This is a genomic window from Ruegeria sp. CF3 (assembly GCF_056537365.1).
Genome location: NZ_JBQFRK010000001.1, coordinates 846,870 through 900,769, shown reverse-complemented (window position 1 = coordinate 900,769; position 53,900 = coordinate 846,870). Strand labels below are relative to the sequence as shown.

At 58.3% G+C, this 53,900-nt stretch carries 61 protein-coding genes (2 of these 61 cut by a window edge); 38 read left to right on the top strand and 23 right to left on the bottom strand.

Annotated features, from left to right (window positions below; genetic code table 11):
- A protein-coding gene (purB, locus tag ACR0KC_RS04570; RefSeq protein WP_170396410.1) for an adenylosuccinate lyase crosses the window boundary here: on the bottom strand, positions 1 to 1,215 show its 5' portion. Its footprint begins 90 nt before the window's first position; only the first 1,215 of its 1,305 coding nucleotides appear in the window; its start codon is at positions 1,213 to 1,215; its stop codon lies beyond the left edge, outside the window.
- A gap of 88 nt (positions 1,216 to 1,303) precedes the next feature.
- Here purB and ACR0KC_RS04565 point away from each other — a divergent pair, with 88 nt between their 5' ends.
- The 5 genes from ACR0KC_RS04565 (at position 1,304) to ACR0KC_RS04545 (ending at position 3,776) form a co-directional block, all read left to right on the top strand.
- The gene (locus ACR0KC_RS04565; protein ID WP_170396412.1) at positions 1,304 to 1,636 is read left to right on the top strand and encodes a hypothetical protein; all 333 of its coding nucleotides are present in this window, start codon (positions 1,304 to 1,306) and stop codon (positions 1,634 to 1,636) included.
- Positions 1,633 to 2,055 (top strand): DUF6314 family protein, encoded by a 423-nt coding sequence (locus ACR0KC_RS04560; RefSeq protein WP_480771538.1) that lies wholly within the window; start codon positions 1,633 to 1,635, stop codon positions 2,053 to 2,055. Before ACR0KC_RS04565 ends, ACR0KC_RS04560 begins: the two co-directional genes overlap by 4 nt.
- 75 nt (positions 2,056 to 2,130) lie before the next feature.
- A complete protein-coding gene (locus ACR0KC_RS04555; protein WP_010442062.1) occupies positions 2,131 to 2,718 on the top strand; it encodes a biotin transporter BioY in 588 nt (195 codons plus the stop codon).
- A 139-nt stretch (positions 2,719 to 2,857) separates the two neighbouring features.
- Complete coding sequence (locus ACR0KC_RS04550) at positions 2,858 to 3,415, top strand: hypothetical protein (RefSeq protein WP_170512898.1); 558 nt, start codon at positions 2,858 to 2,860, stop codon at positions 3,413 to 3,415.
- 10 nt (positions 3,416 to 3,425) lie between these two features.
- Complete coding sequence (locus tag ACR0KC_RS04545; RefSeq protein WP_170403183.1) at positions 3,426 to 3,776, top strand: hypothetical protein; 351 nt, start codon at positions 3,426 to 3,428, stop codon at positions 3,774 to 3,776.
- A gap of 55 nt (positions 3,777 to 3,831) precedes the next feature.
- On the opposite strand, the gene ACR0KC_RS04540 is transcribed toward ACR0KC_RS04545, so the two are convergent.
- Positions 3,832 to 5,046 (bottom strand): bifunctional alpha/beta hydrolase/OsmC family protein, encoded by a 1,215-nt coding sequence (locus ACR0KC_RS04540; RefSeq protein ID WP_480771537.1) that lies wholly within the window; start codon positions 5,044 to 5,046, stop codon positions 3,832 to 3,834.
- Positions 5,047 to 5,301: 255 nt separating this feature from the next.
- Here ACR0KC_RS04540 and ACR0KC_RS04535 point away from each other — a divergent pair, with 255 nt between their 5' ends.
- A complete protein-coding gene (locus tag ACR0KC_RS04535; protein WP_480771536.1) occupies positions 5,302 to 5,496 on the top strand; it encodes a hypothetical protein in 195 nt (64 codons plus the stop codon).
- A gap of 10 nt (positions 5,497 to 5,506) precedes the next feature.
- Here ACR0KC_RS04535 and dddP read toward each other — a convergent pair whose 3' ends face one another.
- Positions 5,507 to 6,850: a dimethylsulfonioproprionate lyase DddP gene (dddP, locus tag ACR0KC_RS04530; RefSeq protein WP_170817930.1), complete on the bottom strand. Its 1,344-nt coding sequence runs from the start codon at positions 6,848 to 6,850 to the stop codon at positions 5,507 to 5,509.
- Positions 6,851 to 6,974: 124 nt separating this feature from the next.
- Between dddP and ACR0KC_RS04525 the strand changes: the two genes are divergently transcribed.
- Positions 6,975 to 7,718 (top strand): heme-dependent oxidative N-demethylase family protein, encoded by a 744-nt coding sequence (locus ACR0KC_RS04525; protein WP_480705165.1) that lies wholly within the window; start codon positions 6,975 to 6,977, stop codon positions 7,716 to 7,718.
- A 36-nt stretch (positions 7,719 to 7,754) separates the two neighbouring features.
- On the opposite strand, the gene ACR0KC_RS04520 is transcribed toward ACR0KC_RS04525, so the two are convergent.
- The 5 genes from ACR0KC_RS04520 to ACR0KC_RS04500 form a co-directional block, all read right to left on the bottom strand.
- Entirely contained in the window at positions 7,755 to 8,663 is a 909-nt protein-coding gene (locus ACR0KC_RS04520; protein WP_480771535.1) for a hypothetical protein, read from the bottom strand.
- Between the two features lie 197 nt (positions 8,664 to 8,860).
- A complete protein-coding gene (locus tag ACR0KC_RS04515) occupies positions 8,861 to 9,655 on the bottom strand; it encodes a lytic murein transglycosylase (RefSeq protein WP_170396432.1) in 795 nt (264 codons plus the stop codon).
- A gap of 65 nt (positions 9,656 to 9,720) precedes the next feature.
- A complete protein-coding gene (locus tag ACR0KC_RS04510) occupies positions 9,721 to 10,368 on the bottom strand; it encodes an MSMEG_1061 family FMN-dependent PPOX-type flavoprotein (RefSeq protein ID WP_170422250.1) in 648 nt (215 codons plus the stop codon).
- A 128-nt stretch (positions 10,369 to 10,496) separates the two neighbouring features.
- Positions 10,497 to 11,903: a type I glutamate--ammonia ligase gene (gene glnA, locus ACR0KC_RS04505; protein ID WP_170396436.1), complete on the bottom strand. Its 1,407-nt coding sequence runs from the start codon at positions 11,901 to 11,903 to the stop codon at positions 10,497 to 10,499.
- A gap of 33 nt (positions 11,904 to 11,936) precedes the next feature.
- On the bottom strand, positions 11,937 to 12,275 hold the full coding sequence (locus ACR0KC_RS04500) for a P-II family nitrogen regulator (protein WP_170396438.1): 339 nt from the start codon (positions 12,273 to 12,275) through the stop codon (positions 11,937 to 11,939).
- Between the two features lie 169 nt (positions 12,276 to 12,444).
- Here ACR0KC_RS04500 and ACR0KC_RS04495 point away from each other — a divergent pair, with 169 nt between their 5' ends.
- The 3 genes from ACR0KC_RS04495 to tig all read left to right on the top strand — a co-directional run bounded on the left by ACR0KC_RS04495 (position 12,445) and on the right by tig (position 16,969).
- Positions 12,445 to 14,028 (top strand): NAD(P)H-hydrate dehydratase, encoded by a 1,584-nt coding sequence (locus ACR0KC_RS04495; protein WP_480771534.1) that lies wholly within the window; start codon positions 12,445 to 12,447, stop codon positions 14,026 to 14,028.
- Positions 14,029 to 14,328: 300 nt separating this feature from the next.
- Positions 14,329 to 15,453, top strand: a complete 1,125-nt coding sequence (locus ACR0KC_RS04490) for a porin (RefSeq protein ID WP_480705159.1) — start codon at positions 14,329 to 14,331, stop codon at positions 15,451 to 15,453.
- A 184-nt stretch (positions 15,454 to 15,637) separates the two neighbouring features.
- Positions 15,638 to 16,969, top strand: coding sequence for a trigger factor (tig, locus tag ACR0KC_RS04485; RefSeq protein WP_170396960.1), 1,332 nt, complete (start codon positions 15,638 to 15,640; stop codon positions 16,967 to 16,969).
- A gap of 95 nt (positions 16,970 to 17,064) precedes the next feature.
- Here the strand turns inward: tig and ACR0KC_RS04480 are convergent, their stop codons facing one another.
- From ACR0KC_RS04480 to rpsF, 6 genes are all read right to left on the bottom strand, one after another.
- Positions 17,065 to 17,919 carry an acyl-homoserine-lactone synthase gene (locus tag ACR0KC_RS04480; protein ID WP_170396444.1) on the bottom strand — a complete coding sequence of 285 codons (855 nt, stop codon included), beginning with the start codon at positions 17,917 to 17,919 and terminating at the stop codon, positions 17,065 to 17,067.
- Between the two features lie 119 nt (positions 17,920 to 18,038).
- Entirely contained in the window at positions 18,039 to 18,740 is a 702-nt protein-coding gene (locus ACR0KC_RS04475) for an autoinducer binding domain-containing protein (protein WP_170396446.1), read from the bottom strand.
- 278 nt (positions 18,741 to 19,018) lie between these two features.
- Positions 19,019 to 19,504 carry a lytic transglycosylase domain-containing protein gene (locus ACR0KC_RS04470; RefSeq protein WP_170396448.1) on the bottom strand — a complete coding sequence of 162 codons (486 nt, stop codon included), beginning with the start codon at positions 19,502 to 19,504 and terminating at the stop codon, positions 19,019 to 19,021.
- A 153-nt stretch (positions 19,505 to 19,657) separates the two neighbouring features.
- Positions 19,658 to 20,278, bottom strand: coding sequence for a 50S ribosomal protein L9 (gene rplI / locus ACR0KC_RS04465; protein ID WP_170396450.1), 621 nt, complete (start codon positions 20,276 to 20,278; stop codon positions 19,658 to 19,660).
- 12 nt (positions 20,279 to 20,290) lie between these two features.
- Positions 20,291 to 20,518 carry a 30S ribosomal protein S18 gene (gene rpsR / locus ACR0KC_RS04460; protein ID WP_005608650.1) on the bottom strand — a complete coding sequence of 76 codons (228 nt, stop codon included), beginning with the start codon at positions 20,516 to 20,518 and terminating at the stop codon, positions 20,291 to 20,293.
- 27 nt (positions 20,519 to 20,545) lie between these two features.
- The gene (gene rpsF / locus ACR0KC_RS04455) at positions 20,546 to 20,899 is read right to left on the bottom strand and encodes a 30S ribosomal protein S6 (protein ID WP_068332653.1); all 354 of its coding nucleotides are present in this window, start codon (positions 20,897 to 20,899) and stop codon (positions 20,546 to 20,548) included.
- Positions 20,900 to 21,177: 278 nt separating this feature from the next.
- On the opposite strand from rpsF, the gene ACR0KC_RS04450 reads away from it, so the two are divergent.
- Positions 21,178 to 21,687: a hypothetical protein gene (locus ACR0KC_RS04450; RefSeq protein WP_255612061.1), complete on the top strand. Its 510-nt coding sequence runs from the start codon at positions 21,178 to 21,180 to the stop codon at positions 21,685 to 21,687.
- 126 nt (positions 21,688 to 21,813) lie between these two features.
- Positions 21,814 to 22,386, top strand: a complete 573-nt coding sequence (locus ACR0KC_RS04445) for a YceI family protein (RefSeq protein WP_170646377.1) — start codon at positions 21,814 to 21,816, stop codon at positions 22,384 to 22,386.
- A 55-nt stretch (positions 22,387 to 22,441) separates the two neighbouring features.
- Here ACR0KC_RS04445 and ACR0KC_RS04440 read toward each other — a convergent pair whose 3' ends face one another.
- Positions 22,442 to 23,671, bottom strand: coding sequence for a cytochrome b/b6 domain-containing protein (locus ACR0KC_RS04440; RefSeq protein ID WP_480705155.1), 1,230 nt, complete (start codon positions 23,669 to 23,671; stop codon positions 22,442 to 22,444).
- 172 nt (positions 23,672 to 23,843) lie between these two features.
- On the opposite strand from ACR0KC_RS04440, the gene fabD reads away from it, so the two are divergent.
- The 7 genes from fabD to mltG all read left to right on the top strand — a co-directional run bounded on the left by fabD (position 23,844) and on the right by mltG (position 30,183).
- A complete protein-coding gene (fabD, locus tag ACR0KC_RS04435) occupies positions 23,844 to 24,782 on the top strand; it encodes an ACP S-malonyltransferase (protein ID WP_480791088.1) in 939 nt (312 codons plus the stop codon).
- A 44-nt stretch (positions 24,783 to 24,826) separates the two neighbouring features.
- Entirely contained in the window at positions 24,827 to 25,564 is a 738-nt protein-coding gene (fabG, locus tag ACR0KC_RS04430; RefSeq protein ID WP_170396459.1) for a 3-oxoacyl-[acyl-carrier-protein] reductase, read from the top strand.
- A 210-nt stretch (positions 25,565 to 25,774) separates the two neighbouring features.
- The gene (locus ACR0KC_RS04425) at positions 25,775 to 26,008 is read left to right on the top strand and encodes an acyl carrier protein (RefSeq protein ID WP_008756330.1); all 234 of its coding nucleotides are present in this window, start codon (positions 25,775 to 25,777) and stop codon (positions 26,006 to 26,008) included.
- A gap of 141 nt (positions 26,009 to 26,149) precedes the next feature.
- Entirely contained in the window at positions 26,150 to 26,689 is a 540-nt protein-coding gene (locus tag ACR0KC_RS04420; protein ID WP_170403143.1) for a GNAT family N-acetyltransferase, read from the top strand.
- A gap of 123 nt (positions 26,690 to 26,812) precedes the next feature.
- Positions 26,813 to 27,556 carry a 1-(5-phosphoribosyl)-5-[(5-phosphoribosylamino)methylideneamino]imidazole-4-carboxamide isomerase gene (locus ACR0KC_RS04415; RefSeq protein ID WP_480791087.1) on the top strand — a complete coding sequence of 248 codons (744 nt, stop codon included), beginning with the start codon at positions 26,813 to 26,815 and terminating at the stop codon, positions 27,554 to 27,556.
- A gap of 203 nt (positions 27,557 to 27,759) precedes the next feature.
- A complete protein-coding gene (gene fabF, locus ACR0KC_RS04410; protein ID WP_170396465.1) occupies positions 27,760 to 29,025 on the top strand; it encodes a beta-ketoacyl-ACP synthase II in 1,266 nt (421 codons plus the stop codon).
- Complete coding sequence (mltG, locus tag ACR0KC_RS04405) at positions 29,026 to 30,183, top strand: endolytic transglycosylase MltG (RefSeq protein WP_170512919.1); 1,158 nt, start codon at positions 29,026 to 29,028, stop codon at positions 30,181 to 30,183.
- A gap of 113 nt (positions 30,184 to 30,296) precedes the next feature.
- Here the strand turns inward: mltG and ACR0KC_RS04400 are convergent, their stop codons facing one another.
- Complete coding sequence (locus tag ACR0KC_RS04400) at positions 30,297 to 31,556, bottom strand: DEAD/DEAH box helicase (protein ID WP_480771533.1); 1,260 nt, start codon at positions 31,554 to 31,556, stop codon at positions 30,297 to 30,299.
- Positions 31,557 to 31,881: 325 nt separating this feature from the next.
- Here ACR0KC_RS04400 and ACR0KC_RS04395 point away from each other — a divergent pair, with 325 nt between their 5' ends.
- Together ACR0KC_RS04395 and ACR0KC_RS04390 are read left to right on the top strand one after the other, a co-directional pair.
- Positions 31,882 to 32,769 carry a DMT family transporter gene (locus ACR0KC_RS04395; protein WP_170565911.1) on the top strand — a complete coding sequence of 296 codons (888 nt, stop codon included), beginning with the start codon at positions 31,882 to 31,884 and terminating at the stop codon, positions 32,767 to 32,769.
- A gap of 433 nt (positions 32,770 to 33,202) precedes the next feature.
- Positions 33,203 to 34,573 carry a DNA-packaging protein gene (locus ACR0KC_RS04390; RefSeq protein WP_480771685.1) on the top strand — a complete coding sequence of 457 codons (1,371 nt, stop codon included), beginning with the start codon at positions 33,203 to 33,205 and terminating at the stop codon, positions 34,571 to 34,573.
- 73 nt (positions 34,574 to 34,646) lie between these two features.
- On the opposite strand, the gene ACR0KC_RS04385 is transcribed toward ACR0KC_RS04390, so the two are convergent.
- Positions 34,647 to 34,901 carry a hypothetical protein gene (locus ACR0KC_RS04385; protein ID WP_480705141.1) on the bottom strand — a complete coding sequence of 85 codons (255 nt, stop codon included), beginning with the start codon at positions 34,899 to 34,901 and terminating at the stop codon, positions 34,647 to 34,649.
- 888 nt (positions 34,902 to 35,789) lie between these two features.
- On the opposite strand from ACR0KC_RS04385, the gene ACR0KC_RS04380 reads away from it, so the two are divergent.
- From ACR0KC_RS04380 to ACR0KC_RS04305, 16 genes are all read left to right on the top strand, one after another.
- Positions 35,790 to 36,950: a phage portal protein gene (locus ACR0KC_RS04380; protein ID WP_480771532.1), complete on the top strand. Its 1,161-nt coding sequence runs from the start codon at positions 35,790 to 35,792 to the stop codon at positions 36,948 to 36,950.
- The gene (locus ACR0KC_RS04375) at positions 36,943 to 37,161 is read left to right on the top strand and encodes a GTA head formation protein, RCAP_rcc01685 family (protein WP_170635229.1); all 219 of its coding nucleotides are present in this window, start codon (positions 36,943 to 36,945) and stop codon (positions 37,159 to 37,161) included. Before ACR0KC_RS04380 ends, ACR0KC_RS04375 begins: the two co-directional genes overlap by 8 nt.
- Before the next feature lie 26 nt (positions 37,162 to 37,187).
- On the top strand, positions 37,188 to 37,733 hold the full coding sequence (locus ACR0KC_RS04370; protein ID WP_480771531.1) for an HK97 family phage prohead protease: 546 nt from the start codon (positions 37,188 to 37,190) through the stop codon (positions 37,731 to 37,733).
- Positions 37,734 to 37,763: 30 nt separating this feature from the next.
- Positions 37,764 to 38,942, top strand: a complete 1,179-nt coding sequence (locus ACR0KC_RS04365; RefSeq protein ID WP_480771530.1) for a phage major capsid protein — start codon at positions 37,764 to 37,766, stop codon at positions 38,940 to 38,942.
- Between the two features lie 172 nt (positions 38,943 to 39,114).
- Positions 39,115 to 39,714 (top strand): head-tail connector protein, encoded by a 600-nt coding sequence (locus ACR0KC_RS04360; RefSeq protein WP_480771529.1) that lies wholly within the window; start codon positions 39,115 to 39,117, stop codon positions 39,712 to 39,714.
- Complete coding sequence (locus tag ACR0KC_RS04355) at positions 39,711 to 40,049, top strand: phage head closure protein (RefSeq protein WP_480771528.1); 339 nt, start codon at positions 39,711 to 39,713, stop codon at positions 40,047 to 40,049. The genes ACR0KC_RS04360 and ACR0KC_RS04355 overlap by 4 nt, the downstream gene beginning before the upstream one ends.
- Positions 40,046 to 40,459 carry a DUF3168 domain-containing protein gene (locus ACR0KC_RS04350; RefSeq protein ID WP_170422219.1) on the top strand — a complete coding sequence of 138 codons (414 nt, stop codon included), beginning with the start codon at positions 40,046 to 40,048 and terminating at the stop codon, positions 40,457 to 40,459. Before ACR0KC_RS04355 ends, ACR0KC_RS04350 begins: the two co-directional genes overlap by 4 nt.
- Before the next feature lie 20 nt (positions 40,460 to 40,479).
- On the top strand, positions 40,480 to 40,893 hold the full coding sequence (locus tag ACR0KC_RS04345) for a phage major tail protein, TP901-1 family (RefSeq protein ID WP_170396490.1): 414 nt from the start codon (positions 40,480 to 40,482) through the stop codon (positions 40,891 to 40,893).
- Positions 40,893 to 41,207, top strand: a complete 315-nt coding sequence (locus ACR0KC_RS04340) for a gene transfer agent family protein (RefSeq protein ID WP_480762597.1) — start codon at positions 40,893 to 40,895, stop codon at positions 41,205 to 41,207. Before ACR0KC_RS04345 ends, ACR0KC_RS04340 begins: the two co-directional genes overlap by 1 nt.
- The gene (locus ACR0KC_RS04335; RefSeq protein ID WP_480771527.1) at positions 41,204 to 41,413 is read left to right on the top strand and encodes a rcc01693 family protein; all 210 of its coding nucleotides are present in this window, start codon (positions 41,204 to 41,206) and stop codon (positions 41,411 to 41,413) included. Before ACR0KC_RS04340 ends, ACR0KC_RS04335 begins: the two co-directional genes overlap by 4 nt.
- Positions 41,400 to 42,062 carry a phage tail tape measure protein gene (locus ACR0KC_RS04330; RefSeq protein ID WP_480762595.1) on the top strand — a complete coding sequence of 221 codons (663 nt, stop codon included), beginning with the start codon at positions 41,400 to 41,402 and terminating at the stop codon, positions 42,060 to 42,062. Before ACR0KC_RS04335 ends, ACR0KC_RS04330 begins: the two co-directional genes overlap by 14 nt.
- Positions 42,063 to 42,074: 12 nt before the next feature.
- The gene (locus ACR0KC_RS04325; RefSeq protein WP_480759195.1) at positions 42,075 to 42,707 is read left to right on the top strand and encodes a phage distal tail protein, Rcc01695 family; all 633 of its coding nucleotides are present in this window, start codon (positions 42,075 to 42,077) and stop codon (positions 42,705 to 42,707) included.
- Positions 42,707 to 43,591, top strand: a complete 885-nt coding sequence (locus ACR0KC_RS04320) for a DUF2163 domain-containing protein (protein WP_480771526.1) — start codon at positions 42,707 to 42,709, stop codon at positions 43,589 to 43,591. Before ACR0KC_RS04325 ends, ACR0KC_RS04320 begins: the two co-directional genes overlap by 1 nt.
- Positions 43,591 to 44,031: an NlpC/P60 family protein gene (locus ACR0KC_RS04315; RefSeq protein WP_170396502.1), complete on the top strand. Its 441-nt coding sequence runs from the start codon at positions 43,591 to 43,593 to the stop codon at positions 44,029 to 44,031. The genes ACR0KC_RS04320 and ACR0KC_RS04315 overlap by 1 nt, the downstream gene beginning before the upstream one ends.
- Positions 44,031 to 48,011 carry a baseplate multidomain protein megatron gene (locus tag ACR0KC_RS04310; RefSeq protein WP_480771525.1) on the top strand — a complete coding sequence of 1,327 codons (3,981 nt, stop codon included), beginning with the start codon at positions 44,031 to 44,033 and terminating at the stop codon, positions 48,009 to 48,011. Before ACR0KC_RS04315 ends, ACR0KC_RS04310 begins: the two co-directional genes overlap by 1 nt.
- Positions 48,012 to 48,013: 2 nt before the next feature.
- A complete protein-coding gene (locus tag ACR0KC_RS04305) occupies positions 48,014 to 48,310 on the top strand; it encodes a DUF7742 family protein (RefSeq protein WP_170403088.1) in 297 nt (98 codons plus the stop codon).
- Here the strand turns inward: ACR0KC_RS04305 and ACR0KC_RS04300 are convergent.
- Positions 48,291 to 48,629, bottom strand: coding sequence for a TraR/DksA C4-type zinc finger protein (locus ACR0KC_RS04300; RefSeq protein ID WP_170396506.1), 339 nt, complete (start codon positions 48,627 to 48,629; stop codon positions 48,291 to 48,293). The genes ACR0KC_RS04305 and ACR0KC_RS04300 overlap by 20 nt on opposite strands.
- Before the next feature lie 86 nt (positions 48,630 to 48,715).
- Between ACR0KC_RS04300 and cysE the strand changes: the two genes are divergently transcribed.
- Complete coding sequence (gene cysE / locus ACR0KC_RS04295; RefSeq protein WP_170396508.1) at positions 48,716 to 49,525, top strand: serine O-acetyltransferase; 810 nt, start codon at positions 48,716 to 48,718, stop codon at positions 49,523 to 49,525.
- Positions 49,526 to 49,596: 71 nt separating this feature from the next.
- On the opposite strand, the gene ACR0KC_RS04290 is transcribed toward cysE, so the two are convergent.
- The 5 genes from ACR0KC_RS04290 to ACR0KC_RS04270 all read right to left on the bottom strand — a co-directional run.
- The gene (locus ACR0KC_RS04290; protein WP_480705121.1) at positions 49,597 to 50,898 is read right to left on the bottom strand and encodes a pyruvate dehydrogenase complex dihydrolipoamide acetyltransferase; all 1,302 of its coding nucleotides are present in this window, start codon (positions 50,896 to 50,898) and stop codon (positions 49,597 to 49,599) included.
- Position 50,899: 1 nt separating this feature from the next.
- On the bottom strand, positions 50,900 to 51,160 hold the full coding sequence (locus tag ACR0KC_RS04285; protein WP_480705119.1) for a hypothetical protein: 261 nt from the start codon (positions 51,158 to 51,160) through the stop codon (positions 50,900 to 50,902).
- Complete coding sequence (locus ACR0KC_RS04280) at positions 51,160 to 52,533, bottom strand: pyruvate dehydrogenase complex E1 component subunit beta (protein WP_480705117.1); 1,374 nt, start codon at positions 52,531 to 52,533, stop codon at positions 51,160 to 51,162. The genes ACR0KC_RS04285 and ACR0KC_RS04280 overlap by 1 nt, the downstream gene beginning before the upstream one ends.
- A 15-nt stretch (positions 52,534 to 52,548) precedes the next feature.
- Entirely contained in the window at positions 52,549 to 53,538 is a 990-nt protein-coding gene (gene pdhA / locus ACR0KC_RS04275; protein ID WP_170396516.1) for a pyruvate dehydrogenase (acetyl-transferring) E1 component subunit alpha, read from the bottom strand.
- Between the two features lie 172 nt (positions 53,539 to 53,710).
- A protein-coding gene (locus ACR0KC_RS04270) for an FtsB family cell division protein (RefSeq protein ID WP_170626672.1) crosses the window boundary here: on the bottom strand, positions 53,711 to 53,900 show its 3' portion. It continues 110 nt past the right edge of the window; the window shows 190 of its 300 coding nt (coding positions 111-300); the start codon falls outside the window, past its right edge; the stop codon is at positions 53,711 to 53,713.

Sequence of the window (53,900 nt, the reverse complement as noted above, 5' to 3'; positions counted from 1 at the left end):
CGCGGCGGTGACATCGGCGTCGGCCAACAGTTCCTCTTTGAAGTCGGTGCGATGCTCCCAGACTTTCAGCGCGTTGCGCTGAACCATGGCATAGGCATCCTCGCGGCTTACACCGGCTTGGGTCAACGCCAACAGCACTCGTTGGCTCATGACAAGACCAGGGAACTTGTTCATGTTCTCGATCATGTTCTCGGGGAAGATCAGCATCTTGTCGATTACACCGGTCAATCGCGCGAGTGCAAAGTCCAGCGTGATAGTGGCATCCGGCCCGATCATGCGTTCGACCGAGGAATGCGAGATATCGCGCTCGTGCCACAGCGCCACGTTCTCCATCGCCGGGATCACGGCAGCACGCACCATGCGCGCAAGACCGGTCAGGTTCTCGGTCAGCACCGGGTTCTTCTTGTGCGGCATCGCGGATGAGCCTTTCTGCCCCATCGAGAAGAACTCGGCCCCCTCCAGCACTTCGGTACGCTGCATGTGGCGGATTTCGATAGCGATGTTTTCGATGCTGCTGGCGATAACACCCAGTGTGGCGAAGAATGCTGCGTGACGGTCGCGGGGAATGACCTGTGTGCTGATCGGTTCAGGCACCAGACCCAGCTTGTCGCAGACATGCTCTTCAACCTGCGGGTCGATATTCGCAAACGTCCCGACCGCGCCGCTGATCGCTCCGGTGGCGATTTCCGCGCGGGCATCGCGCATCCGGGACAAGTTGCGGTCCATCTCGGCATAGAAGCGGGCAAAGGTCAGGCCCATCGTGGTGGGTTCGGCATGGATACCGTGGCTGCGACCGATGCGAACGGTGTCTTTGTGCTCGATCGCGCGGCGTTTCAGGGCAGCCAACAGACCTTCGAGGTCTGCAATCAGCAGGTCGGCGGCGCGGGTCAGTTGCACATTGAAGCAAGTGTCCAGCACGTCCGAGGAGGTCATGCCCTGATGCACGAAGCGGGCTTCCTCGCTACCCACATGTTCGGCCAGATGGGTCAGGAAGGCGATGACGTCGTGTTTGGTGACGGCTTCGATCTCGTCGATACGGGCGACATCAAACTCCACATCCTTGGCTTTCCACACGGCCTCGGCGTTTTCACGCGGGATCACGCCTAGATCGGCCATGGCGTCGCAGGCGTGCGCCTCGATCTCGTACCAAATGCGGAACTTGCTCTCGGGTGACCAGATGGCGACCATGTCGGGGCGTGAATAGCGGGGAATCATTGGCGGCAGCACCTTTTTATGATTGGGATGAGGCGTTGGCGCGGGGTTTAGCCGCGCATTGACCAAGGAACAAGGCGCGAGTGCTGGGATGAGACGGTTTGCCCTGATTTTATTGCTTTGGCCCGGATTTGTGGCCGCCGACGAGTTTCAGCAACTGACGGGTGATGAGATTCTGATGGCGCTTGCTGGCAAGAAGCTCGACTATGGCGAGGGGATCACCCAGACCTTCGATAGCAATATGCAAACGCAGTACTTTTCAGGCCGCCCAAGTTCGGGACGATGGGCCGTTCGTGATGATCGCTATTGCTCGGTCTGGCCGCCTTCGGATTTCTGGGCTTGTTATGATGTTGAGCAAAGCGGTGAAACCATCCGGTTTGTGGATGATTCAGGTAATACAACTGACGGAATCTATTTGAAGTGAGCCTGCCCAGAAATATTTATGATTTCCAGGGGGTTTGGGACCTGAGCCGCCTCATCCGGGACGAGCGTGCAGGCCAGATCATTCAGGCCGAGGGTAAGGCAGAGCTACGGCAAGATACCCAAGGGTTGGTCTATGATGAGACGGTCACGCTGCGTGTTCCGGGGCAGCCTGCAATGACGGGAACGCGTCGATACCTTTGGCGCGACGCCGGTGATCGGATCGCCATTCACTTTGATGATGATCGGTTTTTTCACGCACTTAAACTTGGCCAAACCCGCGTCAAGGATCATCACGATTGCCCGCCGGACAGCTATGATGCAGACTATGATTTCTCGGGATGGCCGCGCTGGACAGTCCGCTGGACTGTATCAGGACCGCGAAAATCCTATGAAATGGAGACCAAATACACGCTGCGATAGCGTAATCATCTTGCAGCAACGGCCCGGAACGGGCATTGCTGCATGTGCAAATAAGTCCGAATGTGGAGAAATGAGATGAACGCAAACGTACTGGCCAATGCTTTTGGCCCGCGTGAGGGGACGGCGCTGCGCGTCAAGCAGGTGGCTCTGGTTGCCCTGGGTATCGTTGCTCTGGCTGTTGCAGCCAAAATCAAAGTGCCGATGTGGCCGGTTCCGATCACCATGGGCACATTCGCCGTTCTGACCATCGGCACCGCCTATGGCGCGCGCCTTGGCCTGATCACGATGCTGGGTTACCTGCTGGTTGGTGCTCTGGGCTTTGACGTGTTTGCGGGTTCCTCGGCCGAAAAATTCGGCCTGACCTACATGATGGGTGGCACCGGTGGCTATCTGGTCGGTTACCTGATGGCGACCATTCTGCTGGGCGCACTAGCCGCGCGCGGCTGGGATCGTTCGGTCGGCAAGCTGGCGCTGGCGCTGGTGCTGGCCAATGTCCTGATCTATGTGCCGGGCCTGCTGTGGCTGGGTCAGCTGTATGGCTGGGACAAGCCGATCCTGGAATGGGGTCTGACACCGTTCCTGCTGGGTGACGCAATCAAGCTGGCGCTGGCCGCTCTGCTGATCCCTGGCCTGTGGAAGCTGCTGGGCGACGCACGCACCTGATAGCGCGCTCTTGCGCAAGACACACCCGCGTTCGGAGCTTTCCGGACGCGGGTTTTTTATTGTCTGCAGAACAGGATACTGGACAAAGTCAAACTGCATGGGCAACCTGACATCAGAAAACTGATCAGGTTATTGAGATATGCGTATTTTGTTAAGCTTGGCGCTTGCTGCAAGTGCCGTGACTTGGTTGGCTGTAACGCCTGTGCAAGCTGACACACCGGTGACCTACACCGATGAAGGGCGCGCCCTGTTCCGCTTTGAGGTTCCCGACTTTTGGGCATTGCGTACCGGTGGCCCGCGTGAAATCGAGGATACCAATCTGGGCGATGCCCGTGCGGTTTCGCGCGTCATGGGGATCAGACCGGTGACCGACGATAATGTCTGGATGGGCTTCGTCTCACCATCACGGGTTTCCAGCATTCAGGGCGGGCTGAGCTATCTTGAGGATATCGACAAATTCCTCGTCAAAGACCCGACCGTGACCAGCACCAGCAATACAAGGATTGGTGGGCGGCCAGCCCACGTTATTCGAGGCACCGGCAATCGGGATGGGCGAGGCGTAAACTTTACCGCCACCGTGATTGACCTGCCGCGTGACCGTGTTGCGATAGGGGTTGCGATCCTGCGTGACGGGGCCGACCCGTCTTATGTTGATGCCTTGAACGCCGTTTTCGCGTCGTTCCGGTCTTTGCAGTAAGGAGGCTCGGATGACTCGCAAACTGTTAAAACGGTCTGTTCTGGCGCTGGGGTTGGGTACTGCAACGTTTACACTGTCCGCCTGCGATGGCGTGTCCGTCGGGGTAGGGTATGGCGTTGGGTATGACCCGTTCTACGACTCGATGCTGTGGAATGATTACTACCACGACCGTAACGTGAATGTAGATGTTGACATAAACCGCCCAGACCGGCCCGACCGCCCCGATCGACCGGTTCGTCCGAACCCTCCACCGCGGCCAAAGCCACCGATCGCCAAACCGCCGTCGCGCCCGCATCCCCCGGTGGCGCGTCCTCCGACGGCACGGCCACCAATTCACCGACCCTCACCGAGGCGCCGTTAGAAAAAGGGGGCAAAAGCCCCCTTCAATCATTATCATAAGCTGACAAAGGTGGTTTTCAGTCCAGCAGCTCAGTCGTGATATGGGCCGAGCCTTCAAGGGTTCGGTGCACGGGACATTTATCTGCGATCTCCAATAGCTTAGCACGTTGCGCGGCATCCAGCGGCCCTTGTAGCCGTATCTTGCGGCGGAACTGATCGACCTTGCCATCGCTGGCCAGTCCGGCGTCCTGCGCGTGTACCTTGTCGTGGCAGACATCGACGGTGATACCTGTCAGCGGCCATTTCTTGCGCCGCGCATACATGCGAATGGTCATCGAGGTACAGGCGCCCAATCCCGAGGACACAAATCCATAAGGGGACATGCCTCGGTCCGTTCCTCCGTACGAAGCGGGCTCGTCAGCGACCGCATGGTGGCGCGGGCCGGACTGGATGTCTTGCAGGAACCCTGCCGGGTCTGCCTCGGTCACGCGAACAACACCTTCCGGGGCGCCGGGTGGTGGGGCGGGCGGGCACAGTTTGACGTATCGCGACACCCAAGCCGCAATGACATCCGCCGCGTAATCCGCATCAGCGGCGCGTGTGATCAGATGGTCGGCATCGTCCAGCGTGACAAAACTTTTTGGATGCTTCGCAGCCAGAAAGATGGTGCTGGCGTTGTCAATGCTGACCGTGTCATCGCGCGGTGCGTGCAGGATCAGAAGCGCTGCTTTCAAATCTGAAACGGCAGGGCTAAGCGCGGCCTCTGAAATGTCATCGACAAAAGCTCTGCCAATGCGAAACGGGCGACCGCCAAGCGAAACCTCTGCGCTGCCTTGCGCCTGAATCTCGGGCAGGGCGGCCTCGAAATGGTGTGATACGTGGCCCGGGTCAGCAGGCGCACCCAATGTGACGACCGCCTTAACCGACGGTATGCCAGCGCGTGCGCGCAGTACCGCAGCGCCGCCAAGTGAATGGCCAATCAGCAGGGCGGGGGCCATGTTGCGGCCGGACAGGTAGTGCGCTGCAGCGATCAGATCTTCGACATTTGAGGTGAATGTCGTATTCGCAAACTCTCCATCCGAGTGGCCAAGGCCTGTAAAATCAAACCTGAGCACGGCGATGCCCATCGCCGCCAAACGCGCCGAAATGCGCCGTGCGGCAGGTATGTCCTTAGAGCAGGTAAAGCAATGCGCAAACAAAGCCGTTGCCAGTACCGGCCCGTCCGGCAGATCAAGGCGCGCGGCCAATTGGCTGCCGTCGTGACCGGCGAAAGTAATGCGTTCGGTGGGCATGATGAATCCTTGGTGGTCCAGGTTTCGACAATACTGTGTGCTGTGTGCGGTTCTCTCAACCCCTGTGTCAGTGGCGTAACAGGAAGGTGAGGGGGTGGGACCACGTAGCCCTTGGCGCGTCGCATCAATGCATTGTTGGGGTTGGTATTTGAACAATCAAAAAATGTGATGATAATTCGGATAAACATTCATTTTACTTATTTATACTTGGACCCCAACTTGCAATCATCCTTCTTATCCAAAGCAGAGGTCAAAATGGCACATACAGCATCTGCACCGCTAAGCCCGACACTCCACGCCGGAGTTCTGTTGGCAATTCTCGTGACTGGCGCAATTGGTTTTGCACTGGGACAAAGCTGGCCGCTGACCAATACGTCTGAGGACACGCCAACTCTCACCGCGCCTGAAGATTGGCACGGTAATGTCAGACGGTCCCACTGGTCGAACTAGGCCATAGCGCTTAGCCAGACCCCATCAACTGTGCGTCGAACGGATATTTCGTGAGGTTTTCATAGCCGTCTTCGGTGATCAGTACCTGATCTTCCAGCTTGATCGAGAAATCGCCGCCAACCTCGCCAACTGCCGCTTCGACGCACAACACCATTCCGGGTTCAAGTGGATAATCATAGGATCCCTCGACCGCCTTGTCGGGATAGGCCACCAAGGGCCATTCATCGCACAATCCAACTCCATGCATCAGGCAGCCGTATTTCTGTGCCTGAAACTTGTCATCCAGCCGATGGGCATTCGCGGTTAGTTCCGGGATCATGACGCCTGGTTTCAGCATTTCCATGTTGGTCATGATGTGCTCATGCGCGTGCTGCATGGCATAAATCATATCCGCACGTGGCTTTTGATCGCCGATCCACCAGGTTCGTGAGATGTCGACGCAAATGCCGTAAGACCCGATCAGGTCGGTATCGAACGCGATGATTTCATTTTGCCGCGTGATGCGCGGGCCGCATTCCTGAAACCAGGGATTGGTGCGCTGGCCCGAGGCAAGCAAGCGGGTCTCGATCCATTCACCACCGCGCCGGATGTTTTCAGCATGTAGCACTGCCCAAATGTCATCCTCGGATGTCTTCCCGTCTCCGACATTGACACGTGCGAAGCGCTCCATTTCGGCCACAGCGGTCTCGCAGGCGTGGCTGGCGCAGCGCATGGCGAGGATTTCGTCTGGGCCTTTGATAGCACGGGTTTTCTCGGTAAGCTCTTCGCCCTCCATCACCTCGAACCCCTGAGCCTCAAGCGCGCGCAGGCCGTGCAGCATGATCTTGTCGACACCCAGCCGCATGTTGCCGCCGCCGTGTTCTTCGATCAGGGCGCGCACCTCGTTTGAAAACACATCTGCGGCAACGTCAATCTTGTCGCCCCGGTCGAAATAGAACAGATCGGCGCCCGAGCGCTGCTCGCGCACCAGCGGGTTGAATTTCGACAAGAACGGAGAGTTCTTGTAGTCCCAGATCACCATATATCCGTCAGCGCAAACTAGAACGGCCCGGAACGGGTTATGGGTATTCCAGAGCTGCATGTTGGTGCTGTCAGTCGCATAGCGGATATTCAGGGGGTCAAACAGCAGGATCCCGCCCCAATCGCGCTGCACGATGGCCTGAGTGAGGCGTTTCCAGCGGTATTTACGCATCTGTTCTAGATTGGGCAGGCTAAGCCCGGCAGCGGCCCATTCGTCGAAGGCAAGCTGTGTCGGTCCGATCTCGATCCTGTCATTGTCGTTCGGTGTCCCGTCCCCGAGGGTGGCGCCCCGGGTCGGGTCAATCTTACGGGTGTCACGATATGGTGTGTTCACGGTTGGACCTTTCTGCTTGCCTGCCCAACCTGCAAATCCAGATGCGCTGCGTCTTCTAGGTTTGCGACCGTCTTCTGGTCGCTTTTTGACCGACAGCACCAGAGCAGGGTGCTATGCCTCGACTATGACCGTGATATTACAGCAAGCCATTCCCTATGATCCACTCGCCCAAAACCCGCTGCCTGGCATTAAGCCTGCGGACCCCAGGGCCTGGTTGCATCGCGACGATGCGTTTTCTGCCCAGATGCAACGACGCGCCGCGCTGTTGGCGCAGCAAAAACCGGACGTCTTGGCGCAAAGCCCCGAGGCGTTGGCACCTGCGCAGGAGTTGCTGGAACTGGTCATTCAGCAAGTTTATCCGAATGTCTCCGATAACGTTGTGCGGCCCGACGGTGTACGGGTTGAGGTTGACCGGGAACGCCCGTTGGAAACGCTATGCCATTTGGTGCAAGAGGATTTCTGCATTCTGCAGAAACACGATGACGAGCATGTTTTGACTGGCGCGATCCTGTGCTTTCCCGCAAGCTGGATGCTGTCAGAAAAGTTCATGCGCCCTTTGATTGGGATCCATGAACCGGTTGATGCCTACGACGCCAATATTGCCCGCAGAGTTCAACGTTTGTTTGACGGCATTCAGCCCAACCGGCCACTTTGGCGGTTCAATGCGCTTTGGTACAATGATGCCGAATTGTTCCAACCGCGTAGTCTCATGCAGCGACGCACGCCGCAGGACGAAAATTCGGCCCGATATCTGCGTAGTGAACGTCAGACTCTCTTGCGTTTACCTGAGACAAACGCAGTGGTGTTCGCGATCCACACTTATGTAATGGCCGCTGATCAGGTCCTTAAAATGGAAAACCCCGCCTGACGGCGGGGCCTCCAAGGAGGGTCTTGGGTAATTTGATTACATGCCAATCGCGCTGGCGACCTCGGCAAAAGCATTCGTAGCGTTCAGGCCAAAAATCGCTGTGGTAAAAGCCAGAACCTGAGTGTTGAGGCGGAAATCCTCACCCCGGATCAGATTGACTGCTGCCAGGGATATGGCAATCGGTGTCGATATGCTTGCCACAGCACCAGTCATGCCCCAGCTGGTCAGTCGCAGAATATCGCTTGGGCGTTCCGTTTCGTCCTCGGACTGGTGAATGTTGCCGGCGGGCAGGGGAGCATCAGCCTCGGTCCGGAAGGCGATACTGAGCAGTTGGTCGTCACTTAGCTTGATCGGACGCGGCTTGGCGTGTTTGGTCTGTGCATCTTCCGCATCAGGATCAGGCAGATCGAGCCCCGCAAATGGGCCGCTGACTGCTTCGAATATCTGCTTTCGGTTCCGGGCGTTGCGCGGCGCAATTGAATCAAAGGCACTCATGAATTGTTCGATGGTCAGAACGGTTTTGGGCGACAACCATTCGACACGACGGGTCGTGCAGATGTCGACCATTCGGTACAGGATCACCACAAGCATCAACTCGGATATTTCACTGTCATCGAGCAGTTTTGACACCGGACAAATCGAGATCGTCAGCCGGTTTCCCGGCAGGGTTACCGCAGCACGCGGCATAGTTTTGAGACCAGCGGTTCGATCCATCCGCTCATGGTGGTTGTGATCTACTTGGGTTGGTTCCGAGTCCAATGTCAGACGCACGAGATATTGGCTGCTGACGATACTGGCCTCTGATGCGCTAAGAAGCGTCTTGCGCTCGACCAGATGGCCATAGTCACCCAGCGTCGTCGAGACGACCTCGCACAGACGCTCAAGCGCGCCATCTGCCGACCCGTCAAACTGGAGGCCACCGTGGTAACTATGCTTTGCAGTCACAGCATGTTCCTTTGCTGTCATAATCTTCACAACAAATTAACAGGCGAAATGGCGCAAATTTTGACCAAAATGGAAAAAAGTCGAAATATTCCAAGATTGATTACGCTTTGGAAACCAAGAAAATCGGGGTTTCCTTAAATCTATGTGGCAACAATGTGGCCGAATTCAGGTGCTCTGACGTCAAGCCTATGACCGCCCTAGTTGTCGATTCGCGCCGCCATGATTGCAATGGATTGCTGGTAGACCGAGGCCGCATTCCATTGCTGTATGACCGCAAAATTCGGCTCTCCGGGTTGATAGCCGCGACCGGGCTTCCACCCTTTCTTACGTAGAAAATTCGCGGTCGAGGCGAGCGCGTCGGTCATGTTATAAAAATCGACCCGACCGTCACCGGTGGCGTCCACACCATAGGTCAGGGCGTTGCCGGGCAGGAACTGTGTATGCCCCAGCTCGCCATGTTTTGCCCCTTTTGTCGCCATCGTAAGGGTACCTTGGTCAACCAGTTTTAAGGCGCCGATAGCGTGCGGGATGAAGAATTCGGATCGGCGACAATCATAGGCTAATGTCGTGATTGCGGAAACAACCTGACTATCTCCCATGAAACCTCCAAAGCCGGTTTCCATGCCGTGAATGGCAATTAGCACACCCGCCGGTACGCCATATTGACGCTCGAGCGCGGCGTAAAACTGCGGATTGCGAGCTTTGCGCTTGCGCCCTTGCGCAACGATGGTGTTTGCCCCGCGCACCTGCATGAATTTGTCCAATGAGTATTTAAAGCTCTTCTGATTGCGATCCGCGGCAATCGTACGTGTTGCATATTGCGTTTGTGCGAGCGCCTGCAGACCCTTCTTTTTCACACCCGCTCGTTTGGCGGTTTTGGCAAAATCGGCTTTCCAGGCCTCAAACCCGCTGCTGGTATTCCCACAAGGGGCGGACAGTGCCACCGAGGGCAGAAGGAACGCGAGTGCAGCGTAAAGGCGAAGACGAGGCATAGAGGAAATCCGAGTGCAAAAAACTACGCTCAGCCTAAGCCGAGTTCGACCTACCGCAAAGTGGTTTAATAGAGATCAAGCTCGTCTGTGCCTTTCAGAGATTCGAACCATTCATCCGGGGTTTTGTCGATCTTGGCATGTTTGACCATCATCGCGTTCATATTTGGCAGACTGGATGAGTCCGGCCATTCATCGGGTTGCCACAGGTTTGATCGAATGATGCATTTGGGACAGTGCGCAAAGACGGTTTCGACATGGATCAACAGGGCCAGCTTGGGCACGCGTCCGCCAACGGCCATGTTTGAAAGAAGTTCGGGATCTGCGCTAATTCTCGCGGATCCCCGCAGGCGCAGAGTTTCCAATTTTCCGGGGACAAAGAATATCACGCTGACGCGCTGATCTTTCAGCAAATTATGAAACGTATCCACGCGCTTGTTCCCGGGCCGGTCCGGGATCGCAATCATCGAGTTCGAGAGCACCTGCACAAACCCCGCAGGATCGCCACGAGGCGAAATATCGAGATGCCCATCGGGATTGGCCGAAGCGATCAGGCAGAACGAGGACATGCCGATGAAGTCTCGACACATCTCATCAAGTGCAGGCAATTCCTTTGCAATGATCTGCGGCAAGGGTTGCCCGCAAATGCGTTCCAGATCTTTCTCCGAGGTTACAAGTCCTGAATACTCAGAAAAGGGTTTGTCGCTTGCGGGCATGTGCTCTCTCCGCCTGATGTTGAGCTCAAATCTTGAAAGATCATCATCGATCCGTCAAATCTCGCGGAGATACAGAAAAAGGGGCGCCCGATGGGCGCCCCCTGAGAATTTTCGTCGAAAATTCTTAATCAGCAGCTGTAGTACATGCCGTACTCAACCGGGTGAGGTGTGTGCTCGTAGGTTTCTACCTCTTCCATCTTCAGCGCGATGTAGCCGTCGATCTGGTCTTTGGTGAACACGTCGCCTTGCAGCAGGAAGTCGTGATCAGATGCCAGCGCTTCCAGAGCTTCGCGCAGCGAGCCGCAGACGGTCGGGATGTCGGCCAGTTCTTCGGCAGGAAGATCGTACAGGTTCTTGTCCATGGCTTCGCCCGGATCGATTTTGTTCTTGATGCCGTCCAGACCGGCCATCAGCAGCGCGGCGAACGCCAGATAGGGGTTTGCGGCCGGATCGGGGAAGCGGGCCTCGACGCGCTTGGCTTTCGGGCTTTCGGTCCACGGAATACGCACGCAGCCTGAACGGTTGCGGGCCGAATAGGCGCGCAAGACGGGGGCTTCGAAACCTGGGATCAGACGCTTGTAGCTGTTGGTCGCCGGGTTGGTGAAGGCGTTCAGCGTTTTGGCGTGTTTCAGGATGCCGCCGATGAAGTACAGCGCCTCATCAGACAGGTCGGCATATTTGTCGCCAGCGAACAGCGGCTTGCCGTCTTTCCAGATCGACATGTTCACGTGCATGCCGGTGCCGTTGTCACCTGCGATTGGCTTCGGCATAAAGGTCGCCGATTTGCCATAGGCATGTGCAACGTTGTGGATCACGTACTTGTATTTCTGAAGCTCGTCGGCCTGCTTGGTCAGGCTGTCGAAGATCAGGCCGAGTTCGTGCTGACACGATGCAACCTCATGGTGGTGCTTGTCGACCTTCATGCCCAGACGCTTCATGGTCGACAGCATTTCCGATCGCAGGTCCTGCGCTTCGTCAACGGGGTTTACGGGGAAGTAACCACCTTTAACGCCCGGACGATGGCCCATGTTGCCCATCTCGTATTCGGTGTCGGTGTTCCACGATGCATCAGTCGCATCAACTTCGTAGGATACCTTGTTGATACTGTTCGAAAAACGAACGTCATCAAAGAGGAAAAATTCGGCCTCAGGACCCATATAGGCCACATCACCAATACCGGAAGCCTTCAGGTACGCTTCGGCTTTCTGAGCGGTGCCTCGCGGGTCACGCTCATAGGCTTCACCAGTGTCAGGCTCCACAACCGAGCAGTGCAGGCAGATGGTCTTTTCCGCATAGAACGGATCGACATAGGCGCTGTCGGTGTCGGGCATCAGTTTCATGTCGGAAGCTTCAATCGACTTCCAGCCCGCGATGGACGAACCGTCGAACATAAAGCCCTCTTCCAGGAAGTCCTCATCGACCTGATCGGACATGATGGTGACGTGCTGAAGTTTGCCGCGCGGGTCGGTAAAGCGGATGTCGACGTATTCGGCGTCTTCATCACGGATCAGCTGAAGAACTGCGTCCTTGCTCATACTATTTGTTCCTCTGATTTGAAGATTGCTGTGTTACAGGGCTTCCGAACCGGTTTCGCCGGTGCGGATACGAATGGCTTGTTCGATAGGTGAGACAAAGATTTTTCCGTCCCCGATCTTGTCGGTCTTTGCAGCGCTAACGATGGCTTCGATCGCTGCGTCAACCTGATCATCATCCAGGACGACCTCGACCTTTACCTTGGGTAGAAAGTCGACAACATATTCTGCGCCGCGATAAAGTTCGGTGTGACCTTTCTGGCGACCAAAGCCTTTCACCTCGACCACGCTGAGGCCCTGGACTCCCACGTCCTGCAGCGCCTCTTTCACTTCGTCCAGTTTGAACGGCTTGATGATCGCTTCGATCTTTTTCATTCCGGTTCACCTTGTATGGTTGTCTTGATGGCAATGATCACGTCTAAGATCGGGCGGCAATGGAACCGCGAATTTGGTCGCCTTGTGGTGCTGCGAAATCGTGCAACGGGTTAAATTTTGATCGATATGCACAAAATGTAATCGGAATTGAATCGCGTGAGGGCGCAATATGGCAGAGTTGCTGACAGCGGCACAGATGCGGACGATTGAAAAGTCCGCGATTGAGTCTGATGACGTGAGCGGGCTGGAGCTGATGGAGCGGGCGGGGCGCGGTGTTCTTCAAGCCGTATTCGAAGAATGGCCAGAGCTGCAGCGGGGGCCAACCCCCGCACCCCCGAGGTATTTGGGGCCAGGTGAAAAGGATCCGCTGCGTGCGGTAATTCTTTGCGGGCCAGGAAATAACGGGGGGGATGGATTTGTTGTTGCACGCTTGCTGCGGGAGCGCGGCTGGGAGGTGGCGGCATTTCTTCTTGGTGATCCGGCGAAGCTGCCACCAGATGCGCGTGTGAATCATGACAGGTGGGGCGAATTGGGGGAGGTTCACCCATTTTCCGAAGTGTTTGCCGCGCATCAAGGGGCTGACCTTTATGTCGATGCGTTATTCGGGACGGGCTTACAGCGACCGCTTGAGGGTGATGTTCTAAAATGGGCAGAAATGACTGCCTCGGATCCAGCCATCGCCGAAAAGACAGTATCCGTTGATATGCCGTCTGGCCTGTGTTCCGATAGTGGGCGTGAGCTGGCCCCGGGGACCGCGACGGTTCAGGCCAGGCTCACGGTATCGTTTCATACTGCAAAGCTGGGGCATTATCTGGGGCTGGGGCCGGTCAGAAGTGGCCGATTGGTCGTCAAGGACATTGGTTTGGAGGAGGGAGTTCAGGGTACGGTCAAACTGGTGACCGCCCCGGATGCTGATTTTTCGAAGGCAACTGCCTTACACAAATATGTGTATGGGCATGCCTTGATTATTAGCGGAGGCGCGGGGGCAACCGGCGCAGCAAGGCTGGCGGCACGTGGTGCATTACGCATCGGGGCCGGATTGGTGACGCTGGGTGTTCCACCCTCGGCTCAGATGGAGGTTGCCAGTCACATCACTGCGCTGATGCTGCAGCGGGTCCAGAGCGGCGATGATCTATTGGAAGTCCTGATGGATGCGCGGTTGAATGCACTATGCCTCGGTCCTGGTTTGGGGCTGGCGCGTGCGCAGGAGCTGGTTCCTGTGGCGCTGGCCTCGGGGCGTCCCGCGTTGCTGGACGCGGATGCTTTGACGGCTTTTGCTGATGCGCCAGAGGTGCTGTTGGACATGCTCCATGACAGATGTGTTCTGACACCGCACGGGGGCGAGTTTGCGCGATTGTTCCCGGAGATCTCCGAAAAGCTCTCGATCAAGCCGGGCAGAGGGCCGGCTTATTCCAAAGTGGATGCCGTGCGTGAGGCGGCCAAGCAGGCTGGCTGTGTGGTACTATACAAGGGCCCTGACACGGTGATTGCTGCACCGGATGGGCAATGTGCGATCAATGCGGCGCTGTTTGACCGGGCGGCGCCTTGGCTGGCGACAGCAGGGTCGGGCGATGTACTTGCCGGGTTCATAACGGGACTACTGGCGCGGAGCTTCAACCCGATGGCTGCAGCCAAGACCGCAGCTTGGTTACATGTGGAATGCGCCAGGCAATTTGGGCCGGGGTTGATTGCTGAAGATCTGCCGGAACAAGTGCCAGCGGTATTCGCGCGGCTCGAAATCAATGGGTCATAGGCAAATATTGGCCGATCGCGGGTCAAAGCGGCAATGTTTCGCCTTATGATTTACCTGTGCGCATAACGGGTGTTTGCAAGCTGCAACACGCAGCGCAAGAATTGTCTTGCAGGTTAGCTGGGTGCTGCTTTCGAACTAGGTCAAAATATTGATTATAAAACGCTTTCCCTGAAGTTCCCCGCCTCCGCCTGTGGCAGAAATACAATGCCGGGCTAATAAGCTTTAGCAATCATTGGAACCGTTAATCCAGGTGCGCATATCGGCAATATCAAAAAAACTGACCCATCTATGGTGAATGACATGACAGTGAATTTTAAGCTGACTTCGATAGCAGCGGCGCTTGTCGCAACAACGGCAATCCCCGCCGCCGCCGAACTGAAATACGAAAACAACACGGGCGGTTATGTCCTGCTTTATGGTCAGTTGCACCCGGCCTTAATCTCGGTTGACGACGGTGAAGAGACCGAAACGCGCGTTCTGGACAATGACCTGTCAAACAGCCGCGTCGGTTTGGAACTGTTGCAGCCCTTCGGCAACAACGATTTCACCTTCCGTTTTGAAACCGGGCTTGGTCTGCCGAGCTCGAGCGAGTGGAACCAGCTGGGCACAGATTTCAGCGGCTGGACGCGTGAAGATATCCGTCACGTGGATTTCGCACTTGCCGGTGACTGGGGTAAATTCTCGGCCGGTCAGGGCAGCATGGTGGCCGATGGCGCTGCCGAAGTGGATCTGTCTTACGTCGGAACCGCGCTGTATTCCTTTACCAACGATGAAAATGGCGGGTTCTTCTATCGCGGTACTGACGGTTTTCTGAGCGACATCACCGTTGGCGATTCCAGCAGCAACTTTGACGGTGCGCGCCGTGGCCGCGTTCGGTATGACACGCCGGAGTTCAGCGGTTTTAAGGCCGGCATCGCCTATGGTCAGAACATTCTGTCCAGCAGCGATGACGATGACTATTACGATATCGGCCTTCGCTATAACAACACCTTCGGCGGCGGGGTTGAATTTGCAGCGGCGGTTGCATACTCGGTGCGTTCGGCTGACGATGGATCGGGGGACCGCAAGGATACGATCGGGTCGGCCTCGGTTATGCTGCAAAACGGCCTGAGTTTCACCGTAGCCGCCGGTACGCGGGACAATGACGCGGATGGTGCGTCTGACCCGAACTACTTCTACGGCAAGATTGCCTATGAGGATCAGTGGGTATCCTGGGGTAAAACCGGTATCGGGATCGACTATTACTCGGGTTCGGACTTCGTAAATGACGGCTCCAGCACTGATGCTTGGGGCATCGCTGTTGTTCAGCGTATCGACAGCATCAATACAGATGCATATCTGAAATACCGCAATCACGATTTCGAAGATGGCGCTTCGTTCGACAACAACGAGGCGTGGGTGCTGGGGGCCCGCTGGAGGTTCTGATTTCTCAGCTTTCGATGATCGAACGCTCCGGCCTGTGCCGGGGCGTTTTTTCGTCTGTAATAGGGGTAAAACCAGCCTGAAAGGGCCTTTGCCTCTTGCACGCAGGCGGCTGTGCAAATAGAAGGCGTCAAATTTGCCCGGCGCGCCCGTTTTGCGCGCCCCGAATCCTATGGGGACTACCAAAATGCAGGTTACCGAGACGCTGAACGAAGGTCTGAAGCGCGGCTACAACATCGTTGTGACCGCAGCCGAGCTGGACGACAAGGTCAACGAGAAACTGACCGAAGCGCAGCCCGAGGTTGAAATGAAGGGTTTCCGCAAAGGCAAGGTGCCGATGGCTCTGCTGAAAAAGCAGTTCGGCCAGCGCCTGCTTGGCGAAGCGATGCAAGAAACCATCGACGGTGCGATGAACAAGCACTTTGAGGACAGCGGCGAACGTCCTGCTTTGCAGCCCGAGGTCAAGATGACCAACGAGGACTGGAAAGAAGGCGACGACGTAGAAGTTGCGATGTCCTACGAAGCGCTGCCCGAGATTCCAGAAGTTGACCTGAAATCGGTTGAACTGGAGAAGCTGGTTGTCAAAGCGGACGACGCAGCCGTGGAAGAAGCGCTGAACAACCTGGCCGAGACCGCGCAGAACTTCAAAGCGCGTCGTAAGGGTTCGAAAGCCAAGGACGGTGACCAGATCGTGTTCGACTTTGTTGGTAAAGTTGACGGCGAAGAGTTCGAAGGCGGTTCGGCTGAAGATTACCCGCTGGTTCTGGGCTCGAACAGCTTCATCCCCGGCTTTGAAGAGCAGTTGGTCGGTGTGAAGGCCGAGGAAGAAAAAGACGTCAACGTCACCTTCCCCGAAGAATACGGTGCTGAGCATCTGGCCGGCAAAGACGCCGTTTTCACCTGCACCATCAAAGAGGTGAAAGAGCCGGTCGCGGCTGAGGTCGACGACGAGTTGGCCAAGAAATTTGGTGCCGAAGATCTGGCTGGGTTGAAGGCACAGATCGCCGAGCGTCTGGAAGCCGAATATGCTGGTGCGTCCCGTGCAGTAATGAAGCGCGCTTTGTTGGACGTGCTGGACGAGAAAGTCTCGTTCGACCTGCCGCCGTCACTGGTAGAAGCCGAAGCCAAGCAGATCGCGCATCAGCTGTGGCACGAGGAAAACCCTGACGTTGAAGGTCACGATCACGATCCGATCGAACCAACCGACGAGCATAACAAGCTTGCCGAACGCCGAGTGCGTCTGGGCCTGCTGCTTGCCGAACTGGGCCAGAAGGCCGAGGTTGAAGTGACCGACTCGGAAATGACACAAGCGATCATGAACCAGGCGCGTCAGTACCCGGGCCAGGAGCGCCAGTTCTTTGAATTTGTGCAGCAGAACGCCCAAATGCAGCAGCAGCTGCGTGCGCCTATCTTTGAAGACAAGGTTGTCGACTACGTCTTCGAACTGGCTCAGGTTGCGGACAAAGAAGTCAGCAAGGACGATCTGCAAAAAGCCGTTGAGGCACTGGAAGAGGAATAATCCTCTTCCTTCCCCCATTAGGGGTCAAAAAAAAGCGGAGCCGTCTCGAATTAGACGGCTCCGCATGGGTGGCTTTGTACTATGAGGTGAGGGGGTCAGGCCTCATGAGCAAAAGCACGGGGGGTCTGTAACAGAGCGGTCTTCTGCTCTGGGGTGAATGTGTCGGACAGCGCTTCGATCAGTTTCAGCACTGCCTGCCTTTCTTCTTCCGTCTTGGCCGCACTCATCTGTTCGACAAAGTACTTCTCAAGATCGGTGAGCGGCTTGTGGTCACGATTTGCCGGGCTGAGTTTGGCGGCCTTTTTGGCCTCGAAGAACTCCAACGCCTTTTCTTCTTCGATAAAGACATCGTGGTGAATGTCTGCGAATTCGCGAAGACCCGAAATCCTTTCTTCTGTGCAATCCAGCAACGCCGCCATTGCCGGTACCTTGCCCATCGGAACGGTTTCGCCCACATAGTCGTAAGGCGCACAGTTCGAGCGTTTGAGAACGCGGTTCATAACCGGGTCAATCACGGTGATGATGTCCTGGATACCCGCACTACGGCAGTATTCCAGAGATCCGATCATCAGCTCACAGGTCGCGTAAGAAACCGAGTTCTTCTCTTTTCCTCGGGTCAGTCGCTGCGTGTCGACGCAGAAGCGGGTGGATTCCCACATGGTCGCGCTGCGCATTGGCGCTTCGCCGCATAAGATATCCGAGAACACATCTGAAAGCATGTGCGGGCCGGTTGTCTGGAGTGCACGTACTGCGGCTACGACGTTCCCCTCATCGTCGAGACCAATTACGTATGCAGGATCCAGGTGATCGAACTGATCGATTTCTTTGCCGTCTTCGATGTGGACATCCCATCCAAGTCGTCCACCAAAAACCCGAGCGCGCAGTTCGAACATATCGTCAAGAACTTCGGTGAACAGATGTCTGTTCAGCCCATCAACTACCAAAATCATGTTAACCCCCTTCGAGTGATCTGTCTGTGGATAAGACGTTACCCGGTTTCCACAGCGAATCTATTGGGGGTTTCCCGTAATATTGGCTTTTTTTAGCCCAATTTCGGCAAAATTTGGCTTTATCCTGGGTAGATTAAGCCGATTCCGATGGCCCGACCGACAGCCTGCGGAGTCGTCAGTGCATTAAGCTTTTCGCGAGAAGAGCGCAAGTGCACCTCAACCGTGCGGTGCGAAATCGACAGGATATCGCCGATATCTTGTTGCGATTTACCCGCTGCGGCCCATTGCAAAATCTCCAATTCTCGGCTGGAGAGGGTCGGGTGGTACAGCATCCGGCTGATCGTATCCGATGTCATGACATTGTCATGGATGTGTACGGCCAATGATTGCAGGTCACTTATCACGTTGGGCACCAGTTTCTTCCACTCATCCCGGCTGCACTCGCGCACTGCGCTAAGCAAGCCGATATCTCCGTACGGCCCGCGAACCGGAATCGTAATGCCTTGATCTGGAATGCCAAAATCATGTGCATCGCGAAAAACGCGCTGGAAATCTTTACCGCGTTCCAGACGGCTCCAGTCGACCGGAGCGATACTGCGCTGGCTCATGTGCAGCGTCGGATCGATCAGGTGCAGGCCTTGCTCTTGATAGTGGGTTTTCCAGTCGTCCCCATAAGTCACATGGCCGTGAATCGTACCTGCAGCAGGATTCATACCCGCATAGGCTGCGTGGTCCATTTCATATTTGTCACAGACCTGACGCAGGAACTCGTCATACCGAGTATCCTGTTCGGGAAGAGTGCTGAGATCAACAATATCCATACGGTAACGACCAGTTAGACCCGAGTGAGCGGGCGGATCCCCTTGGCCAGGAAAATGATACTGTCTTCCCTGACGTCAAGCAGGACACCACATTTCGCTTGTCAAGACAAGAAGATGTGGGAAATGTCTGCCTTTTATAGGTAAATGTGCCTTTCGGGCACACAATTACGCACCTTTAAAAGATTTAACGTCAGAGTTGTGCAGTAGGTCATGGGATTCGCCGTGGCATTTCGAAGGTTATGTATGTGCATTACAATCGAAATGCGAATAAAACATGCCTATTCTGTGGCAGAAACCAGACCCGTCTCGACGAGCATGCCCCTGGCCTTTGCTTCGGGCCAATATCCTTTGGCATAAAGAAAGATGGCACGTTGTTGATCTCCATCAGACAAAAGCCAGGCGCCTCGCAGGTATTTTCCGGCAAACTCCAGATTGGTATCGGCGTCCAGCAGGCCTTTGGCATTTCCAGTGTAACCCATTGATCGCGCAGTGGCCGGGAGGATTTGCAGAAGCCCATAATAGGGCCGGTTCACCGCCCACGGTCGATGTGTGCTTTCACGGATGGCCAGCTTGTGCACCAGCTCCCGCGGGAGCTCGTAGTGGTCAGCCCATTTATTGATCGAGGCGCGAAGCTCGGGTGTTTCATTGGGGTAGAGGGGGGGATCGAAGGTATCGCCGGAACCCGAGCTGCCAGGACTGCCACAAGCTGCAAGCGGCGCCATAAGCAACAAGGTTAAGACGCGGCGACGAAGGAGGGGGGTCATCAAAATACTCCTGATTGCGAATGGCGATGATATGAAACCTTCGCCGGTCTGCAAGGCCAGGCGAACAATCGGGCTGAATTTTGCTTGCGATGTAACAAAAAGAAAAAGGGCCGCGTAAAAGCGCGGCCCTTTGAAATTGGATATGCAGCCAGATCAGGCTTTTGCTTCGTCTTCTTCGACCGGAGCTTCTTCGGCAACCAGATCTTCGTCTTCCGAAGCGGCAGAGCCTATGTCGTCGAAAAGTTCGGCGATTTCGAATTCGGCAGCGGCTTCTTCTTCAGCAGCCAGTTCCTGGATCGATTTGCCCGATGCCTGCAGTTCGGCTTCTTCTTCCGAACGTGCGACGTTCATCTTGATCTCGACTTCTACCTCGGGGTGCAGGTTGACTGCGACCGAGTGCAGACCCAGTTCCTTAATCGGAGCGATCAGGGCAATCTGTTTCTTGTCGACGGTGAAGCCAGCTTCGGTTGCGGCGTCTGCGGCATCACGCGGGGTGACCGAACCGTACAGTGCGCCGGCATCCGATGCCGAACGAATCACGATGAACTGCTGACCGTCCAGCTTTTCAGCCAGCGCTTCAGCTTCTTTCTTGGTTTCCAGGTTGCGTGCCTCAAGCTGGGCTTTCTGGGCTTCGAACGACGCGATGTTGGCGTTCGATGCGCTCAGCGCTTTGCCTTGGGGCAGCAGGAAGTTGCGGGCGTAGCCGGGCTTGACGTCAACGACGTCGCCCATCTGACCCAGTTTCGCAACGCGTTCCAGAAGGATAACTTGCATGTCAGTCTCTCCTTACTTCACGGCGTAGGGCAGCAGGGCGAGGAAGCGGGCGCGCTTGATAGCACGGGCCAGTTCACGCTGCTTTTTCGCCGAAACGGCGGTGATGCGCGAAGGTACGATCTTGCCACGCTCAGAGATGTAGCGCTGCAGCAGACGGGTGTCTTTATAGTCGATTTTCGGCGCGTTCTCACCCGAGAACGGGCAGACCTTGCGGCGGCGGAAAAATGGTTTTGCGGCCATGGTTTATGTCCTTTCGTCAGGCGTTGATCAGCGGCGCTCGCGGCGGCCTTCGCGCTCATCGCGCTTCTGCATCTGGACCGAAGGGCCCTCGGCATGCTCGTCGACCTTGATGGTCAGAACTCGCATCACGTCATCATGCAGGCGCATCAGGCGTTCCATTTCCTGAACCGCACCCGAAGGGGCATCGGTTTTCAGGAAGGCATAGTGGCCTTTGCGGTTCTTGTTGATCTTGTAAGCCATCGTCTTGACGCCCCAGTACTCGCTTTCGACGACGTTGCCGCCGTTGTCAGCCAGAACGGTGCCGAAATGTTCGACAAGGCTTTCTGCCTGCGCGTTGGACAAATCCTGACGCGCGATCATTACATGCTCATACAGTGGCATGTGCACTCCTGTTTATATCAAGGCGCATTTCAAAGGCGGGGCCATATGGTCCTTCGCGACCCTGCCACGAGAGGCTGCGCGATTCATAACTCCTGCGAAGGATGGCCCCGTATACACGTTTGAGCGGGCGGGGCAAGCCCTGCCACATATGCCTTTGTGAAGTCGCCCTATTTCCACTGGTGCGCCCAATTCCTGACGCTTTTCGCCCCGAGGTTGTTCATGAAGCCGGGAGAACCCGGTAGATTGGAAAACATAGACAGGGCAAGACAATGGCCGTCATGAACACAAACACTTTTGAACAATCGGCACCTGCCGCGGTATTTGATAAATCCGTCCCCGTGCTGATTACGTTTGCGCCGAATTGGCGGGCTCGGATGTTTCTTCTGCGTGCCGTTGGTGTCTTTCTGATTGTGTCGGCCTTTTCGATGTGGTTGATGCCGGGTTCGGTTATGGGGGCCGAGGTTTGGCCTATCAAGTTAGTCGCTTCGCTGATGTTCTTGATTGTTGGCGTCAGCCTGCTGACCATCGAGGTGATGGATGCGCGCCCAGACGCCTACTTTGACCCAATCCGCCGCGAGGTTCGCATTCTTCAGAAAAACGAAAACGGTCGGCCGCAAACGGTATTGCGCCGCAGCTACGACTCGCTGGGTGGCGCGCGTTTCGCTGACGACCAGGTCGAACTGTACGATGTAGACGGAAGCCTGCTGATGAAGCTGCCACTGGAATCGGCGGATGTTGGCTCAGCGCTCAAAGGTCAACTCAGCCAAAACGTAACAATTTTCGCCTGACTTTTATTCTGTTCAAAAAGGAACAGAAGTTGTGAATCAAAAAAACTTGTGTGCTGCCCTTGGGCAGCACATTTTTGTTATCGAGCAACCCATTCGGTTTGCATTCACAAATTTGCGGAGATTGTCATGAAATCCACCCTTCTTGCTGCTGCTTTGGCCGTATCAGCGACCTCGGCGTTTGCCAGCGCCGAGAAATACGTTCTGGACCCCAGCCACAGCCAGGTCATCTTCAGCTATAACCACCTTGGCTTTTCGACCACCACGGGCATGTTTTCGGGCTTTGAGGGCGAAATCATGTTTGATCAGGAAGACCCGGCAGCATCGAGCGTGACTGTTTCGATGCCGGTCGTTGAGATGATCACCGGTTGGAAACCGCGCGAAGATCACTTCATGACCGAAGATTTCTTTGGCGCAGCCGAAGGTGATCTGGTGACCTTCACTTCAACTGGTATTGAGGTCACTGGCGAAAACACAGCCAACATCACCGGTGATCTGACCATGAATGGTGTCACCAAATCCGTGGTTCTGGATGCCAAGCTTAACCAGGTGGGTGAGCACCCGATGGCGGGCAAGCCATGGGCCGGATTTGACGCCACCACAACGCTGGTGCGCAGCGATTTTGATTTGGGCCAATTCGCTCCATTCGTGGGTGACGAGGTCGAGGTCAATATTTCGATCGAGGCGCAGAAGGCCGACTAATCCCTTCATGATCCCAAAAAAAGAAACCGTCGGGGTTATGCGCCCCGGCGGTTTTTCATTTGTCGTCGCGTTCTGCCGTCAATTCAACTGCAACGATAACCGTGAACCCCAACGAATCTTCGGTGGGTTGCGATGTTCCAACGTCGAAATCCATTCGGTTGAGTTCCAGATTCCCCGACATCGTCGCTGCATCGTCGGCCAGTTCCAGCGTAAATGGCAGGACGACATCGATAGATTTGTCCCGGATTGTCAGAGGTCCTCGCGCCTCATAACCCGCATCCGTTTTGAACAGGTCGGCCTTAAATTGAGCCGTAGGAAACTGCGCACTGTCAAAAAAATCCGCACCCATCGCTTGGTCGGTGACTGTGCCGATGCTGAGTGAACCAATGGCAATCGTTACATCGACGGAACCGGCCAACCCCGGCTCGGCGGGATCCTCAAACGCTATCGCTGCAGTCCAGTCTGCAAACTCGCCGCTTACGGGACTGCCCAGTTGCGAGATAGTAATCGACAGGGATCCGTCTTCGACCTCCCATTCCGATTGAACTTGCGCAAGTTCGGCCGTGTCTTCGGATGCTTTGGACTGGTCGTCAAAGACACCGTTGGACCAACCTCCAACCAGCACCGCGCCCCAGATTGCCAAGGCGGCGAAGGCGGGAACAATGGAATGGTGCTGTGCCGGGGGTTCCGGCGCGTCCGATTGGCCGGGCAGCATACGGCGCAGGGTGCTGTCTTTGTCCACGACATGGTGTTTCAGCGCGCCCGCTATGTGCAGCACGAGTGCCACACCCAGGGCCCAGACGAAAAGCCAATGCAGGCTGGCGCTGATGTCGGCAAGGAAAGCTGACTTCGGAATAAGCGGCAGGTTCTGACCAAGGGGCCATAGGATCGGCGCGAAGCCGTCGGTGGCGGCGTGGTGGATCCAGCCGCTGAGCGGAGCCAGAACAAGCGAGCCGTACAGCAGCCAGTGCACAGTTTCGGCGGCGAAGGCCTCGGGTTTGTTTTCAGCGTTCAGCAAGCCCGGCTTCGTCTGGGTAACAGCCCAAAGGATTCGGGCCAGTGCGACGAAGAACACGGTAACACCAATGGTTTTGTGCAGTGAAAACAGCTGGGCGGCGCGGGCGATGTCATCCTCGGTCGTGGGAATGCTCGGATCGTAAATCGCATGGGCCAATTGGTTCGCGAACCAGCCCAGCGGCAGAGCCGTCAGGATCAGTAGCGCGGTCAGCCAGTGAAATGCTTTGGTTACACCACCATAGCTGGACCGGGTGTTGGTAAGGGGCATCGATTGGCTCTCCGAGTTTCTGAATTGAGGGTAAGTTAAATGGATGCCGTGTGGACACAAGACAGAGAAATGCACAGTAAAGGTGTCCTGATGCAGAACGCAGGCAATGCTTGTGCCGCGCCGATTGTCAGTTTAAACCCCGCCGAAATCTGACGTCACGCAAGAGGCACCAATGACACGCGCGTTTGTTTTCCCCGGGCAGGGCGCCCAGACCATCGGAATGGGCAAGGCCTTGGCTGAGGCATATCCAGCCGCCCGCGCCGTTTTCGATGAGGTCGATGAGGCCTTGGGCGAAAAACTGAGCGATCTGATCTGGGACGGCGATATCGCAGAGCTGACCCTGACTCAGAATGCACAGCCCGCGCTGATGGCAACCTCGATGGCCGCAATGCGCGCACTTGAGGCCGAAGGCGTTTCGATTTCAATGGCATCTTATGTGGCGGGTCACTCGCTGGGTGAATACTCGGCGCTGGCTGCGGTCGGAGCTTTGACGGTTGCCGATACTGCCCGCCTGCTGCGGACGCGCGGGCAGGCGATGCAAAGTGCAGTGCCGGTGGGCGAGGGCGCAATGGCCGCCATTCTGGGGCTCGATCTTGAAGCGGTGCGCGCCGTTGCGGAAGAGGCCGCGCAAGATGAGGTCTGTCAGGCTGCCAATGACAATGACCCAACCCAGGTAGTCGTTTCTGGTTCAAAAGCCGCTGTTGAGCGCGCAGCCGAGATCGCCAAGGAAAAAGGTGCCAAGCGTGCAATTATGTTGCCGGTAAGTGCTCCATTTCACTGTGCGCTGATGCAGCCTGCGGCAGATGTAATGGCAGAGGCTTTGGCCTCGGTTGAAATCAAAGCGCCTACCGTGCCTTTGGTTGCGAATGTTCGCGCCGAAGCTGTGGCTGATCCAGATATGATCCGTCAGTTGCTGGTGGAACAGGTCACCGGCTCGGTTCGGTGGCGTGAGAGCGTACAGTACATGGTCGCGCAGGGTGTGACCGAAGCGTGGGAGATCGGCGCGGGCAAAGCTCTGTCGGGAATGATCCGCAAGATCGATCGAGCATTGGCGTGCACAGCGGTCGGGACGCCTGAAGATGTACAAAAAGCCGTTAACCCCGGCGCATGAACAAGGGACAGCCGCCGGTTTCGGCGGCCAGAGAGGAAACATAGATGTTTGATTTGACAGGTAAGAATGCGTTAATCACCGGTGCTTCGGGTGGTATTGGCGGCGATATCGCCCGCGCGCTTTACGACGCTGGTGCAACTGTTGGCCTTTCCGGAACGCGCGTGGAGCCTCTGCAAGCTCTGGCCGACAGCCTTGGCGATCGTGCGCATGTCTTGCCGTGTAACCTTAGCGATCCCGAAGCCGTCGAGGCCCTGCCGAAACAAGCGGCTGAGGCGATGGGCTCGGTTGATATTCTGGTGAACAACGCAGGCATCACACGCGACAACTTGTTCATGCGCATGTCGGATGAAGAATGGCAGAGCGTGATCGACGTGAACATGACCGCAACGATGAAGCTGTGCAAAGGCGTGATCAGGGGCATGATGAAGGCGCGCTGGGGTCGGATCGTCAATGTCTCGTCCGTTGTGGCTGCGATCGGAAACCCAGGGCAGGCGAACTATGCTGCCTCCAAGGCCGGCATGATCGGCTTTTCCAAGGCGCTGGCGCATGAGGTTGCGACCCGTGGCATTACCGTTAATGCGGTTGCGCCGGGCTTTATCACCACCGCGATGACCGAGAAGCTGACGGATGAGCAAAAGAAGGGTCTGCTGCTCAAGGTTCCGGCCGGTCGTATGGGTGATCCGCAGGAAATCGCAGCCGCTGTGCTGTATCTGGCAAGCCCTGAAGCAGGTTATGTTACCGGAAGCACCTTGCATGTGAATGGCGGTATGGCCATGTTGTAATCGCAATTCAGGGTGGGCGCGAAAGCGTTTGCCTTGTGCGTTGTCTGTGCTATAGGCGGCGCATATGCGCAGGAACCGGTCCAAGGGCCGGTTCTCTGATTTCCCGGGGACCCGGGACCCAAACCGCCCGGAAAGGGCAAAACAAGTCCACCCCGAACGGGCAAGGGCAGAACCGGGCGGACAGCCCTGAAATTGAAATGAGGAATAGACATGAGCGACGTCGCAGATCGCGTAAAGAAGATCGTTGTTGAGCACCTGGGTGTTGAAGAGGACAAGGTTGCCGAAAACGCCTCGTTCATCGACGATCTGGGCGCAGACAGCCTGGACACCGTTGAGCTGGTAATGGCGTTCGAAGAAGAGTTCGGCATCGAGATTCCGGACGACGCAGCCGAGACCATCCAGACCTTTGGCGACGCGGTCAAATTCATCAGCGAAGCTTCCTAAGCTGACCTGACTGAGACAAAAACGGCGCTTCCGGGCAACGGAAGCGCCGTTTTTTTATGCTCTGCCACATTTCGCGCTTGCTTTGAGGCGTTGAGGCTCCGCACTCTGACACCTGAGGCAAGTTTCTGAGCGGGCAAGGGCATGATAAGATCCACCCCGATGATCAATACGGCGCGTCTGACCTTGTGTGCTATGCGCCCCGAGGATTTCAACCGGTTCGCCGAAATCTGGCGCGACCCCGAAGTTGTACGCCATATCGGAGGCACCCCGAAAACGCGCGGCGAGGCGTGGGATTCTTTCCTGCGCAACGCTGGACATTGGCAGATGACCGGGTTCGGTCAATGGGGTGTGATGCTGCAGTCGAATCGTACTCTGATCGGGCAAGCCGGGTTCTTCTATGGCAACCGGTCTCTGGGCGATGATTTCGATGGTTTTCCCGAAGCCGGCTGGGTTCTGGCCCCGGACATGCAGGGGCAAGGATACGGGTGTGAGGCCGCGCAGGCGGCGCACGACTGGTTCGACCGGATCATTCCGGGCCCGTTGGTTGCGCTGATCGACGCGGACCATGCAGCCTCACAGCGATTGGCTGAAAAGCTGGGCTACAAGCTGTTGCGCGAAGCTGAATACCGCGACACCCCCGTTCATCTGTTTCGCCGTGACGGACCTCCTACACGGGTGTGAAACGCATTAGGCAGTGCGATGCCGCAAAATGGACGAGCTTTGCCGATCTTGTGAAACAAAGCGGCAAACTGAGACTCTATGCTATCGTGGAATTACGGAATGATTCAGCGGAGGATATGAATCATGATGATTTACCCCACGATGGAGTTGCAGAACGGTCGGTGCGTTACGCTGGACAAGGGGCGTCTGAATGAAGCGATGATCTGGCATGTCGATCCGGTCGAGACCGCGCGCGGCTGGTCTGCGGCTGGAGCGGAATGGATGCAGCTTACGGATTTTGACGCGATCGAAGGCCGGGATACCAATTCAGAACTGATCGAAGAAATCATTCGCTCCTCTGAAATGTCAGTGCAGTTGGCAGGGGGGATGCGGACCCGCGAGCATGTTGAACATTGGATCAATAAAGGGGCTGGCCGAATCGTGATTGGCACACTTGCGGCTTGGGACCCGCAGTTGGTTAAGGAATTGGCTAAGCTTTATCCCGATCAGATCGTGTTGGCGGTCGATGTTTGGCAAGGGCAAGTGATGACCGAAGGTTGGCGCAGCCAAAGTGCGTTTACCCCGGAAGCCTTCATCGAAGCTTTCGCGGATACGCCTCTTGCAGCCATTCTGGTGACCGATATCGATAGCGATATGGAAGACGTCGAGGCGCAGCTGGGTCTGATTTCAGGACTGGCCGAAAAATCGCGTACACCGATCATAGCCAGCGGTGTCGTGCGTACCAGCGACGATATCTCTCGTCTCGCCTATATCTCGAATATTTCGGGTGCGATCGTTGGCCGGGCACTGTTCCGCAAGTCCGTCGATCTGTCCGAAGCACTGGAAGTCGCCCAATCGGCACACGAGCCAGTCGCCGAGTTCCAGTAAACTTCAGTACCAGACGACCCGCCTTTCCCGTTGAAGGAAGGGCGGGTTTTTGCTTTTCAGGCATCGTTCAACTCAATTGACAGAGGATTTGAACAGGTTACGGCACAAGGTTGCCGGTTCAGAATATGCCGTTGCTCTTGCCCCCGCACCCCGGGCCGGGGTATGAGCGGTTCTCATAACAGGAAGCAGGCAAGAGGCACTTCATGCGCAGAGTCGTTGTAACCGGTCTTGGATTGGTCACTCCTTTGGCCAGTGGGGTTGAGGAAACATGGTCACGGCTGCTGGATGGAGAATCCGGCGCAGGACCAATCACGCAGTTTGATGCCGAGGCAAGCGGGGTCACCACGACCTATGCCTGCGAAGTGCCGCGCGGAGATGGCACCAACGGGACGTTTAATCCTGACGATTGGATGCCGCCGAAAGAACAGCGCAAGATTGAAGATTTCATCCTATATTCCATCGCTGCAGCCGAGATGGCTTGCAAGGATGCCAATTGGCTGCCCGAAGACGAAGAAGACCGCCTGCGCACGGGCGTTCTGATTGGGTCCGGTATCGGTGGGCTGGGATCAATTGCCAACACGGCCAACCTGATCCGCGACAAAGGTCCGCGCAGGGTTTCTCCGTTCTTTATCCCGGGCGCGCTGATCAATCTGGCCTCGGGGCAGGTTTCGATCCGTCATGGGTTCAAGGGGCCGAACCACTCGGTCGTGACTGCTTGCTCGACCGGTGCTCATGCGATCGGTGATGCCAGCCGCATCATCCGCGCCGGGGATGCAGACGTGATGATCGCAGGTGGAGGCGAGGGCTGTATTTGCGAAATCGGTATCGCCGGCTTCAACGCCTGCAAGGCGCTGTCGACCAAATACGCCGATGATCCAAAGAAAGCGAGCCGCCCCTATGACATCGACCGCGACGGTTTCGTCATGGGCGAAGGTGCAGGCATTGTAGTTCTTGAGGATTACGAACACGCCAAAGCGCGCGGTGCCAAGATTTATGCCGAGGTTCTGGGCTATGGGATGTCGGGTGACGCTTATCACATAACCGCGCCGTCCGAGGATGGCGACGGGGCCGAACGCTCGATGAAAGCAGCGCTGCGTAGTGCGGGGCTTGAGCCGAAGGATCTGGATTATATTAACGCGCATGGGACCTCGACCATGGCGGATACGATTGAGCTGGGCGCGGTAGAACGCCTGCTGGGGGATCACGCCAGCAACGCGACGATGACTTCGACCAAATCAGCCACTGGTCACCTGCTGGGCGCCGCTGGCGCGATTGAGGCGATCTTTTCGATCCTTGCGATCCGCGATCAGGTTGCACCGCCGACCATCAACCTGGACAACCCTGCGGTGGAGACTCCGATCGACTTGGCACCGAATGCAAAACGAGAGCGTGAGATCAACGTGGCTTTGTCGAACTCGTTCGGGTTTGGCGGCACCAATGCAAGTGTGATCTTCGGAAAGGTCAGCTAAATGTGGCGAGCGCTCGCTTCGAATGCGTTGACAATACTGATCGTTGGGCTGTTCCTGATGGGCGGTGTCGTCCTGTGGGGGCAGTCGCAATACAAGTCCGAAGGACCGCTGGAAACCGCGATCTGCCTGCAGGTAAAGCCAGGCTCCAACATGACACGGGTCAGCCGTGACCTCGAGGATCAAGGTGCGATCAGCAGCGGGTTGATTTTCCGCTTAGCTGCTGATTACACAGACAAATCTCAGCAGCTGAAAGCGGGTAGCTTTCTGGTTCGCGAAGGCGCGTCGATGGAGCAAATCGTCGACGACATAACTCATAGCGGCGCCAGCACTTGCGGGACCGAGATCGAATACCGCATTGGCGTGACCCGTATGCAGACCCGCGTGCGTGAGCTGAACCCGGCGACTCTGGATTTTGATGAGGTGGCTTCCTTTGTGATCGGCGAAGAGGACGCCCCGGAAGTTTATGCAGAAAAACGCGGTGAGGCGGATACGCGTTATCGCATCTCCTTAGCTGAAGGCGTCACCAGTTGGCAGATTGTCGAGTCGCTGAAGGCGATGGATTTGCTAACCGGCGAAGTAGCCGAATTGCCAGCTGAAGGGATGTTGGCCCCTGACAGTTATGAGGTCAGACCCGGTGAAGATCGGAATGCAATTCTTGCTGAAATGCAGGAAAAACAGCAGCTTAGAATCAACGCGGCGTGGGAGGGGCGTCAGGATGGTTTACCTCTGAACAGCCCCGAAGAGATGCTGATTTTGGCTTCGATCATCGAAAAAGAAACAGGTCAGCCGGAAGAGCGTGGCCAGGTAGCCAGCGTTTTCGTTAACCGTCTGAACCAAGGTATGAGGCTGCAGACAGACCCGACGGTGATCTATGGTGTAACCAAAGGGCAGGGTACTTTGGGTCGCGGTTTGCGGCAAAGCGAACTGCGCCGTGCGACGCCTTGGAACACCTATGTCATCGAAGGGCTGCCGCCGACCCCGATTGCCAATCCGGGTCTTGCGAGCCTTGAGGCTGCGGTGGCACCTGACAACACGGACTTCATCTTCTTTGTTGCGGACGGAACCGGTGGTCATGCCTTTGCCGAGACCCTGCAAGAGCACAATCGCAACGTCGCAAAGTGGCGTGAGATCGAGGCCGAGCGGAATTCCGGGAACTGATTCAATCGTCCGTGTTGTACAGGTTTGAAACGGCACTTTGTCCGACTTGTACAACACGAATCTCTGACCCCGATAAAGCAACGGCCCGGTCAATCGACCGGGCCGTTTCTTATTTAGGCCGCTTTCGCGCGACGCGGTCGGCGGCGTTTCTGACCGCCCGGTTTGGGCGCACCAGAGTGCTGAGGTTTCGGGCCGCGACGGCGGTTGCTTGGGCGGCGCGGAGTTTTCTTTGGTGAGATTGCTTCAGGCATCTCACCGCTGGCGACCGGGATTTCGATCTTCATCAGCTTCTGAATCTGACGCAGCAGGTCGACCTCTTCCGCCGAGCAGAAGGCGATGGCCTCGCCCTCGCGGCCTGCGCGAGCCGTGCGGCCGATGCGATGGACATAGTTGTCCGGTACCTCGGGCAGGTCGTAGTTGATCACATAGGCCACGCCCGGAATATCGATGCCGCGCGCGGCGACGTCGGTAGCGACGAGGACGTTCACCTCACCCGCGCGGAAGGCCTTGATGGCGCGGTCGCGTTGACCCTGGCTTTTGTTGCCGTGGATCGAGGCTGCGTTGAAACCATCGGCAACGAGACCCTTCATCAGTTTTTCAGCCCCGTGTTTTGTGCGGGAGAAGACCAACGTCAGCGCGTCCATGTCAGCCGAGAGGATCTCGCGCAGTTTGGCGGGTTTTGCAGGCTTTTCAACAAAGTGGATCGACTGCGTGATCTTGTCGGCTGCTTTGCCGGGGGGCGAGACCTGCACCCGTTGCGGGTTGGTCAAATAGGCACGGCTGAGCTCTTCCATTTGCTTCGGCATGGTGGCTGAGAACAGCATGGTTTGGCGCGGCGTGCCCAGTTCCGGCGCGATCCGACGCAGGGCGTGGATGAAGCCCATATCGAGCATCTGGTCAGCCTCGTCCAGCACGAGGTGCTTGACTGAACCCAGATTAACTGCACCGCGATCCATCAGGTCGATCAGGCGACCGGGGGTGGCGACAAGAATATCGGTGCCGCGCGCCAGAAACATGATCTGCTTGTTGATCGACTGACCGCCAACCACGGTCGCGACGCGGATCTTGGTCTTTTTGGTCAGGTTACGCAGGCTGTCCGCGATCTGGTTCACCAACTCGCGGGTGGGCGCGAGGATCAGCGCCTTGGCGGTTTTGGGATTGGGCTTGCCGGGCTGGGCCAGCAGATGGTCGATCAGCGGCAGGCCAAAGGCCAATGTCTTACCTGTACCGGTCTGGGCGAGGCCAAGGATATCGTGACCATTCAGGGCCAGCGGGATCGCCTGGTTCTGGATCGGGGTCGGTTGAGTGAAGTTGGCGCGTTTGAGCGCATCATTTAGAGCGGGCGCAAGGCCAAGCATATCGAAGTCGAACAAATATCTATCCTTTACAGCCCGAGGCAATGGCCCACGGGCAAGTCGTGATGGGCCGCATCCGCGACCGGCAGGGGTTGTGCGAAACCTCAGGACGTGCAGGCGTTCCCTGCAGCATCTGGTTGTCGCGTCAAGAACCCTGCGTGATGGGGAACTATGGGTGAATCGGGCGCTGTTGGGGGCGGTGTCGCCCACGTGCTCACGCGGTAGCGCTGTTTGAGGGGCACATGCGCCTTGCGGTCGCGATTGTCAAGCGCCGTGTCGGCCATAAGCTTGCGCGGGTTGCGCGTTTGCCAGATACGGTTCGGAAGGTTTTATGAGTCGGGTCATGACATTCAGAGCTTTACACGGAGCGGATTTGAGGACCGCCAGCGTCGCCCTTGTCATCGGCGGGATGATGTGGGGGCTGTACTGGATTCCGGTTCGCTACTTTGTCGACCAAGGACTGGATGGCCCATGGCCCGGTATTGTGATGTACACCTCGGCGTTGATCGTACTGACGCCTTTCCTGATGCGCGAACGGCAAGCGCTTTTGAAAGACTGGCGCGGGCTGATCTTGAGCGGGATGTTTACCGGTGCTGCGTTCAGCTTGTTTACCATCAGTCTGGTTTACACAGATGTCGTCCGGTCAATCCTGCTGTTCTATCTGACACCGGTCTGGGGAACGATCCTTGGAATGGTGTTTCTGGGTGAACGTCTTGGCCCGGCGCGCGTGCTGGGCTTGCTCTGCGGTCTGGGTGGCATGTTCATCGTGCTTGGCGGAGAACAGGGGTTTCCCTGGCCGCGCAATACTGGAGACTGGCTGGCCCTGATCTCGGGGATCACTTGGGCGATGGGATCGCTGGGGCTTTATCGGACGTCCGGTATCTCTGTTCCGGGGCAGGTTTTTGCCTTTGTTTCAGGCGCTTTGGTGTTGTCTCTGCTGAGCGTTCCATTCGGCGGCGGTTTGGCGTCATCAGAGGCAGTCGGCGAGATGGTTATACGTATCGGCCCGGTCGCGTTGCTGTCGGTCCTGTACACCTTGCCGATGTTTTTTCTGACGATTTGGCCCGCAACCAAGCTGACCCCGGCACGCGTTGGTCTACTGCTGATGAGCGAAGTTGTGGTGGGCCTGATCTCGGCGGCGGTCTTCTCGGGCGAGCCGTTTGGGATGAGAGAAGCATTGGGTGCGGCGTTGATCGTAAGCGCTGCGTTTCTTGAGGTCATGCGGGGCTGATCGTTAACCGATCGGACGCCGGGTGTTGCATCTGCGTTGCGTAACGCATTGACTTTGCGCACTTTTCTTGGTAGAAATTATGTCATGCTAGAAGAGGTGGGCAACGGCCCCGGGGCGACCCGGCGGTCGTTTTTCGTTTCTCTCGTGCGGAAAAACTCACGCATGAGGTCACAGGCAAACATGACTTTGATTACCCCGGAAGAGCGGATTTCTCAGACGGCTGATTTGTTGCAGTCGCTTGAACGATCCATTCGCGATCTGCGCCAAGCAGCGGAAGAACTGCGAAAACAGATCGGTGCCGGGGAGGATGCAGACCTTGCCGGAACAGGCAAGCAACTGGGTCAGCTAGAGGGGCTGATCCGCAGTTGCCAGAAAGTGGAGACAAGCTTTGTCGAACAACATCACAGACAAGCCGGAATTGCCCAAGGGGGCTATGCGCTCGACCTTGATCGGGCACGATCTGAGATCGGGTGCAGGCTGGCTCGCCTCCGCGCCTGCTGCGGTGCAGGACAGATTTCTGAGTGAGATCGGGGAGGGGGGGCTGTGTGCCCTCCCTTTCCTGTTCGAGTTCTGGGCGCTGCCGCATCAGCTGCCGCCTGAGGGGGACTGGCGGTCATGGGTGATCATGGGCGGGCGTGGGGCCGGTAAGACGCGGGCGGGGGCCGAATGGGTGCGGTCGGTGGTCGAGGGGTCTTTGCCGTTGGAGAAGGGTGAGGCCAGTCGCGTGGCTCTGGTCGGTGAGACCTTCGATCAGGTGCGCGATGTGATGATCTTTGGTGATAGTGGGATCTTGCAGTGTTCACCGCCGGATCGGCGGCCTGTTTGGAAGGCGTCCGAACGCAAGCTGGTTTGGCCTAACGGGGCCGAGGCGCAGGCGTTTTCGGCACATGATCCCGAGGGGTTGCGCGGGCCGCAATTCGATGCGGCCTGGGTGGATGAGCTGGCCAAGTGGAAGAAGGCGGGCGAGACCTGGGATATGTTGCAATTTGCGCTGCGGCTGGGGGAACGGCCGCGGGTCTGTGTGACCACGACGCCGCGCAATGTGAAGGTTTTGAAGGAGTTGCTGGCGTCTCCGTCCACGGTACAGACCCACGCGCCGACCGAGGCGAACCGGGCCAATCTGGCGGGTTCCTTTTTGGAAGAGGTACGCGCGCGCTATGCCGGCACGCGGCTGGGGCGGCAAGAATTAGACGGGGTGTTGCTGTCGGATGCCGAGGGCGCGTTGTGGACGGGTTCGATGCTGGAGGCGGCGCGCTGTGCGCAGGTGCCCGCATTGGACCGGGTTGTCGTGGCGCTGGACCCGGCGGTGACGGCGGGGTCGGATGCAGATGCCTGCGGGATCGTGGTCGTTGGTGCTCAGCTACAGGGGCCACCCGAGGACTGGCGGGCCTATGTACTGGCTGACCGGACGGTGCAGGGCGTTGGCCCGGCTGGCTGGGCGCAGGCGGCGATTGACGCGATGGATGAGTTCGGGGCCGAACGGCTGGTGGCCGAGGTCAATCAGGGCGGGCAACTGGTGGAAGAGGTCGTGCGGCAGGTGGACCCTCTGGTGCCTTATCGCGCGGTGCGGGCGTCACGCGGCAAGGTCGCGCGGGCCGAGCCTGTAGCGGCGCTATACGATCAGGGGCGTGTGGCCCATTTGGCCGGGTTGGACTCGCTGGAGGAGCAGATGTGCCAGATGACCGCGCGCGGGTTCGAAGGGCAGGGCTCACCCGACCGGGTCGACGCGCTGGTCTGGGCGCTGCATGAGTTAGTTGTGGGGCCTGCGGGGGCGTTTAGAAGGCCGAGGGTGCGGAGTTTGTGAGCACTCTGAGGGGTGCTCTACAAACAATCATATTTCTCCTAAAGGGCTGATCTTTCGCTGGGCGCATTCAGGTTCAGGGCGTTGGGTATTCTTGATTCCAACTGTCCTCGTATTCGCCGAGCAACCGGGACAACGTCAGCAGCGAAGAAAACAGCCTTGCGTGGACATCCGGCGACATCATTGTTTTGTAGTCATCAAGTAGCTGCACAAGAACGACTACGTTGGAGGCAAACACCTCATAGACGTGTTTGTCGGCAGCAGTAGGTTCATTGGTCCAGTATTTGTGCGTATCGGAGTGTCCAGACGGCACAGGTTCGTTTTCAGTCATCGGGTGGCCTCTTCAATTTGAAGCACACGTGGGGGCATGTGAAACGCAGACAATTGCCGTGGCATGAAATCACAAAAACTTGGCGGTGATTGCAAAGGATTTAGGCTATCGGTTGAACAAACTTCTGAATCTTGCAATCAGCCAAGCTAGAGTCTGGGTCAGGGCTCGCCCGACCCGGTCGACCCGTTAGTCTCTGCGTTGCATGAGTTGGTTGTGGAGCCTGCGGGGGTCTATCGGCGGCCTTGGGTGCGGGCGCTATAGCAGTTTCACTGCCCAGTTTAAGTGCTGTTAAGTAGCAAAATGTGGCACTAGCGAGCAGGTACAGACAGTATTGTCCAGTGTCGCGCGTGAGCTATCACTTGCGCGCCTTCGCTTTGCCTGTCGCTGATTGCGCCGCGTTCGTGCTTTGGGCAAGCAATCAAAAAAGATCCATCGTTGACGGGTTCGCGGATCTCTCGATTTTCACTGATGATTTGGCAAACGTCTTCGGGTGTCGGGTAGGGTCTGACTGGATTTAAGCCTGAGGTTCCGGCTTCGGTATACTTGAAGGTCGTTGGTTCTGCGCTGTAATCCAAATTTGGTCCGAAACATCCCGACACTGCTAAAAGCAAGACCGGTACGATTGCTTTGGTTAAATTCATGAAACCTCACTACATTCTTGAAAACCATAAAGTTATATTTCAGGAGTATTCGAACAGAATCTTCGCGTCTAGATTGAATGCGTGCGAGCAGTGGTTTTACGGTGAACTCTCTGAATTCGCTCTAGTTCTATTTCACGTCATGTATCCGTTGCCCAACCCCCGTACGCCCCATTCCCGAGACTTAAACTTCTTTCCGTCATAACTCCTTTCAACAAGCCGGGCAGAGCGGCGGCAGAAAGGAGCACAGATGGTATTCGATTTCTTGCGTCGTGGATCGGCTGGGGAAGCGCCCGAGGCGAAGGCGAGCGCAGCGGGGCCTGTGGTGGCGTGGCAGACGGGCGGGCGCGTGGCGTGGAGCCCTCGGGACGCGGTGTCGCTGACGCGGACGGGGTTTTCGGGGAACCCGGTGGGGTTTCGCTCGGTAAAGCTGATTGCCGAGGCGGCGGCGGCTTTGCCTCTGGTGCTGCAGGATCAGGCGCAGCGGTTTGATGTGCATCCGATCCTGAGCCTCATGCGCCGTCCGAATGCGGCGCAGGGGCGGGCGGAATTGATGGAAGCGCTGTTTGGACAGTTGCTGCTGTCGGGCAATGCTTATGTTGAGGCGGTTCAGGCCGATGAAGGTTTGCCGATAGAGCTGCATGTCTTGCGCTCGGACCGGATGAGCGTGGTGCCGGGGGCGGATGGGTGGCCCAAGGCGTATGACTACGCTGTGGGCGGCAAGAAGCACCGGTTTGCGGCGGAAAACATCTGTCATATCAAGTCATTCCATCCGCAGGATGATCATTACGGGTTCTCGCCGATGCAGGCGGCCGCGATGGCGATAGATGTGCATAACAGCGCGTCTCGGTGGTCGAAATCGCTGCTGGATAATGCGGCGCGGCCTTCGGGGGCGCTGGTGTGGAAGGGTGATGGCCACGGGGTGATGGCCGAAGATCAGTTTCGGCGTCTGTCGGACGAGATCGAGCAGAACTATCGCGGGGCGCGGAATGCTGGGCGTCCGATGGTTCTGGAAGGGGGGCTGGATTGGAAGCCGATGGGCTTCTCGCCCTCGGACATGGAGTTTCAAAAGACCAAGGAAGCCGCCGCCCGTGAGATCGCGCTGGCCTTTGGGGTCCCGCCGATGCTGCTGGGGATCCAAGGCGATGCGACCTATTCGAACTATCAGGAGGCCAACCGGGCGTTTTATCGCCTGACCGTGCTGCCCCTGGTGACGCGGGTGGCGGCGGCGGTGTCGGAGTGGCTGGCGGGGATCTCGGGTGAGGATTTGGTGCTGAAGCCGGATCTGGATCAGGTGCCCGCGCTGTCGGCGGAACGCGATGCGCAATGGGCGCGGGTCAACGGTGCCGATTTCCTGACGGATGCGGAAAAACGTGCGTTGCTGGGGCTGCCGGAGCGTGGCGATGGGTGACGGGTATCCTCCGTTCGACTGCGCGCCGGGCCTGCGTCTGGCCGCGCATGAGCGGGTGGCCGAGATCCAGCACGCCCACCTGTGTCGGCGGCTGGATCAGATCGAAGAGATGATGGAGCGGCTGGAGAAGCGGTTGTGGCTGACGGTTTACGGCGTGGCGGCGGTGATTTTGGCGCAGGCGTTTCAGTCGTTACTGGTGGTAGCGCCGTAATGTCAGTGGGTTACATGGAGAAGTTCATGGATTTAGAACATAAATTCGCTCGGTTTGGCGACGGGTTGTCGGTGTCCGAGGATGCGGTGATCGAAGGGTATGCCAGCCTGTTTGAGCAGGTCGATCAGGGCAGCGATGTGGTGCAGCGCGGGGCGTATACGGGCTCGCTGGAGGGGCTGGCAAAGGCGGGTCAGCGGGTCAAGATGCTGTGGCAGCACGATCCGGCGCAGCCAATCGGCGTCTGGGATGAGGTGCGCGAAGACGACAAGGGCCTGTGGGTCAAAGGCCGTCTGCTGGAGGCCACGCAAAAGGGCCGTGAGGCTGCCGAATTGATCCGGGCGGGCGCTATGGATGGCCTGTCGATTGGCTATCGCACCAAACGGGCCGTGAAGAATGACAAGGGCCAGCGGGTCCTGACTGAACTGGAGCTATGGGAGGTGTCGCTGGTGACTTTCCCGATGCTGCCCAGTGCGCGGGTGGCGGCGAAAGGCGTGGAGCCTGACGTTGAAAACACCTGGCGCAGTATTGCTGAGGTGTTCAACGACGCCCGGCAGGAGCTGGCGCGGATCTAGCGCCTCTAACCCCCCAATAAGGAAGTGCTGATGAGCAAGACCGAGACCCCGGCCTTGACCGGAGAGGGTGCGCCCCTGGTTCAGGAGGTGAAGCAGGCGATGGCTGGCTTCGTGAATGAATTCAAGGAACTCAAGGCTGAAGTTAAAACCCAACTGCAACAGACAGAAGAGCGACTGACCATGCTGGATCGTAAATCAACCATCGCGGCGCGTCCGCATCTTGCGGCCTCGATCGAGGACGGCGCACCGCATCAGAAGGCCTTTGACGCCTATGTGCGTTCGGGCGAGGATGACGGGTTGCGCGGGCTGGAGATGGAATCGAAATCTTTGTCGACGGCGGTGAACAGTGATGGCGGATTTCTGGTTGATCCGCAGACCGCTGAGGCGATCAAATCGGTACTGAATTCAACCGCTTCGATCCGTTCGATTGCGTCAGTGGTAAATGTCGAGGCGAACTCATTTGACGTTCTGATTGACCACACGGATGTGGGTGCGGGCTGGGCTGATGAAAGCTCCGCCACAGCGGAAACTGGTACGCCGTCGATTGATCGGATTTCGATCCCGCTGCACGAGCTGAGCGCGCTGCCCAAGGCGTCGCAGCGTCTGTTGGATGACAGTGCGTTTGACGTCGAAGGCTGGCTGGCCGGTCGCATCGCCGACAAGTTTGCACGGGCCGAGGCGGCGGCGTTCATCAATGGTGATGGTGTGGACAAGCCCAAGGGTATCCTGACCCACCGCACGATGGAAAACGGCAGCTGGGGCTGGGATAGCCTGGGTTATGTCGCGTCGGGCATTGATGGTGGCGTCGATGCCGATGCGATTGTGGACGTGGTCTACGCGCTGGGCGCGCAGTACCGGGTGAACGGCACTTTCGTGATGAACTCGAAAACCGCTGGTCTGATCCGCAAGCTGAAGGACAGCGATGGCCGCTTCCTTTGGTCGGATGGCTTGGCCGCTGGTGAGCCTGCGCGTCTGATGGGCTATCCGGTACTGATCGCCGAGGACATGCCGGATGCGGCGACCGACAGCTATTCGATTGCCTTCGGTGACTTCCAGTCGGGCTACACCATAGCCGAACGTCCCGATCTGCGCGTGCTGCGCGATCCGTTCAGCGCCAAGCCGCATGTCCTGTTCTACGCGACCAAGCGCGTGGGCGGTGATGTGAGCGATTTTGCTGCAATCAAACTGCTGAAATTCGGCATCGCCTAAGCGGTGGCGGATCCGGGGGGCTGCAAGGCCCCTCGGGCGGCGGGCGCGGGCCGGGGTGAGATCCCCCGCGTTGTCTAGCTGCTCCCCTCCGTCCGAGCAACGTGGGGCGGCGCGTGCCCGTCATTTTCCAAGGATACGGCCCCGGAGGGGTCCGAGATTGCGGAGTGAATGGATGATGTTGATCGAAGAAACCGCCATCGCGGATGCGGCGCTGCCGGTGGATCAGTTCAAGGCGCATCTGCGGCTGGGCACGGGGTTTGCCGAGGGCAATGTGCAGGACGAGGTGTTGAATGGCTTTCTGCGTGCGGCCATTGCGGCGATTGAGGCGCGCACCGGTAAGGTGCTGATAGAACGGGATTTCTCGTGGAGCCTGAACGGTTGGCGCGATCCAGCAGGTGAAGTGCTGCCGGTGGCCCCGGTGGTCTCGGTTGCTGCGATCACGCTGACGGATGCGGCGGGGACCGACACGGTTGTGGATGCCGAAGCTTACCGTTTGGAGCGCGACATGCAGCGCCCTCGGTTGCGTCCGGTTGGGGCCTGCTTGCCACGGGTGCAGACCGGCGGCTCGGTGAAGATTGCCTTCACTGTCGGGATGGCTACGGATTGGGGCGGGCTGCCCGCTGACCTTGGGCAGGCGGTGCTGCTGCTGGCGGCGCATTACTACGAATACCGCGAAGAGACGGCGCTGGGCGCGGGGTGCATGCCCTTTGGCGTGACAAGTCTGATCCAGCGCTATCGCACGGTGCGCTTCGGCGCGGGGGTGACGCAATGAGCGCGCCGCGACTGAACCGCAAGCTGGTGCTGGAGGCTCCGGTGCGCAGTGCCGATGGTGCGGGCGGCTATACCGAGACATGGGCTGCGCTGGGCGCGCTTTGGGCCGAGGTGACGGCACGTAGCGGGGCGGAACGCGCGGTCGGTGGCGCCTCAGTGTCGCGGGTTGGCTATCGGATCGTAGTCCGGGGCGCACCTGAGGGGTCCTCGATGCGGCCTACGCCTGATCAGCGATTTGTTGAGGGGGCGCGCCGGTTTGTCATTCGTGCAGTGGCCGAGCGCGATCCACGCGGCCAGTACCTGACTTGTTTCGCAGATGAAGAGGTGGCCGCATGAGCTATGGCGTTGCAGCCGCTTTGCAGGCGGCGGTGTTTCAACAATTGGCGGGGGATGCGCAGGTCAGCACCCTTTCGGGTGGTGCGATCTATGACGCGGTGCCGTCGGGAGTGTTGCCGCAAACTTACGTGACACTTGGCCCGGAAGAGGTGCGCGACGCGTCGGACCGGACGGGCGCCGGCGCGGTGCATCGGTTCACGGTCTCAGTGGTGTCCGAAGCGGCGGGCTTTGGCGCGGCCAAGACATTGGCGGGCGCAGTGTGTGACGCGCTGGAAGGCGCGGCGTTGACATTGGACCGGGGCCATCTGGTGGGGCTGTGGTTCGAACGCGCTAGCGCCCGACGCACGGGAACCGGCGGCGCGATCCGCCAGATCGATCTGAGATTCCGCGCCCGCGTGGAAGACGACTAAGCAATCAACGGAGAGAGCATATGGCTGCCCAGAACGGAAAAGACCTTTTGGTCAAAGTGGATATGAACGGCACCGGCCTGTTCGAGACCATCGCGGGGCTGCGCGCCACGCGGATCAGTTTCAACGCGGAAAGTGTGGATGTGACCAGCCTGGAAAGCCAAGGCGGGTGGCGCGAGCTGCTTTCGGGGGCCGGGGTCAAATCGGCCGCGATCTCGGGCTCGGGCGTGTTCAAGGATGCGGGCACAGATGAGCGTGCGCGCCAGCTGTTCTTTGACGGTGAGACGCCCGGCTTTCAGGTGATCATCCCCGATTTCGGTATTGTCGAAGGCCCGTTTCAGGTCAGCAGCATCGAATATGCGGGCTCGCACAACGGTGAGGCGACCTATGAGATGAGCATGGCAAGCGCCGGTGCGCTGAGCTTTACGGCGCTCTGATGGCCAATCCGTGGACGGGCGAGGTGGCGCTGGCCATCGATGGGGAGCAGCGGGTGCTCAAGCTGACATTGGGTGCTTTGGCGGAACTGGAACAGGAGCTGCAGGCCGGGTCTCTGGTCGAGCTGGTGCAGCGGTTTGAAGGCGGGGCTTATTCCAGCGGGGATGTGCTGGCGCTGCTTGTCGCCGGGTTGCGGGGCGGCGGTGCGCAGGTCTCACGCGAGGATCTGATGCATGCCGAGATTGCGGGCGGGCCGATGGCGGGGGCCAAGGCAGCGGCTGAGTTGCTGGCGCGGGCCTTCATGGTGCCCGAGTGAGCGGGTTCGACTGGCCCGTATTGATGCGGGCCGGGTTCCTCGGCCTGCGTCTGACGCCGGATCAGTTCTGGCATCTGACCCCCGCCGAGCTGCGGCTGATGCTGGGGCAAGGCGCGGGAATGCCTTCGATGAAGCGGGCGGGCCTGGATGCCTTGCTGGCGGCCTATCCGGACAAGACACAAGGAGAGCGTGATGACGGATCGTGATGGTTTTGACGACCTGCAGGAGCGGGGAGAGGCGCTGGGCGATGCGTTGGGCGACGCCGCGACAATGGCATCAGCGTTTGATGGTCAGATGCGGCGGATCAGGGCTGCGTTTGAAGAGACTGGAAAAGATGTGGCCACGCTGGAGCGTGGCATGTCGGGCGGGTTGCGCAAGGCTTTTGATGGCGTGGTGCTGGATGGGATGAACCTGTCGGGAGCGCTGGATGTGCTGAAGAACTCGATGATCCGCACGGCCTATTCGGCGGCCATCAAACCTGTGACGGATCATTTTGGCGGCATGCTGGCCAACGGGGTTGGTGGCTTGGTGCAGGGGATACTGCCCTTTGCGGATGGAGGCAGTTTTTCTCAGGGCCGTGTGATGCCGTTTGCCAATGGTGGGGTCGTTAGCAGCCCGACGATGTTTCCGATGCGAGGCGGCACCGGGTTGATGGGTGAGGCGGGTCCCGAGGCGATCATGCCACTGGCGCGCGGGGCCGATGGCAAGCTGGGTGTGCGGTCACAGGGCGGCGGGCGAGCGGTCAACGTGGTGATGAATATCTCAACACCGGACGTGCAGGGGTTCCGCCGCTCTCAGGGGCAGATTGCGGCGCAGATGAGCCGCGCATTGGGCCGCGGCAATCGCAACAGATAAGGGGAGCAGGCGATGAATTTCCACGAGGTGAGATTTCCCGCCAGCCTGAGCTTTGGCTCGGTCGGTGGGCCGGAACGGCGCACGGATATCGTGACGCTGGCCAACGGGTTCGAAGAACGCAACACGCCCTGGGCGCATTCGCGCAGGCGCTATGATGCCGGGTTGGGGATGCGGTCGCTAGACGATATCGAGACATTGATTTCCTTCTTCGAGGCGCGGCAAGGCCAGATGTTTGGATTCCGCTGGAAGGACTGGTCGGATTTCAAATCGGGCGCGGCGACGGCTGAGGTCGACAAGGGCGATCAGGTGATTGCGCGCGGGGATGGCGAGACGACCGATTTTCAGCTGATCAAGAGCTACAGCTCGGGTGGATTCAGTTATGTAAGGCCGATTTTGAAGCCGGTACTGGGGACCGTGACGCTGGGGCTGGATCAGGACGCGCAACGCGAAGGCGTGGACTTTGAAGTCGATCTGGCGACCGGACGCGTGATGTTCTCGGCCCCGCCGCCTGAGCAGGTCGAGATTACGGCCGGGTTTGAGTTCGACGTTCCGGTACGGTTCGACACCGACAAGATCCAGACCAGCGTGGCCAGCTTTCAGGCCGGTGACGTCCCGAACGTACCGGTGGTCGAGGTGCGGGTCTGATGAGCGGGGACAAGCAGGCGCTGCAGGCGCATTTGCAAAGCGGGCTGACCACCACCTGTCGTTGCTGGGCGATCACGCGCAGCGACGCACAGGTCTATGGTTTCACGGATCACGATATGGAGTTGCGCTTTGACGGGCTGGTGTTCAAAGCCAGCACCGGTCTGACCGCTGCGGCGATCGAGCAGGCAACCGGCCTGTCGATCGATAATACCGAGGCGATGGGCGCGCTGTCTGATGCCTCGGTCCGGGAAGAGGATATCGAGGCGGGGCGCTTTGATGGGGCCGAGGTGCGGGCCTGGCTGGTCAATTGGGCCGATCCTGAGCAGCGGATGCTGCAGTTTCGTGGTTCGATTGGTGAGTTGCGTCGCGCTGGCGGGGCGTTTCATGCGGAATTGCGCGGGTTGACCGATCTGCTGAACCGGCCTTTAGGGCGGATTTATCAGAAGCCCTGTACGGCAGTGTTGGGGGATAAGGCGTGCCGCTTTGCCCTGGAGACGTCGGGTTATCGCGCTGAGGCTGAAATTGTCGCGCTGGACGGCGCGGCTTTGCGTTTGCAGGGCGCGGAGAGTTCTGATGCGGGTTGGTTTGAACGCGGCAGGCTGGATGTGCTGGACGGGGCTACGCAGGGCCTGTGGGCCTCGATCAAGCTGGATGAACAGGTCAGAGATGGCCGCGATGTCACGCTGTGGTCGGCGATTGGCGGCGGGCTGGCGGTTGGGGATCGGGTCCAGCTGACCGCCGGGTGTGACAAGCGTATGACCACTTGCCGACTGAAGTTCAACAACATGCTGAATTTTCAGGGCTTCCCTGACCTGCCGCACGAGGATTGGGTCATGGCCGTACCCAAGCGCAGTAGTCAACACAAAGGGGGAAGCAGGCGGTGATGCGGACAAAACAAGATATCGTGGACGAAGCGCGCGGATGGCTGGGCACACCTTATGTTCATCAGGCCTCTGTTCGGGGTGCAGGCGCCGATTGTCTCGGCTTACTGCGGGGCGTTTGGCGCGCGGTGATGGGGCATGAGCCCGAGGCGGTGCCGGTCTACAGCATGGATTGGTCCGAGCCGCAGGGTGAGGAACGCATGTGGGCCGCAGCCCGTCGCCATCTAGTCGAGAAATCGCCCGATGATTTGGCCCCGGGGGATGTATTGCTGTTTCGGATGCGGGATGCGGCAGTGGCAAAGCATCTGGGCATCGTCAGCGCCCAAGACCCGATGCGATTCATCCACGCCTATACCGGGCATGGTGTTGTTGAAAACACGCTGAGCGAGCCTTGGCGTCGCCGCGTGGTCGCTTGTTTCGAATTCCCGCTGGAGGATTTCTGATGGCCACAATAGTTCTGTCTGCTGCAGGTGCGGCAATAGGTGGTTCGATCGGGGGCTCGGTTGCGGGCCTGTCAACGGCGGTGATTGGCCGCGCGGTCGGGGCGACGCTGGGGCGGGTGATCGACAACCGGTTGATGGCCAGCCAATCCGTAATGGGCGGCGGCAGCGAGGTGGTCGAGACCGGGCGTCTGGATCGTTTCCGTCTCACCGAAACCGGTGAGGGTGCGACCGTCGCGACGGTCTACGGCCGGATGCGAGTTGGAGGACAGGTCATCTGGGCCTCGGACTTTCTGGAAACCCGATCGACCTCGACGACGACGCAAACATCAGGCGGTGGCGGTGGAGGCAAGGGGAAACCCAAGCCCGTTGAAGTGACGACAACAACAACCACGCATAGCTACAGCTATTCGGTGTCTCTGGCGATTGCGATGGGCGCGGGACAGGTTGCGGATATCACGCGTGTCTGGGCCGATGGTGAAGAGGTCGAGCGCCGAACGCTGAACATGCGGATATATCGCGGCGATCACGAGCAATTGCCCGACCCGCTCATTGAAGCGGTCGAAGGGGCAGGCACGGTGCCCGCCTATCGCGGCACGGCTTATGTCGTGATCGAAGATCTGGCGCTGGGCCCCTTTGGCAACCGAGTGCCGCAGTTTTCGTTCGAGGTGGTGCGGCAGGAACAAGACGAGATGCCGGATGCCGAGGACGCGCTGACTCGGATCATCAAGGGGGTGGCCTTGATGCCGGGTACGGGGGAATACGCGCTGGCTTCATCTCAGGTTAATTACACCAAGGGCCGTGGGCGCAGTTGGGCGGCGAATGTCAATTCACCATCGGGCAAGTCCGATCTGGTGACCTCGACGCGGGCGCTCGGCCAGGAATTGCCGGGCTGCGAGGCGGCTTCGTTGATCGTGTCGTGGTTCGGCGATGATTTGCGCTGCGGAGAATGCCAGATCCGCCCCAAGGTTGAACGCAAGAATATCGAGGGCGCAAACATGCCCTGGAGTGTTTCAGGTCTGTCCCGAACTGCGGCGGGGCAGGTGAAATGGCAGGATGGGCGTCCGGTTTATGGCGGCACACCGGCTGATGCGGCCGTAGTGCAGGCGATCCGGCACCTGAAGAACTCGGGCAAACGGGTTATGTTTTATCCGTTTATTTTGATGGAGCAATCAGAGGGCAACGGCCTGCCTGATCCGTGGTCCGATGCGCCGGATCAGCCACATTTACCCTGGCGTGGGCGGATCACTTTGGATGTTGCTCCGGGGCGGCCAGGCTCGCCGGATCAAACTGCCGATGCGGATGCGCAGGTGGCGGCGTTCTTTGGTACGGCGCGCGCGTCACATTTCTCGGCCAGCGGCAGCAAAGTGACCTATCGCGGCCCTAGCGAATGGGGATTACGGCGGTTCATTCTGCACTATGCGGCCCTTTGCAAGGCGGCGGGCGGCGTGGAGTCCTTCTGCATCGGGTCCGAGATGCGCGGGCTAACGCAAATCCGCGGCGCGTCTGGCTTCGCTGCAGTTGCGGGGCTGCGGTCTCTGGCCGCGGAAGTGCGCGCGATATTGGGGCCGGAAACTAAGATCGGCTATGCCGCAGACTGGACCGAGTATTTCGGGTATCAGCCGCAAGACGGCACCGGAGACCGGTATTTCCACCTCGACCCGCTTTGGGCCGATGAGAACATAGATTTTGTCGGCATCGACAACTATATGCCGCTGTCCGACTGGCGGGATGGGGGCTCGCATCTGGACGCTGAGGTGTCGAATGGGTCGATCTACGATCTGGACTATCTGCGCGGCAATATCGAAGGTGGCGAGGGGTATGATTGGTACTATGCCTCACCGGAGGAAGCTGAGGCGCAGATCCGAAGCCCGATCACTGATGACGATCATGGCGAGCCGTGGGTCTGGCGGTACAAGGACCTGCGCAACTGGTGGGCAAACCGACATCATGAGCGGATCGGGGGTGTGCGGCAGGAAACGCCAACGGGTTGGGTGCCGGGGTCCAAGCCAATCTGGTTCACCGAACTGGGCTGCGCGGCCATCGACAAGGGCACGAACCAGCCGAACAAATTCTTGGACCCAAAGTCGTCTGAATCAAATTTGCCGCGGTATTCCAACGGGGTACGGGATGATTTTATCATGGTTCAGTACCTTCGGGCCGTCCTTGGCTATTGGGGTGATGCTGAGATCAACCCGGTTTCAGATATCTATGACGGTCCGATGGTGGACCTGTCGAACGCCTTTGTCTGGGCTTGGGATGCGCGTCCGTTCCCGACTTTCCCGAACCTGCGGTCGCAGTGGTCGGACGGCGACAACTATGCACGTGGGCATTGGCTGAACGGGCGATCCGGGTCGCGGACTCTGGCCTCGGTCGTGACAGAAATCTGCCTTGAGGCAGGGGTGACGGCGATTGATGTGTCCGAGCTCTACGGCGTGGTACGCGGTTACGCGGTTGAGGACGTAATGAATGCTCGGCAGGCCTTGCAGCCGCTGATGCTGCGCTATGGGTTCGACGCGATCGAGCGGGACGGGGTGCTGAAGTTCAGAACCCGCGACGGGCGTCGGGCCGTTGACATTGACCCCGAGCAGATCGCCATCAGCGCGGATATCGACGGGCCAGTGGAACATCGCCGCGAGGCAGACGCCGAGATGACCGGGCGTGTGCGTCTGCGGTTTGTCCAATCGGATGCGGACTATGATGTTGTCGCGGAAGAGGCCGTCTTGCCTGATGACAGAACCCATTCGGTCGCCGTCAACGAAATGCCATTGTCGATGACTCGCGCCGAAGGGCGTCAGACGGTCGAGCGCTGGCTAAGCGAATCCCGCATCTCGCGCGAGACTGTACGATTTGCTCTGCCGCCCTCGCTGCTGCATGTCGGAGCCGGCGATGTGGTGCGTTTGCCGGATGGCGGGGACGGAACGCTATATCGGATCGACCGGCTGGAACAGGCCGAGATGCAATTGGCGGATGCAGTGCGGATTGAACCCGGAGTTTATACCCCGTCCGATGTTTTGGATGATGTAGCGACAGCCAAGCCATTCATTGCTCCGGTGCCAGTTCTGCCGGTGTTCATGGATCTGCCGCTGATCACTGGATCCGAAGCGCCCCATGCGCCGTATCTGGCGATATCGGCCGAGCCCTGGCCCGGTAACGTGGCTGTCTATTCGGCTGCACAGGATGAGGACTATACCTTGCATCAAGTGATCGCGGGGCAGGCGGTGATTGGCTTCACCGAAACACCCCTGCGACGCGCAGGCGCTGGGATCTGGGACGAAGGGGCCGCGTTGCGTGTCAACCTGATCGATGGCGTTTTGGAGTCGCGTCCACGCTCGGCGTTGCTGAGTGGTGCCAATCTGGCTGCCATCGGTGACGGAACACCGGGCAATTGGGAAGTGTTTCAGTTCTCGGATGCGGTCTTGCAGGAGACTGGCGTTTACAATTTGTCAGGCCGCTTGCGTGGTCAGTTGGGTACGGATGCCCTGATGCCGGATGTATGGCCTGAAGCGTCTACCTTTGTCCTACTGGATGAACGTGTTTATCAGACCGGGTTGCTGCGCACCGAACGCCGCGTGGCCAAGCATTACCGTATCGGCCCTGCAACGCGCGGCTACGAGGACCCGGCATATGTGCATCTGGTTGAAGCGTTCGATGGCAATGGGCTGAGACCTTATGCGCCAGTGCATTTGCAGGCTTCTGCGTCGGCTACCGGGGACAAGATCTCGTGGGTGCGCCGCACCCGGATTGATGGCGATGACTGGAGCGCATTGGATGTGCCTCTGGGCGAAGAAAGCGAATCCTATCTGATCCGCGTCTTCATTGAGGGTGCTTTGTTGCGCGAAACTGTCACCAGTGATCCGGTTTGGCAGTATTCTGCCGCGATGAAAGCCGATGACGGGCTGGCCGGACCCTACGATATCGCAGTCGCGCAGGTTTCGGCTACCTACGGACCCGGGGCGTTTGCGCGCCTTTCGGTCGGCTAGCCGTGCGGCCAGTCCTGCACGGAGATCTCAGCGCGGCGGCGCGGGCTTTGCTGGCCGCGCCGCGAACCGACCGCGATAGGATAAGCACCCTCCTGATTGCTGAGGCCGAACTGGCGGATCGACATGTCGCCAGAACAGGGCGGTTGCATCCTGTTTATGGAAATGGCTCGTTGATGGCAGCCGCGCGCTGCCGGCCCTTGGCAGACGAGCCAAATTTCGACGATCTGCAATATTGCCAATGTTTCGAGATGGTTCTGCGAAAACTGATCCGGTTCCAAATCAGCCAGATGCGCAGCTGACACATTTTGAGGCGGCAAGGTCCAGCTCTAGCCTTCCGTGCGCTATTTCCTCGCCGCAATCTTCGCAATAGCCGAATTCGTCTTCGTCCATCCGGTTCAGCGCGGCCCGAAGCCGATGCGTTTCGGTGTCGCGCCGGGCCTGTTGCGCCTTGGCCATTGCTTGATTTTGCAACGCATCCATCCGGCTGAGCCGACCCACTGCCTGTTGATCCAGCTCCACAACTGATTGCGCATCCTGACCGGCGGCGGATTGCGCGGCGAGATCGCGAAGGCGCTGGTGAATAAGCTTCCGAAAATGGTCCAGATCGGCTGAGTTCATTTTTTGTTGTAGTGCATATCAAGGGTTTGCGTTTGGTAATTTTACGACTAGATGGCTATTCTAAGCGCAGCAAAGGATGAAAAGCCATGTTCGAAACGCGCAGCCAAGTGACACCCGTGGACCCGGTTTGGGACCGCATCACCTCGGAAGCCCATGCAGCCGTCGAGAAAGAGCCGCTGATGGGCGGGTTGGTACACGCCTGTATCTTACATCACCGCAGTCTTGAGAGGGCATTGTCCTATCGCATCTCGGCCAAGCTATGCTCGAATGAGATGTCGATGATGGTACTGCGTGAGATCGTGGATGAGGCCTATGCTGACGACAAAGCGTTGATTGAAGCCGCGCGCGCGGACCTGATGGCTGTTTATGAACGCGATCCGGCCTGCCACCGCCTGCTGCAACCGATCCTTTATTTCAAGGGGTATCAGGCGATGCAGGCTTATCGCGTAGCCCACTGGCTTTGGAACAAGGGGCGCCATGATCTGGCGTATTTCTTCCAGATGCGATCTTCCGAGATATTCGGCATTGATATCCATCCAGCTGCCCGCATCGGTAAAGGCATCATGATCGACCATGCCCATTCTATCGTGATCGGTGAAACCGCTGTGGTTGGGGACAATGTTTCGATGCTGCATTCGGTGACGCTGGGCGGAACCGGTAAGGAAGAAGAACAGCGCCATCCAACCATCGGTGACGGCGTTCTGATCGGCGCGGGTGCCAAGGTTCTGGGCAATATTGAGGTTGGCCATTGCAGCCGTATCGCCGCCGGATCAGTGGTGCTGCAGGAAGTGCCACCGTGCACGACGGTCGCTGGCATTCCCGCCAAGATCGTGGGCGAGGCCGGGTGCGATCAGCCGTCAATCTCGATGGATCATATGCTGGGGAAAGACCAGTAATTCGGAGTGAATAGACGAAAAAGGCCGCCTCGGGGTTCGAGGCGGCCTTTTTTGTGCATGATCTTCTGGGCTTAGGCCAACATGACCATCGGATTTTCCAGGTTGTCGACGATGGCTTGCAGCAGCTGAGCGCCAAGCGCGCCGTCGATGACCCGGTGATCGACCGACATGGTGACGGACATGACGGTTGCGACCGTCAGTTCTCCGTCATCGCCCACGATGGGTTTCTTGAGGCCGGTACCAACTGCGAGGATACCTGCATGCGGCGGGTTCACGATGGCATCGAAATTGTCGATGCCGAACATGCCGAGGTTCGAGACTGCGAAAGTACCGCCTTGGTACTCGTGCGGGGCCAGCTTGCGCTCGCGGGCGCGTCCGGCGAGGTCTTTCATCTCGGTCGACAGCGCCGACAGCGATTTGGTGTCGGCATCTTGCAGGACCGGAGTGAACAGACCGCCCTCGATGGCGACGGCAACAGCTACATCCGAAGGTTTCAGTTGCAGAACCCGGTCACCCGCCCAGACTGCATTGCACTCGGGCACCTGCTGCAGCGCGTTGGCGACGGCCTTGATGATGAAGTCGTTGACGCTGAGCTTCACACCCCGGCCTTCGAGCTGCTTGTTCAACTGGCTGCGGAACTTGAGTAGCGCATCCAGCTTAATGTCGCGACGCAGGTAGAAATGCGGGATGGTCTGTTTGGCCTCAGACAGACGCGCGGCGATGGTCTTGCGCATGCCATCGAGTTTGATCTCTTCGTATTCGCGGCCTCCGTACATCTTGGCCACGGCGTCCGCCGATGGACCTGCGGGAGCGGCGGCGGTTGGGGCGGCTGCAGCAGCAGGCGCAGGTGCCGCTGCAGGTGTGGCTGTGGCGCTTTCCACATCGGCTTTGACGATACGGCCATGAGGGCCAGAACCTGAGATTTGAGCCAGATCTAGACCCTTTTGCGCGGCAATCCGACGAGCAAGGGGGGAGGCAAAAATACGACCGCCATCCGCTTTGGCCGGTGCCGCTGGGGCAGGGGCGGGCGCCTCGGGTGCCGCCGGTGCGGCAGCCTCGTTGCCCGCTGCGGCAGCTGGCGCAGCCGCGGGAGCAGCGGTTGGCGTTGCACCGATATCATCAGCGCTTTCCCCATCTTCCAGCAGGACTGCGATGGCGGTGTTGACTTTAACGCCTTCGGTTCCCTCAGCAATAAGGATCTTGCCGACGGTGCCTTCGTCAACGGCCTCGAACTCCATTGTTGCCTTGTCGGTTTCAATTTCGGCCAGCAGATCGCCCGAGGAGACGGTGTCGCCTTCCTTGACGAGCCATTTTGCAAGTGTGCCTTCCTCCATCGTCGGGGACAGGGCAGGCATCAGGATTTCGGTGGGCATTTCAGCGCTCCTCAATCAGAGTAATTTGGTCAAAGGGCGCCTTGGGGCGCCCGGTGCCGCGTGCGAGTGTCGCAATCGCAGCCTCGATTTTGTCTTTGTTCTCCGCCATCCAGAGATAGGCGGTCTGGTGTGAGGGGCGCGCGCCGATCAACCGCATATCCGCCGCCAATCGCTCGGGTACAAGCGCCCGCACGATGCGGTTGTCGATGTCAATCTCGACACGGTAGCATTCGGTTGCTGGATCGCGGCCCCTGATCTCCATTACCGGTAGGTCACCTGTTTCACCGCAGCGATCACCTCATCAGTGGTGATCAGCGCCAGCTTTTCGAGGTTCGCCGCGTATGGCATCGGAACATCTTTGCCGGTGAGGGTGATGACCGGGGCGTCGAGATAATCGAACGCTTCCTGCATGACGACCGAGCTGATGTAGCTACCAACGGAACCTTGCGGCCAGCCTTCTTCGACGGTCACAAGACGGTTGGTTTTCATCACCGAGTTGATGATCGCGCCAGTATCCATCGGACGGATAGTACGCAGGTCGATCACTTCGGCGCTGATGCCGTCTTCGGCCAGTTTGTCTGCGGCTTCCAGCGCATATTGCATGCCGATGCCGAAGCTGACGACGGTCACATCCGAGCCTTCGCGCCAGATGCGGGCCTTGCCCAGCGGGATGGTCAGGTCATCCACTTGCGGCACGTCGAAGGACCGGCCGTAGAGGATTTCGTTTTCCAGGAAGACCACCGGGTTCGGGTCGCGGATGGCTGATTTCAGCAGACCTTTGGCATCGGCTGCGGAATAGGGCATCACCACTTTGAGACCGGGCACCTGCATGTACCATGCGGCGTAGTCCTGCGAGTGTTGCGCGGCCACGCGGGCAGCGGCACCGTTAGGGCCACGGAATACGATCGGACAGCCCATCTGACCGCCAGACATATAAAGCGTTTTGGCGGCAGAGTTGATGATCTGGTCAATCGCCTGCATGGCGAAGTTGAAGGTCATGAACTCGACAATCGGTTTCAGCCCGCCAAAGGCCGAGCCGACGGCAATGCCGGTGAAGCCGTGTTCAGTGATCGGGGTGTCGATGACACGTTTGGCACCGAATTCATCGAGCAGGCCTTGAGAGATTTTATAGGCGCCCTGATATTCAGCGACTTCTTCGCCCATCAGATAGACATCTTCGTCGCCGCGCATTTCTTCGGCCATCGCGTCGCGCAAGGCTTCGCGGACGGTTTGCTGCGCCATCTCGGCGTCGGCAGGCCAATCGGGCGACAGGTCCACAACCGGAGCAGCGGGGGCTGCTGCGGCAGGAGCGGGGGCCTCAACCGCCGCAGGGGCGGCTTCGGCCTCCGCTGCGGCTGCGGGCGCAGCCACGGGCAGGGCGGAGGCGTCTTCACCATCTTCGACCAGGATCGCGATAGGGGTGTTTACTTTGACCCCTTCGGTGCCCTCGCTGATCAGAATCTTACCGACGATGCCTTCATCGACGGCTTCGAACTCCATCGTCGCCTTGTCGGTTTCGATCTCGGCCATGATGTCGCCCGAGGATACGGTGTCGCCTTCCTTGACCAGCCACTTGGCCAATGTTCCCTCTTCCATCGTGGGCGAAAGGGCGGGCATGAGAATTTCGGTTGCCATGTCTTATTCGTCCTCTCAGGCGTAGATATCAGTCCAGAGCTCGTCCAGCGACGGCTCGGGGCTTTCTTTCGAGAATTCGGCGGCCTGATTGACGACCTCTTTGATCTCTTTGTCGATCGCCTTCAGGTCATCCTCGGTCGCGTGTTTGCCGGTCAGCAGCAGCTCGCGCACGTGCTCGATCGGGTCGCTTTGTTCGCGGACCTTTTGAACCTCTTCGCGTGTACGGTACTTGGCCGGGTCAGACATCGAGTGGCCGCGATAGCGGTAGGTTTTTACCTCGAGGATGTAGGGACCTTTGCCCGCACGGCAGTGGGCGACCGCTTTTTCACCTGCGGCTTTGACGGCCAGAACGTCCATGCCGTTCACCATTTCGCCCGGTATTCCGAAGGCTTGACCGCGGTGGTAGATGTCGGCCGAAGAGGTCGAGCGTGCTTGCGCGGTGCCCATGGCATACTGGTTGTTTTCGATCACGAATACCACCGGAAGCTCCCAAAGAGCAGCCATATTGAAGGTCTCGTAGACCTGACCCTGATTGGCCGCGCCATCACCGAAATAGGTGAAGGTGACGCCGCCGTTTTCTTTGTACTTGTCAGCAAAGGCCAGACCCGCACCCAGCGGAACCTGTGCGCCAACGATGCCATGGCCGCCATAGAAATTCTTCTCTTTCGAGAACATGTGCATCGAGCCGCCTTTGCCTTTGGACAGCCCGCCTTCGCGACCGGTCAATTCAGCCATTACGCCGCCCGGGTCCATACCACAGGCCAGCATGTGGCCGTGATCGCGATAGGACGTGATGCGCTTGTCGCCTTCCTTGGCCGCGGCCTCAAGGCCGACAACAACCGCTTCCTGACCGATGTAGAGGTGGCAGAAACCCCCGATCAGACCCATGCCGTAGAGTTGACCTGCCTTTTCCTCGAATCGGCGGATCAGCAGCATCTCGCGGTAATATGTGGTCAGTTCTTCCGCAGAAACATTTGGTTTCTTTGTGGTTTTTCGCGCAGCCATAGTGGCGATCTCCCCCTTTCGGCAAGATAGTTTAGCGTTAAACTATCTCATAGAGCATTTCACACGTTCTGGCGAGTACTAATGTTACGCGAGGGCAGGATACGCGAGTTGCGGCCTGCCACAGCTTATCTTCCGGGCGTTAAGGTGCAGAGATTCTTAGTCAAAAATTTCGTTAGCGGATGACGATCTCATCCGCGCGGATCATGCCGAGCACTGAGCGGGCCTGTTGATCCAGCAGATCGAGATCCAGATAGGTGTCTGACAGTCGGCGAGTCAGGTTCTCCATCTGCTCGATCTCGGCGTTCAGCTGCGCCAGATCGCGAGACAAAACATCGCGCTCGGCGGCAATCTCGACCCGGCGA

What these genes read in the sequence shown, in the direction of transcription:
- cysE (WP_170396508.1), top strand. Translation starts at nt 48,716, where the DNA reads ATGTTCGAAACGCGCAGCCAAGTGACACCCGTGGACCCGGTTTGGGAC.
- ACR0KC_RS04350 (WP_170422219.1), top strand. Translation starts at nt 40,046, where the DNA reads ATGAGCTATGGCGTTGCAGCCGCTTTGCAGGCGGCGGTGTTTCAACAA.
- ACR0KC_RS04385 (WP_480705141.1), bottom strand. Translation starts at nt 34,901, where the DNA reads ATGACTGAAAACGAACCTGTGCCGTCTGGACACTCCGATACGCACAAA.
- ACR0KC_RS04330 (WP_480762595.1), top strand. Translation starts at nt 41,400, where the DNA reads ATGACGGATCGTGATGGTTTTGACGACCTGCAGGAGCGGGGAGAGGCG.
- ACR0KC_RS04390 (WP_480771685.1), top strand. Translation starts at nt 33,203, where the DNA reads ATGCGCTCGACCTTGATCGGGCACGATCTGAGATCGGGTGCAGGCTGG.
- ACR0KC_RS04310 (WP_480771525.1), top strand. Translation starts at nt 44,031, where the DNA reads ATGGCCACAATAGTTCTGTCTGCTGCAGGTGCGGCAATAGGTGGTTCG.
- ACR0KC_RS04340 (WP_480762597.1), top strand. Translation starts at nt 40,893, where the DNA reads ATGGCCAATCCGTGGACGGGCGAGGTGGCGCTGGCCATCGATGGGGAG.
- ACR0KC_RS04475 (WP_170396446.1), bottom strand. Translation starts at nt 18,740, where the DNA reads ATGGATATTGTTGATCTCAGCACTCTTCCCGAACAGGATACTCGGTAT.
- ACR0KC_RS04510 (WP_170422250.1), bottom strand. Translation starts at nt 10,368, where the DNA reads ATGCCCGCAAGCGACAAACCCTTTTCTGAGTATTCAGGACTTGTAACC.
- ACR0KC_RS04425 (WP_008756330.1), top strand. Translation starts at nt 25,775, where the DNA reads ATGAGCGACGTCGCAGATCGCGTAAAGAAGATCGTTGTTGAGCACCTG.
- ACR0KC_RS04515 (WP_170396432.1), bottom strand. Translation starts at nt 9,655, where the DNA reads ATGCCTCGTCTTCGCCTTTACGCTGCACTCGCGTTCCTTCTGCCCTCG.
- fabG (WP_170396459.1), top strand. Translation starts at nt 24,827, where the DNA reads ATGTTTGATTTGACAGGTAAGAATGCGTTAATCACCGGTGCTTCGGGT.
- ACR0KC_RS04375 (WP_170635229.1), top strand. Translation starts at nt 36,943, where the DNA reads ATGGGTGACGGGTATCCTCCGTTCGACTGCGCGCCGGGCCTGCGTCTG.
- ACR0KC_RS04490 (WP_480705159.1), top strand. Translation starts at nt 14,329, where the DNA reads ATGACAGTGAATTTTAAGCTGACTTCGATAGCAGCGGCGCTTGTCGCA.
- rplI (WP_170396450.1), bottom strand. Translation starts at nt 20,278, where the DNA reads ATGCAAGTTATCCTTCTGGAACGCGTTGCGAAACTGGGTCAGATGGGC.
- glnA (WP_170396436.1), bottom strand. Translation starts at nt 11,903, where the DNA reads ATGAGCAAGGACGCAGTTCTTCAGCTGATCCGTGATGAAGACGCCGAA.
- ACR0KC_RS04525 (WP_480705165.1), top strand. Translation starts at nt 6,975, where the DNA reads ATGACCGTGATATTACAGCAAGCCATTCCCTATGATCCACTCGCCCAA.
- ACR0KC_RS04480 (WP_170396444.1), bottom strand. Translation starts at nt 17,919, where the DNA reads ATGATTTTGGTAGTTGATGGGCTGAACAGACATCTGTTCACCGAAGTT.
- ACR0KC_RS04360 (WP_480771529.1), top strand. Translation starts at nt 39,115, where the DNA reads ATGATGTTGATCGAAGAAACCGCCATCGCGGATGCGGCGCTGCCGGTG.
- ACR0KC_RS04440 (WP_480705155.1), bottom strand. Translation starts at nt 23,671, where the DNA reads ATGCCCCTTACCAACACCCGGTCCAGCTATGGTGGTGTAACCAAAGCA.
- ACR0KC_RS04345 (WP_170396490.1), top strand. Translation starts at nt 40,480, where the DNA reads ATGGCTGCCCAGAACGGAAAAGACCTTTTGGTCAAAGTGGATATGAAC.
- ACR0KC_RS04495 (WP_480771534.1), top strand. Translation starts at nt 12,445, where the DNA reads ATGGCAGAGTTGCTGACAGCGGCACAGATGCGGACGATTGAAAAGTCC.
- fabD (WP_480791088.1), top strand. Translation starts at nt 23,844, where the DNA reads ATGACACGCGCGTTTGTTTTCCCCGGGCAGGGCGCCCAGACCATCGGA.
- ACR0KC_RS04380 (WP_480771532.1), top strand. Translation starts at nt 35,790, where the DNA reads ATGGTATTCGATTTCTTGCGTCGTGGATCGGCTGGGGAAGCGCCCGAG.
- ACR0KC_RS04415 (WP_480791087.1), top strand. Translation starts at nt 26,813, where the DNA reads ATGATGATTTACCCCACGATGGAGTTGCAGAACGGTCGGTGCGTTACG.
- ACR0KC_RS04500 (WP_170396438.1), bottom strand. Translation starts at nt 12,275, where the DNA reads ATGAAAAAGATCGAAGCGATCATCAAGCCGTTCAAACTGGACGAAGTG.
- ACR0KC_RS04320 (WP_480771526.1), top strand. Translation starts at nt 42,707, where the DNA reads ATGAGCGGGGACAAGCAGGCGCTGCAGGCGCATTTGCAAAGCGGGCTG.
- ACR0KC_RS04565 (WP_170396412.1), top strand. Translation starts at nt 1,304, where the DNA reads ATGAGACGGTTTGCCCTGATTTTATTGCTTTGGCCCGGATTTGTGGCC.
- ACR0KC_RS04535 (WP_480771536.1), top strand. Translation starts at nt 5,302, where the DNA reads ATGGCACATACAGCATCTGCACCGCTAAGCCCGACACTCCACGCCGGA.
- tig (WP_170396960.1), top strand. Translation starts at nt 15,638, where the DNA reads ATGCAGGTTACCGAGACGCTGAACGAAGGTCTGAAGCGCGGCTACAAC.
- ACR0KC_RS04555 (WP_010442062.1), top strand. Translation starts at nt 2,131, where the DNA reads ATGAACGCAAACGTACTGGCCAATGCTTTTGGCCCGCGTGAGGGGACG.
- rpsF (WP_068332653.1), bottom strand. Translation starts at nt 20,899, where the DNA reads ATGCCACTGTATGAGCATGTAATGATCGCGCGTCAGGATTTGTCCAAC.
- rpsR (WP_005608650.1), bottom strand. Translation starts at nt 20,518, where the DNA reads ATGGCCGCAAAACCATTTTTCCGCCGCCGCAAGGTCTGCCCGTTCTCG.
- mltG (WP_170512919.1), top strand. Translation starts at nt 29,026, where the DNA reads ATGTGGCGAGCGCTCGCTTCGAATGCGTTGACAATACTGATCGTTGGG.
- ACR0KC_RS04285 (WP_480705119.1), bottom strand. Translation starts at nt 51,160, where the DNA reads ATGGAGATCAGGGGCCGCGATCCAGCAACCGAATGCTACCGTGTCGAG.
- ACR0KC_RS04355 (WP_480771528.1), top strand. Translation starts at nt 39,711, where the DNA reads ATGAGCGCGCCGCGACTGAACCGCAAGCTGGTGCTGGAGGCTCCGGTG.
- ACR0KC_RS04445 (WP_170646377.1), top strand. Translation starts at nt 21,814, where the DNA reads ATGAAATCCACCCTTCTTGCTGCTGCTTTGGCCGTATCAGCGACCTCG.
- ACR0KC_RS04315 (WP_170396502.1), top strand. Translation starts at nt 43,591, where the DNA reads ATGCGGACAAAACAAGATATCGTGGACGAAGCGCGCGGATGGCTGGGC.
- ACR0KC_RS04365 (WP_480771530.1), top strand. Translation starts at nt 37,764, where the DNA reads ATGAGCAAGACCGAGACCCCGGCCTTGACCGGAGAGGGTGCGCCCCTG.
- ACR0KC_RS04545 (WP_170403183.1), top strand. Translation starts at nt 3,426, where the DNA reads ATGACTCGCAAACTGTTAAAACGGTCTGTTCTGGCGCTGGGGTTGGGT.
- ACR0KC_RS04290 (WP_480705121.1), bottom strand. Translation starts at nt 50,898, where the DNA reads ATGCCCACCGAAATCCTGATGCCTGCCCTGTCCCCGACGATGGAGGAA.
- ACR0KC_RS04325 (WP_480759195.1), top strand. Translation starts at nt 42,075, where the DNA reads ATGAATTTCCACGAGGTGAGATTTCCCGCCAGCCTGAGCTTTGGCTCG.
- pdhA (WP_170396516.1), bottom strand. Translation starts at nt 53,538, where the DNA reads ATGGCTGCGCGAAAAACCACAAAGAAACCAAATGTTTCTGCGGAAGAA.
- ACR0KC_RS04280 (WP_480705117.1), bottom strand. Translation starts at nt 52,533, where the DNA reads ATGGCAACCGAAATTCTCATGCCCGCCCTTTCGCCCACGATGGAAGAG.
- ACR0KC_RS04370 (WP_480771531.1), top strand. Translation starts at nt 37,188, where the DNA reads ATGGATTTAGAACATAAATTCGCTCGGTTTGGCGACGGGTTGTCGGTG.
- ACR0KC_RS04420 (WP_170403143.1), top strand. Translation starts at nt 26,150, where the DNA reads ATGATAAGATCCACCCCGATGATCAATACGGCGCGTCTGACCTTGTGT.
- ACR0KC_RS04540 (WP_480771537.1), bottom strand. Translation starts at nt 5,046, where the DNA reads ATGCCCACCGAACGCATTACTTTCGCCGGTCACGACGGCAGCCAATTG.
- ACR0KC_RS04395 (WP_170565911.1), top strand. Translation starts at nt 31,882, where the DNA reads ATGACATTCAGAGCTTTACACGGAGCGGATTTGAGGACCGCCAGCGTC.
- ACR0KC_RS04470 (WP_170396448.1), bottom strand. Translation starts at nt 19,504, where the DNA reads ATGACCCCCCTCCTTCGTCGCCGCGTCTTAACCTTGTTGCTTATGGCG.
- fabF (WP_170396465.1), top strand. Translation starts at nt 27,760, where the DNA reads ATGCGCAGAGTCGTTGTAACCGGTCTTGGATTGGTCACTCCTTTGGCC.
- ACR0KC_RS04300 (WP_170396506.1), bottom strand. Translation starts at nt 48,629, where the DNA reads ATGAACTCAGCCGATCTGGACCATTTTCGGAAGCTTATTCACCAGCGC.
- ACR0KC_RS04450 (WP_255612061.1), top strand. Translation starts at nt 21,178, where the DNA reads ATGAACACAAACACTTTTGAACAATCGGCACCTGCCGCGGTATTTGAT.
- ACR0KC_RS04550 (WP_170512898.1), top strand. Translation starts at nt 2,858, where the DNA reads ATGCGTATTTTGTTAAGCTTGGCGCTTGCTGCAAGTGCCGTGACTTGG.